We start from the raw sequence: 56,986 nt of genomic DNA, 5'->3' as shown, positions 1-56,986 counted from the left end.
ACTCAGGTGGTCGCCCGCCGCGCGACCCTGCGGCGGTGCGGCGGGCAATCTGGTCATTGCGCTGCGGGCTGACCAAAGTGATCCACCGCTGCCACATCGCCTCACGGGTCGAGGAATGCGAATACACCTTGTCCGCGATCACCGTCTCCCGGTCGCGATCCGGGGCGACCGGAGACCGGGCCGGGCGATGCTGATGCCGTCCAGCAACCGAACCAGCCGCGGATTGTCTCCGGCTTGGCCCGGGTGAGCAGGAACCGCATCGGCCACGGCCGTCCACGGCAAGGTGGATCTTGGTGCTCAGCCCGCCGCGGGACCGGCCAAGCTCTTCCCCATCGGCGACGATGGCTTCGACCTCGTCCAGTGCGCAGCTTCCACAGGATCGCGTTGATCACCTGGCGGTGATCACGCCACCGCCGGAAACCGGCGGCAACAACGGCTCGATCACCGCCCAGGCCCGGTCTGTCAGCTCACCCCGACCAATCACCGGGCACAACTACCAGACACACAGCTCAACCACGTACGGGACGCGCTCTAGCCGCGGCGGTGGTGCGTGGGCTGCTGGTGGCGGCTGCTCCACTGCTGGAGGTAGGAGCTCACCGCCGAGCTGAAGGCGCCCGACACGGGGTCCTGCTCGCGGGTGTGCGGCGCCGGGTGGTCGTCGGCCGGATCCTGCGGCTTCTCCTCGGTGGTGTGCACCGGTGTGTGGTCCACCTGGTCGCTCGCGGGCGGCGGGGTCGGGCTCGCGCTCATCGTGGTGACCGCGGGCGGCGCGGACGACGACCGCGTCGGGGCCGCGGGCACCTCGGCCGGTTTGCCCGCCGAGCCGCTGTCCGGCGCCGGCCACAGCGCCCACGTGCCGAACCCGGCCAGCGCGACGACCACCGCACCGGCGAGCGCCACGTACCGGGTGTTGCGGCCGGGTGCCGGTGGCGGGGCGGTCTCGGTCCTCGGCGCGTGCTCGTCGGTGAACATCGCGTCGAGGCCGGCCGGCAGCTCGCCGACCGCCGGCTGCGGTTTCGTGCCCGGCCCGTCCCGCCGCGACGCGGGCGCGGCCGCCGGGTCGGGGTACAGGCCACCGGGGTCGGGCTGTGGCTTCCGCCGGGTCACGAGCGGCGGGCGTTCGCCGTCGATGCGCGGCATGGGCGCCGTCTCCGACAGGTCCACGAGCTTCGCGACCGTGTCCAGCTCACCGTCGTGTTCGCCGGGCCCCGTGGGCGCCATCCAGACCTCCACCCCGCCGGGGCCGCGGGCCTGCGGCACGACCGGCGGCAAGATCCTACGAAGCTCCGCCCGATCGTGTAAACCCGGCCTCCGCGCACCACTCCGGGTGACGGTTTCTCACCGGCGGCGTACGGCCCGTCGGCAGGCTGCGCGACGCGTCGGCACGGTCCGTGCCCAGGGCCCAGCCGCTCGCTCGCCGCGGGACCCCTCCCGGCGGCGCCTGCGTACTCTCGCGCCACCCGGGAGAGAGGACATCCGATGCGGGTCCGGACGGCTTCAGTGCTGGGAGTGTTCGCGGTGCTCGCCGCCGGCTGCACCACGGGCGGGCACGCGCTGCCCGCGCCGCTGCCGCCGGTGCCCGCCGCCGCGCGGCCGCTCGTGGCGTGGTCCCAGGCGGTGTGCACGAGCGAGCAATCGCTGCAGGGCTTGGCCTCGGGCATCGACGAGGTCAACCGCACCGCCGCCGACCCGGCGCAGGCCGGCTTCCTCGACCCCGAGCTCAGCTCCTACGTCAGCGGGATCTCGAGCCGGCTGGGCCAGGCGCGCGACGGGCTCAAGGCCGTCACCCCGTCCGGGGTGCAAGCCGCGGACACCCACGTGACGCGCTTGGTCCAGGCGCTCGACGAACTCGGCAAGAAGGCGCCGGCCTCGACCACCGCCCAGCCGACGCTGGCTCAGGCCCGCGACCTCGCGAAAGCCGTCGCGGGCCTCGAGCCCGGCAGCGAGGACCTCACGAAAGCCGTGCGCAGCAACGCGAAACTCAACGCCTCGTTCAACGTCGCCCCCGCGTGCCGGCCGGTGCGCCAGTTCGGCCCCGCCGACCCGGCCGCACCCACCCGGGCGCTGGTCGCGTGGTCCGACACCGTGTGCGCGGCGGCCGATTCCGCTGCCTCGCTCAAGGCGACCAAGATCGAAGACCTCCTGATCACCGATCCCCGGTACGCCCGCTTCAGCTCCTACGACCTCGGCTCGTTCCTGCAGTCGGCCGGTTCCGGCGTCGCCGATGTCGTCCAAGCACTCGGCACGGCCGAGCCCACGGGCATCCCGGCGGCCGACCACTACCGCGACAGCCTGCGCTCCGCCCTCCAAGCGGTGCAGCCGAAACTTCCCGCGGCCGACGCGTCGGCCGACCTGGCATTCCGGTCCGTCGACGAGCTGAAACCCCCAGCACAGCAAGCGATCGGCGTGCTCACGACCATCACGCTGCCGTCCCCGGACCTGCCGGCGATCGCCCGCGCCACGCCGGTGCTGGCCCACTCCCACGACGTCGCCCCGCGGTGCCGCCCGCTCGATTCCCCGCCGGCCACCCTCCCCCCGGCCGCCGACGGCAGCGATCCCGGCAAGTGCGCCTCCGGCAAGTGCCAGGTCCTGGTGACCGGCCAGGCCGACTTCACCGTCGCCGGCCAGACCTTCACGATCTCGGTCGCCGGCCCGAAGGTCCGCGTGCTGCAAGACCTCAGCGAAATCCAGGCGGGCCCGGGCGGCACCGCCCAGTTCGGCACCGACCGGCAAATGGTCACCGTCCGGGTGACCGCCGTGCTCGCCGGCAAGGCCGTCGTCGACATCTCCACGCAGTGAGCCGTCACGGCGTGGCGGACGACCACACGCCGAGCCATTGCTCGGCGCCGTACTCCTCGAACCGCTCCACCTCGGCGAATCCCAGCTTCGCCGCGAGCCGCATCGAGCGTTCGTTGGCGGTCTGCGTGCGGAGCACCACCGGCTCGCCGGCAAATCCGCCGGCGAACCAGCCCAGTGCCGCCGTGCACGCCTCGGCCGCGTACCCGCGCCCCCACGCCTGCCGCAGGAACAAGTAGCCGAGCTCGGCATTCCCGGCTTCCGGACGGACGTGCCCCGCCCGCTCCGCGGCTCGCCGGTCGAGCGTGACCATCCCGATCATCGCCCCGTCGAGATCGACCACGAAAAGGCCCGGCCGCCGCCCGGGTACCTCGGGCACCGTGCGCTCGAGTTCGGCGCGCAGCCGGGAGCCACCGATATACGTGCCCACCTCGGGCGAGGAGAACAATTCGATGAACGCCGCGCGATCCCGGGCCGCGGATTCGCGGAGCACGAGCCGCTCGGTCCTGATCGGGGCAGGCGGCCAGTCCACAGGCCCGAACTCGGTCATGCCGAACAACCTAGCGGACGCCCGCCGGGCCGGGCCCGACAAAACCGCGGCGCAAAGTCAGTTCGAAATCGGTGAACCCGTGGCGGCGGTAGAACGCGAGGGCGGTCGCGTTCATGGAATACGCGGTGACTTCGCAGTGGTCCGCACCCTTTTCCCCGGCCCACGATGCGAAGGCGGCGACGAGCGCGGTGCCCACACCAGTCCGCCGCGCTTCCGGGGCCACGCGAAGGCTTTCGAGCACGGCCGTCACCACGCCGGGGCGCAGCGGGTCCCGCCGGCGCACTCGGCCGACGAGGTGGCCGGTGCCGGTGTCCCGTGAGGCGAGCAGGCACAAGGCGTCCTCGTCCGTCAGCAGGTGCGCGTAGTAGGCCGCGCCTTCGCGACGCGGCCACGTGACGTCCATGGTCGCGTCTCGCCGGCCACCGTCCTCTCGGAACAGCGCTTCGACGGAGGAGACGAGATCGGGAATGCGGTCCACGGTCACCGTGGTGATGAGGGGGTCCATGCCGGAAAACGTAACCAGAGCTGATTAAACCTGTAAATATCGAATGTTTCCGCCGTGATTTCCGGCGTCTCTAGCCGAAAAGGAGATGGCACCGCGGGCGGTGATCGCTAGGCTCGGCGGGTTGCCGACCCCGGAGGATCCCGTCATGGCGCCGTTCCCGCTCACCGAACCTTCCGCACGCGGCTTGCTCGACGTCGGCGACGGCGACCGGATCTACTGGGAGACCAGCGGAAACCCGGACGGCAAACCGGTGCTGTGCGTGCACGGCGGGCCCGGCGGGGGTGGGAAACGGAACAGCCGCAAGGGATTCGACCCCGCGAAGTTCCGGATCGTGCAGTTCGACCAGCGCGGCTGCGGCGAGAGCGTGCCGAGCGTCGCCGATCCGGCGGTGGGCCTCGAGCACAACACCACCGAGCACCTCATCGCCGACGTGGAACGGCTGCGTGAGCACCTCGGGATCGAGAAGTGGCTGCTGTACGGCGGTTCCTGGGGCGCGACGCTGATCCTGGCCTACGCCGAGCGCCACCCCGAGCGGGTGTCGGAAATCGTCCTGGTCGCCACCTTCACGTCCACCCCGGCGAGATCGGCTGGCTCTACGGCGGCCTGCGCCGGCTGCTGCCGCGCGAGTGGGAGGCGTTCCGCGCGGGCGTGCCCGAAGACGAGCGCGACGGCGACCTGCTCGCCGCGTACTCCCGGCTGCTCGCCTCACCCGACCGCGCGGTGCAGCTGCGGGCCGCGCGCGACTGGTGCACCTGGGAGGACGCCGTGATCGCGCACGAGACGAACGGCCGGCCCGGCCAGTACAGCGACCGCCCGGACGAGGAGCTCATCACGCTGGCCCGGCTGTGCGCGCACTACTTCGGCCACCACGCCTGGCTCGAAGACGGCGCGATCCTGCGCGAGGTCCACCGCCTGCACGGCATTCCCGCCGTGCTCGGCCAGGGCCGCCTCGACCTGAGCGCGCCCCTGCAGGCGGCGTGGCGCCTCGTGCGGAACTGGCCGTCGGCGGAGCTCGTGGTGATCGACGACGCCGGCCACACCGGCAGCAGCGCGATGGGCGAGGCGATCGGGAAGGCGATCACCGGGTTCGAGCCCGTTTGATCCCGGGAAGGCCGGGTACGCGGAGTACGGGACCGTTCGGCGGTCCCGGAAGGCGGCGGCTCCCGCGGGGTTGAGCAGACAGCCCGGGGGCCGCCGTCGTCCGAGTTCAGCCGTGATCGGAAACAGTCAGACGCGGTCGAACACCACGTCGAGCCGGTGCGGGCTGCCGAGGCTCAGCCCGGCCTGCCGCCGGATCTCCGCACCCGGCGCGAGCCGGAACCGCGTCGTCCGGGCGAGCAATTCCTCGAACGCGATCGCCAGCTGGATGCGCGCGAAGTGCAGCCCGAGGCAGCGGTGGATGCCGAAGCCGAACGACACGTGGGGTACCCCGGCCCGGTCGAACACGAGCTCGTCGGGCCGTTCGAACTGCGCCGGATCCCGGTTCGCGGCGGCGAAGAACACCGCGACGCGCTCCCCCGCCTTCACCGGGGTGTCCCCGATCTGCGTGTCCTGCGTGGCCGTGCGGGCCATGAACGCGACCGTGGTTTCGTAGCGCAGGAACTCTTCGAGCTCCCGCTGCCAGCCGCCGGGCTGCCGCAGGAGCGGCTCGACGTCGGCGCGGGTGGCGAGGTGGTGGACGATGTTGGCGATCACCCCGCGCGTGGTGTCGAGGCCGCCGAGGAACAGCGTGGTCACCATCCCGAGGCGCTCCTCGAGCGTGAGCGCCCGGTCGCCGATCTTCGCGGTCACGAGGGCCCGCAGCACGTTGTCCGCACCGTCGTCCGGCGCGGCCTCGGCTTCGGCCAGCGCCTCCATGGCCAGCCCGGCGAGCAGCTGGAACGCTTCGGGACTGCTCGTGAGCGCGGCCTCCTTCGCCGCGGCCACCCCGCGGTCGACCAGCTCGCGGTTGTCGGTGGCGAACACGATCCGCGCGAGCGACCCGGCGCTGAACGGGATCGCGAAATCGGCCACAACGTCACACGAGCTCTTGTCCACAAAGGACTCGATGGCCGCGCGGGCGATTTCACGCAGCTGCGGTTCGTGGCGCTCGAGTGCGGCGCGGGTGAAGTACGGGTTGAGGATCCGCCGGTATTCACGGTGGTCGGGCGGGTCCGTGTCGATGGGGATCACGCGCACGGGCACGCCGCGGATCGCCGGCTGCGCCGAGCTGAACAGCTCGGGCGCGGTGCAGACCGCGCGCACGTCCTCGTAGCGGGTGAGCAGGTGGTAGCCGCCGTCCGCCTCGGTGTGCGGCACGGGGCAGGTCGTCCGCGCGGCCGCGGCGGCCGCGAGCAGGTTTTCGCTCTGGTCCTCGGCGTACAGATCGACGTCCGCCAGGATCTCCTCGACCGGCTTGGCCATGCGTCCTCCCGATTCGCAGGGACCCACCACCGTAGGGGCGCCCGGGGCGGCCCGGCATCGGCCACGCGGGCGGAACCCGTCGCGCGATCGGGTCACGGCCGCCGGTCGGGCCGATCCGCGAGCAACGGCAACGCGGGATTCCACACGGTGCCGTCGGCGTGGTCGCGCCGGCGCCGGGCGATCCCGGACAACGCTTCCAGCACCACGCGGTTCGCGAGGAACGACGTGATCTCCGCGTGGTCGTACGGCGGCGACACCTCGACCACGTCGATCCCCACCACCGGCAGCTCGTACGCGATGCGCCGCACGGAATCGAGCAGCTGCCGGGCCGTGAGCCCGCCCGGCTCGGGTGTCCCCGTGCCGGGTGCGTGCGCCGGGTCGCACACGTCGATGTCGACGGAGAGGAACACGCCGTCGCATTCGTCGGTGGCGATGCCGAACGCCTCGGTGAGGCATGCGCCGAGGCCGCGCGCGACGATCTCGGTCATCTCGTAGGAGCGCATGCCCTGCGCGGCCATCCAGTCGAGCGTCTCCGGGCCGGGCCAGTAGCCGCGCAGGCCGAGCTGCAGGAACCGGTCGCCGCGCACCGCGCCGGATTCGATCAGCCGGCGCATCGGCTGGCCGTGGCCGACCAGCGAGCCGAACGCGATGTCGCCGGTGTCGGCGTGCGCGTCGAAGTGGAGCATCGACACCCGGCCCTGGCCGAGGTGCTGCGCCACGCCGGCCGCGTCCGGCCACGCGATCGTGTGGTCACCGCCCAGCACCAGCGGAATCGCGCCGGTGGCGGTGACCGCGTGCACGGCTTCCTGCAGCGCGCGCACCGAGCGTTCGGCGTCGCCCGAGTACATCTCGACGTCGCCGGCGTCGAACACCGCGAGGTCCTTCAGCGCGTCGACGCGCAGCGCCAGCGACGGGCGCGAACCGTCGGCGGGCAGGTAACAGCTCTGCCGGATGTACTGCGGACCGAACCGCGTGCCAGGGCGGTGCGAGGTGCCCCCGTCGAACGGGGCGCCGAGGATCACCACGTCGGCGCCGCGGTAGGTGCCGGGATCGGCCCAGTCGCAGGGCGCCACGCCCAGGAAGGTGAGGTCCGGGCCGAACTGGGTGCCGTAACGAGCCATGACGTCCTCCTCGTCCCGAAACCGTACCGGCGCCCGGCCGCGGTTTCAGCCCGCGAAGGCGACGGACCGCCCGGCTTCGGCCCAGCGGGCGAGGGTCGCCGCTCTTGATATCCCGCCGCCGCTCACCGGCCGGCGACGTCAGCGGACGACGCGCAACCACAGGTTCGACATCGTCGGGGCTTCGGTCAGCTTGAGGCGTTCGAGGCGCACGTGGTCACCGCCGGGGCGCTCGAACAGCCGCACGCCGTCGCCGAGGAGCACGGGCACGATCGCCACGAGGATCTCGTCGAGCAGCCCCGCGTCGAGGCAGCCGCGGGCGACTTCCGCGCCGAGGACCGTCACGTACTTGTCCCCCGCCGCCTCCTTCGCCGCCGCGACGGCACTCACCACGTCGCCGACGAACGTGACACCCGGCGCCGGTTGCGCGGGCCGGTGCGTCACCACGAACTGCGGCCCGTGCCACGTGCCACCGAACGCACCTTCGTGCTCCGTGCCCCGGTTGGGGTCGTCACCGCCGTACGTGCGGCGGCCGACCAGCAGCGCGCCGATGCCGGGCACGAGGTCGTCGATCTCCGGGTTGGGGCCGAGGTAGCCCGTCATCCACTGCGCGTCGCCGCCCGGTCCCGCGATGAACCCGTCGAGCGACATCGCGGCCGAATACAGCACCTTGCCCATTCCGCACCTCCCATGGTGGTTTCCCCGTACTGACGGCGGCGGGCACGAAAACTCATCGGTGCAGTTTCCTCTGGGATCAAGCACCTCGAGGCCGTGTGGCACGACCTGTTCGCCTCGACTGGCGCGTCGCCGGTGGGTTCTGCCCGCGGGTGCCCTTGTACGACACCGAAGGCGGCTGGCTGCACCTGTCCACGGACGAACTCGTCGCCGGCGCCCGCCGCTCGGCCGCCGCCGGCTGGGGCGGCGTGAAGAACACGATCGGCGAACCCAGCGCCGGCGAAGGCTTCTCGCGCCTGGCCGCCGTCCGCGCCGTTACATCGAGCACATCCCCCCGCTGCGCGCCATCACCACCACCGAAATGACCGTCGAGGACGGCCACGCGGTCGCCCCGGAAACACCGGGCCTGGTCATCTCGTGGGACCACAACGCGATGGAAGACCGCCGCGTGGCCTAGTCCACCGCCTGGTCCACCGCCTGGTCCACCGCCTGGTCCACCGCCTGGTCCACCGCCTGGTCCACGTCGGTCGCGTACGCCTCGTGCAGCCGCGCCCGCGATCGGTCGAGATGGGCGCGCATCACGGCCGCCGCGGCGGTGCCGTCGTGGGACGTGATGGCGGTGACGAGCGCGTCGTGTTCGGCGACGGTGGCCGGGGCGATGCCGACGCGGAAGTACAGCCGGTAGCCGTGGGTGTGGGCGTGCAGGCGGGCCAGGGCTTCGGCGATCAGCGGGTTTCCGGAGGCCTCCGCGATGACGCGGTGCAGGCGCGCGTCCAGCACGGCGAAGTCGCGGTAGGCGTGGTGGTCGTCGGCGGCGGGGTGGGGCGTCATGGCGGCGCAGGTGGCCCGGAGGGCGGCGAGCTGGGCCTTCGACGCGGCGGTCGCGGCGAGGAGGGCGGCTTCGGGTTCCAGGAGCGCGCGCACGTCGAAGAGGTGGTCCAGCTCCGCCTCGTCCAGCACGGGCGCGACGACGTAACCGGCGTTGGGCCGCGTCGCGACGAGCCCGTCGGCTTCGAGCTTGGTCAGGGCTTCGCGCACCGGGGTCGGCGAGACGGCCAGCCGCCGGGCGATGCCGTCGATCGACAGGCGGCTGCCCGGCGCCACTTCGAGGTCCATGAGCATCGCCTTGAGGGCCTCGTAGACGCTGTCGCGCAGGATCGTGCGCGGCGGCAGGGTCTCCGCGGTCAGCAGGCCGGACAGGTCCGCCGCCGGGTTCTTCCGTCGCGCCACCCCGCAATCGTACTCAGCGGCGCGCGAGCTCCCGGTGCACGGCGGTGTGGCAGCCGAGGCACGCGGGCACCGCCCGGCGCTCGGTCCCGGACAGCAGCGGCACGGTTGCCCCCGGCACGGCGATCTCGTCGCACACCGAGTGGTGGTGTCCCAGCACCGAGCACACGCACCGGCACAGGAGCACCGCGCCGCTCGCTCCGGCACTCGTCGTTCCGACGGCCATCGGACTCCCTCCTCCCGAACCACCCCAGCAGGAAGGTGATAACGCTCTACCCGCCCGATTCAGGTGGTCACCGCCGGGGGAAAGGTCGTCCGGGGCACGGTTCGTGCGCGGAAGTCAGCTTTCGTGCGGCTGCCGCACCGGCGGCGGCACCGAAGGACCCGGCGCCACCGGCGCAACGGTGGGCGCGACCGGCAGCCCCGCCCGGATCTTGCGGTACAGCCGGGGCCCGGGCGCGGCCAGCGCCGGCGCCGGCCGCAGCTCGACCGGTCCGGTCGCCGTCAGGTCGCGCAGCACGAGGTACAGGTGGCTCAACGCGCGCAGCACGGGATCCTTCGCCCGATCCCCCGGCGCCGCCGGGGTGTAGGCGAACAGCGCGACATCGGCACTGGCGAGCGGTCCGCGCATCCCGGTGGCCGGCTGCCCGACCGGAGTGGCGATGAGTTCCTCCACGGCGGCCTCGAGCGCCGTGCACGCCGCGACCGGACCTTCGGGGTGCGCCGAACACGAACCCTGCGGCCACCGCACCGCGACGGCGAGCGCGCGCCCGTGCGTGGCGAGCGCCGCGTAGAGCGACAACCGGTGCCGCAGCCGCGGCGAGTCCGTGCCGCCGAGCACGGGCCGGGTGAGGGGCCGCGCGACGAGCGCCAGCTGGTAGCGGCGGTGGTCCAGAGCGCGCGCGAGCGCGTCGAAATCCGGCTGCGGATCCGGCGATTTGCCGTGCTCCAGCCGGACGGCCGCGGCCGTGAGGATCTCGCCCAGTGCCGTGAGCAGGTTGTTCCGCGCGTTGCGCACGGTGTCCCGGGTGGACAGCGGGATCACGACGACGGCCACGATCAGCCCCGCGACGGCTCCGGCGGCCGTCTCCTCGAGTCTCAGCAGGAGCAGGCCCGCGGAGAACTCGTTGAGCACGCTGTAGAGCTGCCCGACCATGATCGTGACGAAGAAGATCATGTACGCGTAGGAGATCTGGATCAGGTAGAAGCCGAAGAACATCGCGCCGCAGATCGTCATCAGCACCGCCGCGGTGTTGCCCGCAGTCAGCTCGGCGAACCCGACCGACGCGAGCAGCCCGACGAGTGTGCCGAGCACGCGGTTGAACCCCTTGATGAACGTCTCGGTGCGCGTGGCCGTGCCGGTGAACATGAAGAACGCCGCCAGCACCGCCCAGTAGTAACGCGCCGAGGACAGTTCCTTGCCGATGAGGATCGCGAGCCCGCCGGCGAGCGCGCTCTGCACCGCCTGGCGCGTGATGAAGTCCAGCCGCGCCAACGGGTTCCACTTCGACTGCCGCGCGGGCACGTCACCCGCCGCGGCCGGCGAGCCGGGCAGGTTGCCGAACGCGAGCCCGACGGCGGGCTCGAACTCGTCGACCGGCTCACTGCCGATCTCCTCGGGCTGCGGCGCCGCGTCGAACACCGCGACGACCTCCAGCGCGGCGGCCGAGAAGTGCCGCGCCGGCCACCACCCGCCCGCGGCGCCCCCCGCGCGTTCGGCGAGATCCGCCAGGCGGTAGGCGACCTCGCCCGCGCCGCGGTCGTCGCGCCGGGCGAGCCGGTCGGCCACCTCGGCGGCGAGCACCGTGAGGCCCGAACCACTGCGGACGAGGGAATCGGCGGCGGTGGCGAGCTGGTCGAGCAGGTGGTGCGCGTCGACCATCTGACGGCGCAGTGAAGCCGCCGAACGCCCGCGCGGCACCGCGCCCGGCTGCGCCGACCAGCCTTCGACCATCAGGGCCGTGTCCGCAAGGCGCGCCTGCCGCCGCTGCAGCCGGCGGCGCAACCGCGCCTGCTGCTCGGGGTCGCGGTTGGCCAGCAGGTCGGCGCACGCGCGGGCCACGGCCCGGCCCCGCGCGTCGAAGGCCCGGACCACCCGGCGCAGCGTCCTGGTCGTGCTCGTGCGCAGCACCGTGAGGAAGAGCAGGAGCAGCCACGCGCTGGCGACGACCACCGCGAGCAGCAGCCCGGGTAGCGTCGCGAAGGTCGCGTGCAGGAAGGCCGCGAAGAAGTAGCCCATCCAGCCCATGAAGCCGTAGAAGAAGAACGGCGGGCCGAACTTCCGGACGAACACGGCGAAGAACATCACCAGGACGAACACGCCGAGCATCAGGTCGGCGTTGTTGCCCACGAGCACGCCGAGCGTCATGCCGGTGCCGAGCGCGACCGGGAAGAACGCGGCCGTGCGGGTCTTGAACCACGGGCTCCCGTCGCCGAGCGCCATCGCGCCCATCATCCCGACGACGGCGCCGAGCAGCATCGAGGTGAGCGTGCCCATCGCGTCGGCACCCGTGATCTTGGCCACCAGGTACTCCACGCCCAGTGCGCTGGCCATCCCGATTGTGGCGGATCCTGCCGATCTCAACCGGTTGAGCCCCGGATCGGAAGCGACGACCCTGTCCCGGATCTCCCTGGCCCTGGGCAGCACAAAACCCGCCTTCCCGTGCGTTCGGAGTGATCACCGGTATGATACCGATAAATACCGGTGTCATACAGGGGTTTCGGAGGACGAGCCATGGAACCGACACTCGCCGCCTGCGAGCTGGCCGATCGGCTCGCCGAAACCGGCGACACCCTCGACGTGCTCGAACTCGCCACGGCCGTGCTCGTGCGCAACTTCGAGCTGCTGCGCCGGCGCACCGACACCTACGCCGAACTGGACCAGTCGGAGTACCTGGCACTGCGCACCCTGGACGAACTGGGGTCGGCGGACATCGGAACACTCGCCGGTGCGCTCGGCCTAGACCCTTCCACCGTCGGCAGGCAGGCTTCGGTGATGCTCGGCAAGGGACTCGTCGAGCGCAGCCCGTCGGCCGCCGACCGCCGGCGCAGCATCCTCACCCCGACCGAAGAGGGCCGCCACCGCATGCGCCTCACGCAGTCGCGCCGCCGCCGCACCGCGGCCGGTCTCCTGAGCGATTGGTCCGAGGACGAGCTGCGCTCGTTCGGCACGCTGCTGACGCGCTACAACAAGGCCGTCGCGACGAAGTACCTCACGCCGGACGCGTGATCAGCCGGCCGCGAGGCCCGCGTGGCGGTCGCGCAGCGTGCGCTTCACGATCTTGCCGCTGGGGTTCTTCGGGAGCGCGTCGGTGAAGACCACGTACTTCGGGCACTTGTAGCCGGCGAGGTGCTCGCGGGCGTGGGCGATCACGGCGTCGGCCGTGAGCTCCACCCCGTCGCGCGGGACGACGGCCGCGGTCACGGCCTCGATCCAGTGCGGGTGCGCGACCCCGAAGACGGCGACCTCCGCCACCCCGTCGAGGCGGTAGATGGCTTCCTCGACCTCACGGCTGGCCACGTTCTCCCCGCCGGTCTTGATCATGTCCTTCTTGCGGTCGACGACGGACAAGTACCCGTCCTCGTCGAGCACGCCGAGGTCGCCGGAGTGGAACCAGCCGCCCGCGAACGCCGCCGAGGTCTTCTCCTCGTCCCCGTAGTAGCCGAGCGTCGCGTGGGGGCTGCGGTGCACGATCTCGCCGATCTCCCCCGGCGCGACTTCGCGCCCTTCCTCGTCGACGATGCGCGTCTCGACGTTGAGCGAGGCCCGGCCCGCCGAACCCGCCTTCGGCAACTGCTCGTGCGGGCGCAGGATCGTGGCGAGCGGCGCCATTTCCGTTTGGCCGTAGAAGTTCCAGAACTCGACGTCCGGCAGCCGCCGGGCGAGTTCGCGCAGCACCTCGACGGGCATGGCCGACGCGCCATAGTAGCCCTTGCGCAGGCTCGACAGGTCGGTCGAGTCGAACGCCGGGTGCCGCAGCAGCGAGATCCACACCGTCGGCGGCGCGAACAGCTTCGTCGCGCGTTCGCGTTCCACCGCCGCCAGCAGCGCGGCCGGGTCCGGACCGGGCAGGATCACGCTCGTGGCACCGAGGTAGACGTCCACGGAGAAGAAGCAGTCGAGCTGAGCGCAGTGGTAGAGCGGCAGCGAGTGGACCTCGACGTCGTCGGCGCTCATGCCGCCGTCGACGGTGCACGAGACGTACTGCGCGATCAGCGACCGGCTCGACAGCAGCACGCCCTTCGGCCGCGATTCCGTGCCGGAGGTGTACATCAGCCGCAGCGGGTCGTCGTCGGCCACGAGCACCCCGGGCTCCGACTCGTCGCCGGGCTCGTCGATCCACGCGTCCACGGACTCCCAGTCCGGATCCGTCCCGCCCAGGCGGCCGCGCACGACATCGCCCAGTCCGGCTCGCGACAGGGCGTCGGCCGCGGTGTCCAGCAACGCGTCTTCCGCCACCAGCCCCGCCGCCCCGGCGTGCCCGAGGATGAACCCGATCTCGCCGGCACCGAGCATGAAGTTCACCGGGACCAGCACGACACCCAGCTTCGCCGTCGCGAACGCCAGCACGACGTACTGCAGGCAGTTGCGGCTCAGCAGCGCCAGCCGGTCGCCCTTCTCGAGCCCGCGCCCGGCGAGCCGGTGCGCACAGCGGTTCACCGCCGCGTCGAACTCCGCGAACGACAGCCGCCGCTCCCCGGAGACCACGGCGAGCTTGTCCGGGTACCGCGCAGCCGTGCGCCGCAGCAGATCACCGACGGAGTGCTGACGCGCGCGCTGGATCGCTTCGCCGGTTTCGGCGCTGAACGGGCTCGGCATAGCCGGGAGTCTCATCCACCGCCGCGCACCGCGCAACCCTGTGCGGCGGCAGGGACCGGCCAGGCCGGGCGGTACCCCGCGACACCGGTTAAGCTCCGTCGGCGCACCTCGGGGGACGGACGACGTGGACGAGACGGAAGCACCGACGCTCGATCGACCGGACATCACCGGCCGCCTGCCGCGCTACCGCCTGCTGCGCCAGCTCGCGAAGACGAACATGAGCGAGGTCTTCGAGGCCTGGGACGTGGTGGCCGACCGGCCCGTCGCGCTCAAGGTCGTCGGGCCGGAGTTCATGGCCGAACCCGGGTTCCGGCAGCGCTTCGAACGCGAGACCGCGATCGCGCTCGCCCTCGACCACCCGCACGTCGTCGCGGCCTACGACGCCGGGTTCTCCCCCGACGGGCACCTCGGTTACCTCGCGATGCAGTACGTGGTCGGGACCACCCTGACGCGGCTGTTGCACCGGCGGGGCGCGCTGACGTTCGAGGAGACCGCGGCGATCGGCCGGGGGATCGCGGCCGCGCTCGACGCCGCCCACGCGCACGGCCTGGTGCACCGCGACGTCAAGCCCGGCAACGTCCTGCTCGAAGAGGCCACCGGCGGCGTGTTCCTGTGCGACTTCGGCATCGCGCGCAACCTCACCCTGACGCAGCTCACCGCCACGGGCAGCTTCCTGGGCACGGTGAACTACGCGGCGCCCGAACAGCGCGAGGGCAAGCCCGTCGGCCCCGCGGCGGACGTGTACGCACTGGCCTGCGTGCTCTACGAATGCCTCTCCGGCGAGCCGCCGCACCACCACGCCGACTTCGCGCACCCGGGCGTCGCCGCGCTGCACCGCGCGCTCGAACGCGATCCCACCGCGCGCCACCGGAGCTGCACCGCGCTCGTCGACGACCTGGTGGTCACGACCGCGGCCGCCGAACGGGCCCGCCGCCGCAAGCGCCGGTGGCAGTTCACCGGCATCCCCGCGGCGGCAGTCCTCGTGGTCGCGCTGCTCGTGCTGTGGTTCGCCACGACCGGGTCGCCGGCCGCCCCCGACGCGACGCTCGAGCGCGTACCGGCCGCGCTGCGCAACGACTGCGGCGCGGCCGCGCAACCCGCGGCCGGCGCGACGGCCACGGTCACCTGTCACGACGCGGCGGGACAACCCGTGACGGCGGCGCTGTACGCCGATCCGCAGCAGGTGTCCGCCGCGTTCGCGGACGCCGTCGCGAAGTCCGGCGTCGCCGCCGATCAGGGTGATTGCGCCTCAGCGGCCGGCGGTGACCACCGCTACCCCGCGACCGGGCCCGCGCGCGGCCGGGTGCTGTGCCAGGTGCGCGCGGGCACGGCGACCGTCACGTGGACCGACGACCAGGCCCGCACTGTCACGCGGGCCGAGGTCGCGGCGGGTGACGACGCCGCGCTGCGCAAGGCGTGGACCGGCTGGGTGGGATGGGCACCCGCGGCCTTTCCCACGCCGGAGGAGAACGCGCTGCTCGGCGTCGCCGCCGGCACGGCTTGCGGCCGCGCGGCCCCCGCGGACCTCGACGTGTACCCGGGTGCCATCGCCGGCATCACCTGCACGCCGCAAGGCACCGGCGCGCGCCGGGTTTCCTACGTCCGGTTCGCGAACGTGCCCGCGCTGCGCACGGCGTTCACCGGGCTCGTGAGCGCGGCCAAGGCGCCGAGCGGCAGCGGCTGCCCCGGTGCGCCGTTCCTCGGCACGACCCGGTTCGACTGGCTCAGCGTGGACCTCGGCCAGGTGCTGTGCCACCCGGGTCCCGACGGGACGGTCGCGATGGACTGGAGCCTCGAAGCGTTCGCGATGATCGGCCACGTCACGGGTTCCTCCGGCGACGCGGTCGGCGGCTGGTGGTCGCAGTGGCACGTGGCGCCGCTGAGCCGGATCGTCGACGAGGTGAACGCGCACGCCGCCCCGCCGTTCCCGGACGCGGCGGAACGCGCGCTGCTGCAGCGCATCCCGCCGCAGTCGCGGCAGAACTGCGTGCGCCCGTCAGCGGACCAGAAGTGGCAGGACCTCGGTGCGGTCGCGGCCACCGCGGCCGTCGCGTGTGGACGGACGAGCGGCGCCGGGCTCGTCGTGTACTACCAGCTGCCCGACGCCGCCACGATGAACCAGGTGTTCAACAGCACCGGCGACACCGACGCCGCGTGCACGAGCCTGCCCAAGGACTTCGAGGCGGACCGGCCCTACGCCCGCGGCGGCCGCACCGGCCGGCTCGCGTGCGTGACTTCCGACCCCGGCGGCGAGCTCGTTCTCAAGTGGACGGACGACCAGGCGCACATCGAGGCCGTCGCCCACCGCGGCACCACCCCGTTCGCGCTGATCGACTGGTGGACCCACGAAGCGGGCCCGGTGTGAGCTCAGCCCGGCACGGTCCCGCCGACCGAGGTGCTGCCGCTGATGTGCGATCCGGGCGAGCCCGCGGCGGCCGCGGCCGTGTGGACACCTTCCTTGCCGTCGACGATCGCGAACATGTCCACGTTGCCCTTGGTGCCACCGGCGTAGGAGATCTCCAGCGTCCACTGGTGCGGTTTGCCGTCGGCCGCGACGGTGAGCGACTGGCGCCACGGCAGGGTGACCGCGCCCGTCTGCTGGGTCTTGCCGTCGAGGGTGTAGGTGATCTGCGTGAGCTTGCCTTCGCCGGTCGCGTTGAGCACGAGCGTGTGCGGCTCGCGGTCGGGCACCGAGGGCGAGGCGGGTGCTGAGGTGGCGGACACCGCGGAAGCCGGGGCCGGCGAAGACGCCGGAGCGGGCGCGGGGTCCGGGCTGCTCCCGCACCCGGCGAGAACGGCCAGCAGCGCGGCGGCGGCCGGGGGCACCGCGAGGGTCCGGGCAGTGGTGCGAAGATCCATGCGCGAACCGTACCGGCCGGACACGGGACCGGTCCCCGATTCGAGAGGACCCGCAGTGAACGCTTTCCCCGCCGGCGACCCGGCCGCGAACCCGGGCGCCCTCCTCGCGCGCGGGCTGGCCGGCACGACCGTCCTCCAGCCCGCCGAATACGCCCGGCTGCCGTTCGGGCGCCTGCCGGGTGCGGACGGGATCCCGGTCGGCGAGGACGACCAGCGGGTGAGCCGCGAGCACGGCGCGCTGACGCACCGGGGTGGCTGGTGGTGGCTGAGCAACAGCGGCCGCACGCCGATCGAGTTCTCCCCCACGCGCCAGCTCCACGCCGACGACGAGCCGGAGCCGCTGCTGCCCGGGTACACCACGCTGCTGGTCGTCGGCTCCGGCGGGCGCAAGCACCCGCTGGAGGTCCACGTGACCGCGCCGGACCACGGCCGGCCGCTGCCCGTCACGGGCCCGACGCTGCCCGGGCGCCGCTGGGAGCTGACCGACACGCAACGGCTCGTGCTGACCCTGCTGGGCCAGCAGTACCTGCGCCGCGAACCGGCACCGCGGCCGATGAGCCGCGCGCACGTCACCGCGCTCATGACCGAGCTCGACCCGGCGGGCGAGTGGCACGTGCGGAGGGTCGACCGCGTCGTCGAGGGCGTGCGCGACGAACTGTCGGCCAAGGGCGTGCGCGGGCTCAAGCGCAAAGAGGTGCCGGAGCCGATCGGGAACTCGCTCAACCACAACCTGCTGACCGAGCTCACGATCACCACGAGCACGCTCACGCGCGCCGACCTCGAGGCGCTCGACCGCCTCGATTAACCGTCCTTGGCGAACACCCGCACCGCGATCGCCGTCAGCACACCGACGACGGCCAGCACGATCCCGGCCACGAGCAGCCCGGACGCGGCCAGTGCCACCGCGGCCGCGCCGAACAACGCGAACTCCAGGATGAACCGCGTCGGCTCGGGCGAGCGCCGCGGCGCCTTCGGGGCGATCACGAGCGCCCAGATCGCCGCGGCCAGCAGCGGCCACAGCACTCCGCCGACCACGTCGAGCAGCACGCCCCCGCCCAGCCGCGCCCCGGCCACCGCGAGGCCCGCCAGCAGGGCCAGCTCCGTGAGGAACCGCACCACGAGCACGAACCCCGGGAAACCGCGCAGAGCGGGACGAGTGGTGGTCATGCCCGCAGCGTAGCGAGCCGCCGCCACCCGCCCGGGCCGCCTACCCGGCGTGCTTCGCGAGCTGCTCCCCGGCCCACGCCACGACCCGCGCCCACGACGGGTGCGCCGGGTCGATCACGTCGAAGTGGCCCGCACCCGGCAGCTCCACCGTCTCGGCCGGGAAGGCGGCGCGGGCTCGCTCGGCCGGGACGAGCTCGTCGGCGTCGCCGTGGACGACCAGCAGCGGGACACCGGCGTCGGCGGGGGTGGCCCAGGTGTAGCGGTCCGGGTGTTCGGCCGGGGTGCCGCCGAGGAAGGCGCGCACGAGCCCGTCGCCGGCCAGCGCCGCGACGGCCCCGGTGTAGCGGGGGTCGGCGTCGACCGGCGCCCCGGTGGGGCCGGGGAGATCGGGGTCGGACAGCTCGTGGCCGAGCCGGGCGTCCGCCCCACCGCGCAGGTCGAGCAGCCCCGCCAGGGACACGGCCGCGACCGGTGTGACCTTCGGGCCCGCACCGGGGGCGGCGTCGGGCAGGGTCGCGCGACCGGCGGCCCACGCGGCGAGGTGACCGCCGGCCGAGTGGCCGATGAGCACCACGCGGGCCAGGTCGAGCTCGGGGCCGAGGCCGGCCAGCGCGTCGACGGCCGCGGCGAAGTCGGTCAGCGTGCCGGGCCAGCCACCGCCCGGTTCGCCGAGGCGCCGGTACTCGACGTTCCACACGGCGTACCCGCGGGCGAGCAGGTCGTCGGCCAGCGGGGTCAGCTGGCGCCGGTCGTACAGCGCGGTCCAGAAGCCGCCGTGGGCGAGCACGACGACCGGGAACGGGCCGGGCCCCTCGGGCCGGTACAGCTCGCCCACCTGCGCCGGTTCGGGCCCGTAGGCCACGGTCCGCACGCGGCGCGGGCCGTCTTCGGCGTCGTCGTAGCGCACGCCTCGCTCGGAGCTCACCAGCTCGTCGATCGTCGCGAAGAAGGCGGCGATCTCCGGCTGGTTGCCGCCCTTCGCGCGCGAGGCGTCCCACGCCGAGTCGTCGGTCCACTCGACGAAGTCCAGCCAGGTGTCGTCGGCGACCCGCACGAGCCGGGCGGAGACGAAGCCGCGCCGGTCGCGGCGGAACGCCTCGACCATGCCGGGGCGGGCGTCGAGCATCGCCCGCGTCCGCTCGGGACGGACCTTGAAGGTCGTCAGCTCGATCACCGACATCGGGCGCTCCTCGCTCCATCCGGTCAGGTCACCGGAACACGGATTTAGTCACGGTTTTTGACCATTTTCGACCTTAGCCACCACCCGGCTCCCCGGCAACCACACCCGTCCGTTGTGTCCGGGATCGCACCCGCCGCCACACCGTCCACAGTGGTCCCGCAGACGCGGGTGGCCCCGGGCCACTACGATGCAGAAGAGCCGACAGGAGAGTGATCCGATGCCCGACGACGCCACCCCCGCCGACGGCGGCGACTCGCTCACCGAGCGGATCACCGGCCGGCTCGCCGGGATGTCGCGGGCCGAGCGCACCGTCGCCGAGTACCTGCGCCACCACGCGCGCGAGGCCATCTTCGCCACCGCCGAGCAGATCGGCTCGGCCACCGGCACGAGCGACGCGACGGTGGTCCGCACCGCGAAGACGCTCGGCTACACCGGGCTGGCGGACATGCGCCAGCACCTCGCCCGGCAGGTGGTGACCGAGACCAGCCCGTCGCTGAAGCTGCACGCGCGCGAGACCGGCGAGGTCGAGAGCCCGCCGGCCACCGTGCTCGAGCGGGTCTTCACCGAAGCCACCGAACGCCTCGCCGAGACCTGGCGGCTCATCACCGAAGAGGATTTCGAGCGGGCCGTGACCCTGCTCGACGGAGCGCGCGAGGTGCTGGCCTTCGGCATCGGGCCGTCGAGTTTCCTCGCGGGCTACGTCGCGCTGCGGCTGGGCCGGATGGGCCGGCGCGCCCGCGCGAGCGGTGCCACCGGGTTCCGCCTCGCCGACGACCTGCTCGGTCTCGGCGAGGGCGACGTCGTCGTGCTGTTCCTGCCGAGCCGCCTGCTCGGCGACATCGAGGTGCTGCTCGACCGGACCCGCGAGGTCGGCGCCCGCACCCTGCTGGTCACCGATTCGCTCGCGCCGGTGTTCGGCGACCGCGTCGCCGTGAGCCTGCAGGCCACCCACTCCCCCAGCAACTTCACCGGCGAGATGCTCAGCGCCGAGGTCCTCGCCGACGCCCTGCTGCTCGGGCTCGCCTCGCGCGACGAAGCCCGCGCGAACGGCGCGTCGGAGCTGCTCACCACCCTGCGCTCGCGCCTGATCCAGGGCGACAGCCGCGACTACGTCCCCCGGCGCAAGTCCGGCGGTCCGCGCAAGGGCTGAGCCGCGCCCGGATTGTCCGGGGTTCATCGCCCGCACGCCGGCCCGAAACCGGATTTGTACGGACCGTGTACCGGCTGTGGCGAACCTGGTTCCCACACCCACTGGGGATCAGGAAGGACCGAGGATGAACATCGCGAAGCGCTCGCTCGGGCTGGTCGCGTTCGCCGCCGCCATCACGCTGTCCGGCATCGCGCCGGCGCTGGCCGCCGACGCCACCGGCACCGTGCACACCGACTCCGGTGCCCCGCTCACCGTGCGGTCGGCACCGGGCACCGGCGCGAGCTCCGTCGGCACGATCGCCGACGGCACCGCCGTGGTCATCGACTGCCAGACCACCGGCGACACCGTGACCGGCAAGTACGGCACGAGCAACGTGTGGGACCACATCGCCTCGAAGGGCGGCTACGTCACCGACACCTACGTCTACACCGGCAGCGACGGCCGGGTCGCCCCCGACTGCACGAACGTGCCGACCCCGCCGGCGAGCACCTGCTCCACCACCGGCCTCGGCGACGCCCGCACCTGCGCGCAGGCCGTGGCGTACGCGAAGACCCGCGTGCACACCGGCTACGACTCCTCCTACGACGGCTGGTGCGACCGCATCAACGCGCAGAACTACGGCTTCTCGGCGTCGGGTTCCGAGACGGCGTACGTGCACTGGACGCAGATTCCCAGCCAGTACAAGCACGCGGGTGACCAGAACGTGCCCGCGGGCGGCCTCGCGTTCTTCTCCAACGGCGGCGCGGGCCACACCATGATCTCGATCGGCGGCGGCGAGTTCCTGTCGAACGACATCCACGGCGCTGGGTCCTACACCCAGACCACGATCTCGGAGATCAAGAGCAAGTGGGGCCAGACCTACCTCGGCTGGTCGCAGCCGTGGTTCAAGGTCAACCACTGACCCCTCTCCTGGGGGCGAGGGGAAGGCCCCGCCCGGTTCGCCGGGCGGGGCTTCCGCGTGTCAACCCCTTGGCAGCGCCCGGTTTTCCCGGTGTCCGGGCGGCGGCGCGCGTGCCATCGTCGCCGGGGTGACCTCCACCGGCGAAGGGACCCCGACATGACCCTCGACTCCGCGTCCGCGGCGCTGTTCGACGCCGTCGTGCGCCGCAACCCCGCCGAGGCCGAGTTCCACCAGGCCGTGTTCGAGGTCCTCGAAGCGATCCAGCCCGCGGTGCGCCGCGACCCGTCCCTGCGCGACGCGGCACTCCTGGAGCGGGTGTGCGAACCCGAACGCCAGGCGCTGTTCCGCGTGGTCTGGACCGACGACGCCGGCCGCGCCCACGTGAACCGCGGCTTCCGCGTGGGCTTCAGTTCGGCGCTCGGGCCGTACAAGGGCGGGCTGCGGTTCCACCGCGACGTCACCCTAGGCACGGTCAAGTTCCTCGCGTTCGAGCAGATCTTCAAGAACGCGCTGACCGGGCTCGGCCTCGGTGCCGGCAAGGGCGGCTCCGACTTCGACCCGGCCGGGCGCTCCGACGCGGAGGTCATGCGGTTCTGCCAGTCGTTCATGACCGAGCTGCACCGCCACCTCGGCCCGTACACGGACGTGCCGGCCGGCGACATCGGTGTCGGCGCGCGCGAGATCGGCTACCTGTTCGGCCAGTACAAGCGCCTGACCAACCGGTTCGACGCGGGCACGCTCACCGGGAAGCCGACGCTGCTGGGCGGCAGTCCGGCGCGTCCGGAAGCCACGGGCTACGGCACCGTGTACTTCCTCGACGCGGTCCTCGGCGCCGCCGGTACCGGGCTCGACGGCCTGACGGCCGCCGTTTCGGGGTCCGGCAACGTTGCGTTCCACGCGATCGCGAAGCTGCGTGAACTCGGCGCCCGGCCCGTCACGTGCTCCGACTCCACCGGCTCCGTGCACGATCCGGCCGGCATCGACCTCGACGTGCTGCACGAGGTGAAGAACGTCCGCCGCGCCCGGCTCACCGCCTACGCCGAGCGCGTCCCGTCGGCGCAGTACGTCGCCGGCGAAACTCCGTGGGAGGTGCCGTGCGACGTCGCGCTGCCGTGCGCCACGCAGAACGAGCTCGACGAGCAGGCCGCCCTCGCACTGACCAAGAACGGCGTGCTCGCGGTCGCGGAGGGCGCGAACATGCCGTGCACACCGGCCGCCGTGCGCGTGTTCCGCGAGGCGGGAATCGCGCTCGCCCCGGGCAAAGCAGCGAACGCGGGCGGGGTCGCGACGTCGGCGTTCGAAATGCAGCAGAACGCCGCGCGCGAGCGCTGGAGCTTCGCCGAGACCGACCGGCGGCTCAAGGAGACGATGACCGCCATCCACACCGCGTGCCTCACCACCGCCGACGACCACGACGTCCCGGGTGACTACGTGGCCGGCGCGGCCATCGCGGGCTTCCGCACCGTCGCCGAGGCGATGTCCGGTCTCGGGCTCGTCTGACGAACCGGGTCCGTGCCCAGCCGGACCACCCCGTACCACCGGACCGGGTCCTGTCCGCCACCGCGGACAGGACCCGTCCGCGTTCGCGCGGCCGGCGAGCCGTTCACGAACAACACCGCCGGCGCGGGAACCCCTGGCCGCGCACGGGTTTCCGCCTCGCCACCTGCACTTTCCCGTCGAACACCGGTAACCGGGCGGACACGCAGCGTCAACCTGGCCGTCGTGTTTACAACGTCTTGGTTACCCGCTTGACACCGGCTGTGGTCCGGACCACTCTTCACGCATTGGTCTACACCATTTGTCACAGGCCGGCCGGGTGGCCGGGCACCGAAAGGACGAGACAAGTGAAGCGCTGGCTCAAGCTGGCGGCGGGTGCCGCCGCCATCACCCTCGCCACCGCCGGGTGCGCCGGCTCGGGCGGCGGTGACGACGCGTCCGGCTCGGGGGGTTCCCAGGGTGGCACGCTCACGGTCTGGCTCATGGACGGCTCCGCGCCGGACAGCCTCACGGGAGCGCTCAACAAGGAGTTCGAGGCGGCCCACCCCGGCGTCAAGGTCAACTACCAGATCCAGCCGTGGAACGGCATCCAGCAGAAGCTGACCACCGCGCTCGCGGGCGGCACGCCGCCCGACGTGATCGAGGTCGGCAACACCCAGACCCCGGCGTTCGCCTCCGACGGCGTGCTCACGGACCTCTCGGGCGACGTCGCCGGCTTCAACGGCCCGCAGTGGCTGACCGGGCTCAAGGCCTCCGGCGAGTTCGAGGGCAAGACCTACGGCGTGCCCTTCTACGCCGCCAACCGCGAAGTCCTCTACCGCAAGGACATGTTCGAGCAGGCCGGCATCACCGCGCCCCCGACCTCCGACCAGGAGTGGCTCGACGACATCGCGAAGCTGAAGGCGAAGTTCGGCAGCGACAAGGACTTCCAGCCGCTGTACCTGCCCGGGCAGTACTGGTACGCGCTGCTGTCGTTCATCTGGGACAACGGCGGTGACATCGCCAAGGCCGAGGGCAAGGGCTTCAAGTCCACGCTCGACTCGGCCGGCGCCAAGGCGGGCCTGGAGTTCTACAAGCAGCTCGTGGACACCTCCGGCACCACCGCGCCGAAGGACAACGACGAGGCCACCCCGCAGCAGGCCGGCATCTACGGCGGCGGCAAGGTCGCGATGTTCATCGGCACGCCGGGCGAGGTCGCCACGGCCGCGAAGACCGACCCGAGCATCGCCGACAAGACCGGCGCGTTCCCGATCCCGAGCAAGACCGCGGGCCAGACGGCGCCGGTGTTCCTCGGCGGCTCGAACCTGGTGATCCCGCTCAACAGCAAGAACGCCGACCTCGCGAAGGCGTACCTGAAGCTGCTCACCAGCACCAAGTACATGACCCAGATGGCCGCCGCCGGCTACGTGCCGGGCACCTCCACCGACACCAGCGCGCTGGACAAGGACCCGCTCGGCGGGGTCATGGCCAAGGCCTCGAAGAACGGCCGCGCGGTGCCCACCAGCCCGAAGTGGGGTGAGGTCGAATCCGGCCAGAACCCGCTGAAGGACATGCTGACGGCCTACCTGACGGGCAAGAAGTCGCTCGACCAGGCCACGGCGGACGCCAACGCCGCACTCGACAAGATCATCGGCGGATGACGGCCACCCACGACGTGCCGGTGCCGGCGGGGACCACCCCGCCGGCACCGGCGCGCGTCAGTCCCGCGAAACGGCGGCGGCGCGGCGGGTTCGGCGAGCGGGCGACGCCGTACCTGTTGCTCCTGCCCGCGCTCGTCGCCGTGCTGGTCCTGCTCGGCTGGCCCACGATCCAGATGCTCGGCATCAGCCTGCGCCGGCTCGACCTGCGCGAGCTCGTGACCGGCAAGACCGTGTGGGTCGGGTTCGACAACTACACCGCCGAGCTGACGGACCCGGAGTTCTGGTCGGTGGCGCTGCGGACCGTCGTGTTCACCGCCCTGCTCGTGGCCGCCACGCTGCTGGTCGCGCTCGTCATCGCCGTGCTGATGCGCCACCTCAACCCCGTGGTCCGGATCATCCTGCAGATCTCGCTCGTGCTCGCCTGGGCCGTGCCCGTGATCGCGACGACCACGGTGTTCCAGTGGATCTTCGACCAGCAGTACGGGATCCTCAACAAGACCCTCGACCGGCTGGGGTTCCACTCGTTCATCGGCTACTCGTGGTTCTCGACCGGAGCGAGCACGCTGACGGTGGTCGGGTTGCTGGTGCTGTGGCAGGCCGTGCCGTTCGTCGCCTTCACGCTGTACGCGGGTCTGATCGGGGTGCCCCGGGAGCAGTACGAGGCGGCGGGCATCGACGGGGCCGGGCCGTGGCAGACGTTCCGCGCGGTCAGCTGGCCCGCGATCCGGCCGATCCTGACGATGGTCACGTTCCTGTCCGTGCTGTGGGACTTCAACATGTTCGGCCAGATCTGGGCCATCCGCCAGGGCGGGCCCGACGGCGCGAGCACCACGCTCGCGATCCTGCAGTACCTCAAGGGCATCGCCGGCAGCCACTTCGGCTCGGCCGCTGCGATCGCCACGATCATGCTGGTCATCCTGCTGCTCGTGACCGGGCGGTACGTGCAGCTGCTGGTGCGGACGAAGGACGGTGAGCTCGCGTGAGGAAGTCCCTGACCCAGCGGGTCACGCTCTCGGTGCTCGGCATCCTCGTCGCCCTCGTGTTCTTCTTCCCGACGTACTGGATGTTCACCACGTCGCTGAAGACACCCGGCGAGGTGCTCTCGCCGGCCTACGACCTGATCCCGACGTCGGCGACGTTCGCGAACTTCGTCTCGGCGCTCACGAAACCGGGCTTCGTGACCTACCTGAGCAACAGCCTCATCGTCACGCTCGGAGCCGTGCTCGCGGCGCTGGTCGTCGGCGTGCTGGCCGCGATCCCGCTCGCGCGGTTCCGCTTCCACGGCCGCAAGGGGTTCCTGCTGCTGATCCTGGTCGCGCAGCTGGCGCCGCTGTCGGCGCTGTTCATCCCGATGTACCTGCTGATGCGCGACCTCGGGCTGCTCAACACCCTGCCGTCGCTGCTGCTGGTGTACTTCGCGACGTCGCTGCCCTTCACCGTCTGGATGCTCTACGGCTTCATCAACGGCATCCCGTACGACCTCGAAGAGGCCGCGATGATCGACGGCTGCAGCCGGGCGGGCGCGTTCCGCCGCGTGACGCTGCCCCTGCTCGGGCCGGGCCTGGTCACCACGTCGGTGTTCAGCTTCATCACCGCGTGGAACGAATTCCTGTTCGCGCTGGTGTTCATGCAGGACAAGCCCAAGCAGACGCTGCCGGTGTGGCTCTCGTCGTTCAAGACCGCGTTCTCGGTCGACTGGGGTGCGATCATGGCGGCGTCGGTGGTCTACGCCGTGCCCGCGCTGATCTTCTTCCTGATCGTGCAGCGCAAACTGGTGTCCGGCCTGACCGCCGGCGCCGTGAAGGGATGAGCCGTGACTGACCTGCGGCGCCTCGCCGAAGCCGTGCTGCTGCCCGGGTTCGCGGGCACGACCGCGCCCGGCTGGCTGCGCCGCCGGCTCGGCGACGGCCTCGGCGGGGTGATCCTGTTCGGCCGCAACGTCGTGGACGACGAGCAGGTGGCGGCGCTGACCGCCGCGCTGCGCGCCGAACGCGACGACGTCGTCGTCGGGATCGACGAGGAAGGCGGCGACGTCACGCGGCTGGACGTGGCCACCGGGTCGTTCGTGCCCGGCCCGCTCGCGCTGGGCGCGGCCGACGACCCGGAGCTCACCACCGCGGTCGCGGCGGCGCTCGGCGAACGGCTGGCCGCGTGCGGCGTGACGGTGAACCTGGCGCCGTGCGCGGACCTGACGCTGGCGCCGGAGGACCCGATCATCGGGGTGCGGGCGTTCGGTTCGGACCCGGTGCGGGCCTCACCGCACGTGGCGGCGTACGTGACGGGGTTGCAGAAGTACGGCGTCGCCGCGTGCGCCAAGCACTTCCCCGGACACGGCGCGGCGACGGAGGATTCGCACGTGGCGCTGCCCGTGCTGCCGCGGACGCCGCAGGAGCTGCGGGAAATCGAACTGGTGCCCTTCGCGGCGGCGATCTCCGCGGGCGTGCGCTCGATCATGTCGGGCCACCTCGTGGTGCCGGCCTGGGGCGACGAACCGGCGACGCTCAACCGCACGGCGCTGACCGACGTGCTGCGCGGTGAGCTCGGGTTCACCGGCGCGGTGATCACCGACGCGCTCGAGATGGGCGCGGTGTCGGGCGTCTACGGCCGGCACGACGGCCTCGGCGCGGCGGCGGTACGCGCCTTGGCGGCCGGCGCGGACGCGCTCTGCATCGGCGGCGCCGCCTTCGAAGCGGACACGCTGGACCGCATCACGGCGACCGTCGTGGCGGCGGTGTCCGACGGGACGCTGCCGGCGGACCGGCTCGCCGAGGCGGCCGCGCGGACGGCGGCCCTGGGCACTTCGCCGACACCTGCGGAACTGCGGCCCGTCGACCACCGCCTCGGGCTGGAGGCGGCGCGCGCCGCGCTGCGGATCCAGGGCGAGCCGCGGCTGGCCGGGCCGCCGCTGGTGGTCGACGTGCGCACCGACCCGACGATCGCGGCGGGGCCGATGCCGTGGGGTCTCGGCCCCCACCTGACGGAACTGGTGCCGGGCACGCGGGCGCTGGTGGTGTCCCCCGCCGACGCCGCGGCGGTGCGGGCCGAAGCCCGCGGCTTCGCGAGCGTGGTCGTGGTGACGCGCGAGGCGCACCGGCACCCGGAGGTGCTCGCGTTCCTCGCCGAACTGTCCGATGTGGACTTCATCCGCGTCGAAACTGGCGCTCCCGGCCCGGATTCGGGCCCGGGGCCGCGCATCGACACGTTCAGCGGTTCGTACGTGAGCCTGCGGGCGGCCGCGGAGTACCTCACCTGACCCCGGTCCGTGGGCGCGGTCCCCCGACCCGCTCCCACGGACCGGCCTTCACCGGTTGGGGTCGACCAGGATCTTCGGGCCGGCACCGGGCGGGCGGCGCCCGGCGAACACGTCGGCCACACCGCCGAGGCCGACGGTCGCCGCGACGATCGGCCGCGGGTCGACGTCGCCGGCCGAATAGCTGTCGATGACCGCTTCGAGCCCGGGCGAGGCGCTCAGGATTCCCACCGCTGTCACGTCCTTCAACGCCAGCTGCCGGGTGTCGACGGCGCTGGATTCACCCGCGAGTCCGATGTAGACGATGCGCCCGGACGGTTCGACGAGGTCGAGCGCGGCCGCCGGGACGGCCGGATCGCTCGTCGCGTCGACGACCGCGTCGACCGGTGACGCCGGCGGCTGGAGCGCGGCGGCGAAACCGAGGTCCCGCGCGAAGGCGATCGAAGCGTCCGTCGCGCCGACCAGGTGGACCTCCGCGCCCGCCGCCCGCAGGAACATCGCGGTGAGCAGCCCGATCGTGCCGGGCCCGTAGACCACGACGCACGTGCCGGCGTTCTTCCCGGACTGCTCGCCCAGCGCGGCCCACGCCGCCCGCAGCGCGTTGCCGCCCGGTTCCACCAGCGCCCCGGCCACCGCGTCGACGTGCGGCGGCAGCTCGTGCAGCGAGGTCACCGGCACGGCGATCCGCTCCGCGAGCGCCCCGGCCCGCCCGCCGCGGATCCCGACCTCCTGCCGGTCGGCGCACACGTGCTGGTGCCCGCCGCGGCAGCGGCGGCAGTGGCCGCACCCGAGCATCGTGTCACCGGCGACCCGCCGCCCGGCCCACGCGGGGTGCACACCCTCGCCCGTCCCGACGACCGTGCCGCACCACTCGTGGCCGATCCGCATCGGGTACCGGGCCTGGCCGTCGGCGAGGTAGTGCATCTCGCCGGTGAAGAACTCGAAGTCGGTGCCGCACACCCCGGCGCGCTCCACGGCCACCACGACCTCACCGATCCCGGCCACGGGCTCCGGCACGTCAGCCACCGCGGCCTCTCCGGGCCCGGTGATCACGAAGGCCCTCACCGGGGCAGCCCGGCACGTTCGCACATGCACCCGATGCTAGTGCCCCGCCTCGCTGCGCCGGGTCCGGCGAACCGGCGTCACTCCCCCGGCGGGAAGTCGGCCGAGCGGCTCACGTCGGCCCACTTCTCGGCTTCCGCGGCGCGTTCGGCCGACGAGCGGGCGGCCAGGTCGACGGCCGCGGCACCGAGGATGAGGCGGCGGGGCGGGTCGGCGTGGTCGACGACGTCGAGGATGATCTTCGCCGCGCGGGCGGGATCGCCGGGCCACGTGGCGGAGTCTTCGCGGCGGCGGTTCATCGCGCCGACGGACTCCTCGTAGTCGGCGCCGACCGCGTCGACGCGCATGGACGAGCCGGCCCAGTCGGTGCGGAACGCGCCGGGCTCGATGATGAGCACCTTCACCCCGAAGGCGGCCACCTCGTTGGCGAGCACCTCCGAGAAGCCCTCGACCGCGAACTTCGCGGCCTGGTACGCGCCCATCCCGGGCGAGCCGCCGACGCGGCCGCCAATGGAGGAGAACTGCACGAGGTGGCCCGAACTCTGGGCGCGCAGGACCGGCAGCGCGGCCTTGGTGACGTTGACGACGCCGTAGAAGTTCGCGTCGATCTGGGCGCGGAAGTCGTCGTCGGGCATCTCTTCGATGGGGGCGGAGTTCGCGTAACCCGCGTTGTTGACGACGACGTCGAGCCTGCCGAACGCGTCGACCGCCGCCTGCACGGCCGCGCGGGCCGCCGCCGGGTCGGTGACGTCGAGGGCGATGGCGCGCACGCGTTCGCCGAACTCGGCCACGAGGTCGCCGAGCTGTTCCGGGTCGCGAGCGGTGGCGACGAGCCGGTCCCCGTGCTGGAGGACCGCCCGGGCCAGCTCCCGGCCGAAGCCGCGGGAGCTGCCGGTGATGAGCCAGGTCTTGGTCATGGGTGCCTTCCGGAGTTCGTTCCTGTGCTCTCCATCAGACACCGATCCGGCCCAGTCGTCAACCAACCAGTTAGTTAGCTAAGCCACTGCCGCTTCGCTCCGCACCGCCTCCGTGATCAGCGAGGCCCGTTCGGCGAGCCCGTCCACCGAGGCGACGGCCGGCAGCACTGCCGGCAGCTCGTCGCCCGGCACGCCGGTCAGCCGCGCCTCGATCGCCACGCGCGCCGTCACCACCGCCGACCGCACCGCCTCCGCCGCGGCTGCCACGTCCAGCAACGATCTGCCTTCGACCAGCCGCCGCTCGGCCAGCTTCAGCAGCCCGTCGGCCGCGGTGATCACCTCCGCCGAAGGCAGGCACGCCGCCGGCGCCGCACCGCCGCGGGCCTCCAGCCGCACCGCCAGCGCGTCCTGCTCGGCGAGCCGCAGCCCGTGCAGCCAGCCGCCCGGCGCGCCGTCACCCGTGCGGGCCGGCAGCTCCGCCGCCTGGGCCAGTGCCAGCGCGGTGATCTGGTCGCGCACGACCGCACTCCCTTCAGCGCCGGATCCGCTCCATGCCCGGGTCGACGAGCGGTTCGGCGGCCACCGTCGCCGCCACCCGCCGGCCGAAGTACTCGATCTCCACCGCGTCGCCGATCCCGACCGCACCGCGCAGCCACGCGTACGCGATCGGCCGGTGCACGGTGTAGCCGTACGCCGCGCTCGTCACGTACCCCGCCGGTGCGCCGTCGACGAACACCGGTTCCTTGCCCAGCACCACGGTGCGGCCGTCGTCGACCGTGAGGCACCGCAGCCGCCGCGGCGCTGTCTCCTCGCTGCGTCCCTCGATCGCGTCCCGGCCCGCGAACGGACCCTTCGCCAGGCGCACGGCGAACCCGACGCCGGCTTCGTACGGGTCGTGCTCGGTCGTCATGTCCGTGCCCCACAGCCGGTAGCCCTTCTCGAGCCGCAGGCTGTTGAACGCCGCGCGGCCGGCCGCGATCACGCCGAGCTCCTGCCCGGCGGCCCACAACTCGTCCCACAGCCGCAGCCCGTTGTCCGCCGAAGTGTAGATCTCCCAGCCGAGCTCGCCCACGTAGGACAGCCGCATCGCCGTGACCGGCACGCCGGCGATCCGCGCCGGGCGCGCGCGGAAGTACTTCAGCCCGGTGTGCGAGAAGTCCTCCGCCGACAGCGGCTGCACGAGGTCGCGGGCGAGCGGTCCCCACACGCCGACGCAGCACGTCCCGCCGGTGATGTCGCGGACGCGCACGTCCGCCGGGCGCAAGGCGGTGAAGTACGCGACGTCGATCGGGCCGTTGATCCCGACCTGGAACACGTCCGGCTCCAGCCGTGCCACCGTGATGTCACTGCGCACGCCGCCCGCGTCGTCGAGCAGCAGCGTGTAGGTCACCGAGCCGACGGACTTGTCGAGCTGGTTGGTCGTCAGTCCCTGCAGGAACTCCAGCGCCCCGGGCCCGCAGATCTCGACGCGTTTGAGCGGCGTCATGTCGTAGAGCGCCACGCCGTTGCGCGTGTGCCACGCCTCGGCCGCCACGATCGGCGAGTGGAACTGGCCGGCCCACGCGTCGCGCGCCGGCGGCAGGTACTCGTGCGGCAGCTGCTTCACCAGTGGCGCGTTGGCCTCGAACCAGTGCGGGCGTTCCCAGCCGCCCGCCTCCAGGAACACCGCGCCCAGCTCGCGCTGGCGGACGTGGAACGGGCTCACGCGCAGGTCGCGCGGCGAGAGCTTGGGCTGCAGCGGGTGCAGCACGTCGTAGATCTCCACGAAGCTCTGCTGCGCGGTCTCGCTGACGTACTCGGGCGCGAGCTGCACGTGCTCGAACCGGTGGACGTCGACCTCGTGCAGGTCGGTGTCGCTGCGGCCGTGCACGAGCAGTTCGGCGACGGCCTTCGCGATGCCCGCCGAGTGCGTCACCCACACCGCCTCGGCGATCCAGAACCCGCGCACGTGCTCCGACTCCCCCACCAGCGAGCCGCCGTCGGGGGTGAAGGAGAAGATGCCGTTGAAGCCCTCCTCGACCTTGGTCCGGCCGAGCGCGGGCAGCAGCAGCTTGCTCTCCTCCCACGACGGCGCGAAGTCCTCCTCGGTGAACGGGAGCATCGAGGGCATCGCCGATTCGGTGACGTCACCGTCCACTGTGGCCGGTTCCGCGGGCATGGGCCGGTGCGCGTACGAACCGATGCCGAGCCGGTCGGCGTGCTCGCGGAAGTAGAGGTCCTGGTCCTGGTGGCGCAGGATCGGCAGGCTCGCTTCCGTCGCCTCGGTGGCGCGGCCCGCGAGCTCGGCGACCCGGCCGGTCTTGGCGTACTGGTGCGCCAGCGGCAGCAGCGGCACGCTCATCCCCGCCAGCGCGCCCAGCTCACGACCCCAGAACCCGGCACAGGACACCACGACGTCCGCCGCGAACTCGCCCTGGTCGGTCTCGACGCCGGTCACGCGACCGCCGGCCTGCTTGAGACCGGTCACCTTCGTCGAGCCGACGAACCGCGCACCGCGCGACTCGGCGCGGCGGGCCAGCGCGACGACGGCGCGGGAGGCCTTGGCGAGCCCGTCGGTCGGCACGTACAGCGCGCCGAAGATCTTCGACCCGTCGAGCAGCGGCCAGCGGCGCACGCACTCGTCGACGTCGATCAGGTGCGCTTCGACGCCCCACGAGGTGGCCCAGCCCTGTTTGCGGTGCAGGTCCTGCCAGCGCGCCGGCGTGCCGGCGACCTCCATGCCGCCCACCTGGTTGAAGCACGGCAGCCCGTCGACCTCCAGGCCGCTGAACTTCTCGACGGTGTAGGTGGCGAACTCCGTCATCGTCTTCGACGGGTTGGTCTGGAAGACGAGGCCGGGAGCGTGCGAAGTGGACCCGCCGGTGAGCGGCAGCGGGCCCTGGTCGAGCACGGTGACGTCGGTCCAGCCGCGGGCGGTGAGCTCGTCGGCGAGGTTGGCGCCCACGATGCCGGCGCCGATGATCACGACTCGGGTCATGACAGAACTCCAGGGGCAGACGGATTACCGGAAGACGACGGTGCTGTTGCCGTTGAGCAGGACGCGGCGTTCGCAGTGCCAGCGGACCGCGCGGGACAGGGCGAGCGCTTCGGCGTCGCGGCCGACGGTCACGAGCTCGCGGGGCGAGTACGTGTGGTCCACGCGCTGCACCTCCTGCTCGATGATCGGGCCCTCGTCGAGGGCGGGGGTGACGTAGTGCGCGGTCGCGCCGACGTACTTCACGCCCCGGTCGTAGGCCTGGTGGTACGGCTTGGCGCCCTTGAAACCGGGCAGGAACGAGTGGTGGATGTTGATCGCGCGGCCGTCGAGCTTGCCGCACAGCTCGTCCGAGAGCACCTGCATGTAGCGGGCGAGCACGACGAGGTCGATCTCGTGTTCCCACATCAGGTCCAGCAGCCGCTGCTCGGCGCCCGCCTTCGTCGCGGGAGTCACCGGCACGTGCTCGAACGGCACTGCGGCGGCCTCGGCCATGGGGCGCAGGTCCTCGTGGTTGGAGACCACGAGCGCGAGCTCGGCGCCGAGGCCGCCGGCGCGCCACCGGAAGAGCAGGTCGTTGAGGCAGTGCCCGAACTTCGACACCATCACCAGCACCCGCGGCGGGGTGCCGTCGGCGAACTCGAACTCCATGCCGAAGTCGCCGGCCACCGGAACGAACGCCCGGCGCAGATCGTCCACGGTGGCCGGTACGGAACAGGCGAAGGACGTGCGCAGGAACAGCGAGCCGCGCACGTCGTCGTCGAACTGCTGGTGCTCGACGATGTCGCACCCGCGCTCCAGCAGGAACGTGGTGACGGCGTGGACGATGCCCGCGCGTTCAGGGCACTTGAGGGTCAGCGTGAAGGTCACGGTCGCTCCTCGGTGTACTCGGCCGCCGCGTCGGCGAGCCACGCGGCGAAGTACGGGGCGAAGGACTGGCGCACCAGCACGGTGAACTCGTCGTGCTCGCGCACGAGCAGGACGATGCCGGTGCGGGCCAGCAACGTCTGCACGCACGTGCCCGGCGGTGACACGGCCGGGTCCAGGTCGATCGCGCAGCCGTGGGCGAGCACGTCGCGCACCGCCGGGCCGGCGAGGTGCACCGTGGTGCGCTGCGCCGACGTGTCGGTCACCGCGCCGAGACCGATCGCCTCGCGCAGCGCCGTCTCCGCCGGCTCCGCGACGCCGGGACCGCCCAGCACGAGCCATTCGTCCGGACCGAGCCACAGCACGTCGACCGCGCCGAAGGGGCCGGTGCCGGACGTGAACGTGCAGGGTCGCACGGGCAGCGGCACCCCCAGCGCGGCACCCACGGCGTCGTGCCCTTCCCGCACGCGCACGGTGAGCTGGGTCAGGAACGGCCGCTCCGCCACGACGAGCCCGGGCGCGAGCGAGGCGAACAGCGCCGCCTGGTCCGCCAGCGGTGCCCGGCGAGTCACGTCAACCGTCACGACGGGCTCCCTCCTTGTCGAACAGCACGGATTCGGTCACGGTCACCGGCACTACCGCGTCGCCGACCGGGACGTACAGTGTCTGGCCCACGCGTTCGCGCCCCGAGCGCACGAGGGCCAGCGCGAAGGTGCGGCCCAGCGCCGCGCTGCGGTAGCTCGACGTGACGTGACCGAGCATCCGCACGGGCGGCTCGGGCACGTGGCCGGTTTCGATGAGCTGGGAGCCTTCGGGCAGCAGCACGGCCGGATCCTCGGGGAGCAGGCCGACGAGCTGCTTGCGGTCGGGCCGCAGGTTCTCGGCGCGGGTGAACGAGCGCTTGCCGAGGAAGTCGGGCTTCTTCTTCGACACCGCCCAGCTCATGCCGAGGTCCTGCGGGGTCACCGTCGCGTCCGTCTCCTGCCCGATGATCGGGTAGCCCTTTTCGGCGCGCAGGACGTGCATGGTTTCCGTGCCGTACGGGGTGATCCCGTACTCCGCGCCCGCCTCGAGCAGCGCTTCCCACAGCGGGATCCCGGACCACGAAGGCACGTTGATCTCGTAGGCCAGCTCACCGGAGAAGCTGATCCGGCACACGCGGGCCGTGATGCCGGCGACCTCGGTGTCGCGCCAGGTCATGAACCCGAACGCCTCGGTGGTCACGTCGAGGCCGGGCGCCACCTTGGCGAGCACCGCCCGCGAACGCGGGCCGACGAGCGGGATCGTGGCCCAGTGCTCGGTCACGGACGTGGCGAACACGCGCAGGTGCGGCCACTCGGTCTGCAGCCACTCCTCCATCCACTCGAGGACCATGGCCGCGTTGCCGGTGGTCGTCGTGACGAGGAAGCGGTCCTCGGCCACGCGGATCACGGTGCCGTCGTCGATCACCATGCCGTCGACGCCGCACAGGACGCCGTAGCGGATGCGGCCGACCTTGAGGCTGCTCATGAGGTTCGTGTAGAGCAGGTCCAGGAACGCCGGCGCGTCCGGGCCCTGCACGTCGATCTTGCCGAGCGTCGACCCGTCCATGAGCGCGACGCCGGTGCGCGCGGCCCGGCATTCGCGCAGCACGGCGGTTTCCCGGTCCTCACCGGCCCGCGGGTAGTACCACGGGCGCTTCCACTGGCCGACGTTCTCGAACTCCGCGCCGTGCGCGACGTGCCACGGGTGCAGCGCCGTCACGCGCGCCGGGTCGAGCAGCTCGCCGCGGTTGCGGCCGGCGAGCGCCGCGAACGGCACGGACGTGTACGGCGGCCGGTACGTCGTGGGTCGCTGCGTGGCGAGGTCGGTGCCGAGCGCCTCCGCCGTGATCCCGGCGGCGAGCAGGCCCGAGGTCTTGCCCTGTTCGTGGGCGGTGCCGATGGTCGTGTAGCGCTTCACGTGCTCCGGTGACCGCAGGCCGGCGCCGGTCGCGCGCAGGACGTCGGACACCGTGGCGTCGCGCTGCAGGTCGACGAACCGGGTGTCCACTGCGGACTCCGGAGCCGGGACCTGCCAGAGGATCTCGGCGGCCGGCAGTCCATCGCCCGCGGCCGCGCCGACGATCCGGACGTCCGGGAGGTCACCGTCCGGGACGTACGCGCCGAGTTCCGGGGCGAACCGCAGCGCACCGCGCGCCTGGCTGAACAGGTGCACCGCCGGGTTCCAGCCGCCGGACACGAGCAGCAGGTCGCACGCGAAGCGATCCCCTTGCGCGGCCGCGAGTTCCGCGATGACGGCCGAGGTGATGCGGTCGCCGCCCGCGGTGCCGAGGACGCCGTGGCCGGGACGGACCTCGATGCCCCGCGCGGCCGCGGCGTCCGCCAGGTGTGCCGGCACCGTCCGCCGTGCGTCGGCGATCACCGCGATCTCCGCGCCGGCGTCGGCGAGGTCGAAGGCGGCGGCGTAGGCGCTGTCGTTGGTGGTGAACACGACCGCGCGCTGCCCGGCGAGCACGCCGTAGCGGTGCAGGTACGTGCGAGCAGCACCGGCGAGCAGGATGCCGGGCCGGTCGTTGCCGGGGAACACCACCGGCCGTTCGTGCGCGCCGGTGGCGAGCACGATCTTCTTCGCGCGGATCCGCCACACCCGCTGGCGCGAAATGCGTTCGGGGGCGGCGCCGAGGTGGTCGGTGCGGCGCTCCAGCGCGAGTACGAACCCGTCGTCGTACACGCCGAACGCCGTGGTGCGCGACAGGTGGCGCACGCCTTCGGGCACCGCGTCGATCGGTTCGCCGGTGCCGAGGCGCGAGCCGCCGGGCTCGGGCTGGTCGTCGACGAGGAGCACGCGGCCTTCGGCTTCGCGCGCGGCCGCGAGCCCCGCGGGCCCGGCGCCGACGACGAGGACGTCGCAGTGCACGTGCTTGGCATCGTAGCGGGCCGGGTCGGGCTCGGCCGCGAGCCGGCCCTGTCCGGGCAGGCCGCGGGCGACGAGGCCGTCGAGCAGCTCGACGGTGGTCGCCGACAGCATCGGCTCGGGAAACGGCTCCTCCACCTGCACCAGCGCGGTGGCGTCCTCGACGCCGGCCGCGAAGATGCCCCGCGGGCGGCCGTACTTGATGCTCGTCGCGACCTGGTGGATGCCGTTCGCCAGCAGCGCCGACGCCAGCGTGTCGCCGCGGAAGCCGGTGAGCTCCCGGCCCTCGAAGGTGAACTTCAGCGGGGCGCCGCGGTCGACGCGCCCGCGGTCGGGCAGCCGGGTCACGGGATCACCGGCCTCGGCTCGTCGAGGCGGTAGACCGCGCGCAGGGTGTGGGTGCTCGTGTCGCGCACGGCGTTGAACCAGCGCCGGCAGCCGGCGCTGTGCGTCCAGCGCTCGGCGAGCTCGCCCTTCGGGTTGGCGCGGAAGAACACGAACTTCGCCCACTCCTCGTCGGTCAGCGCCGACGGGTCCGGCGGGTAGGCGACGTGCGCCTGGTCGCCGTAGTGGAACTCGGTCTCCTCGCGGGGACCGCACCACGGGCACGGGATGAGTTGCACTGGCTCGACCTCCTCGGGTCTGGTCCGGGCTAGTGGGCGACGGCGGCGGCGCCGTGCTCGTCGACGAGGGCGCCGGTGGTGAACCGGTCGAGGGTGAACGGTTCGGCGTACGGGTGCGGCTCGCCCTTCGCGACGGTGTGGGCGAAGCAGTCCCCCACACCGGGCGTGGCCTTGAAGCCCCCGGTGCCCCAGCCGCAGTTGACGTAGAGGTTCTCCACGGGCGTGAGGCCGACGATGGGCGACGCGTCCGGGGTGACGTCGACGATCCCGGCCCACGTGCGCAGCAGGTGCGCCCGCGCGAACACCGGGAACAGCTCGAGCGCCGCGGCCATCTGGTCCTCGATGATGTGGAACGACCCGCGCTGCCCGTAACCGGCGTAGGCGTCGATGCCGGCGCCCATCACGAGCTCGCCCTTGTGCGCTTGGGAGACGTACACGTGCACCGCGTTGGACATGACCACAGTCGGGTGCACGGGTTCGAGCAGCTCCGACACGAGCGCCTGCAGCGGGTGGGACACCAGCGGCACGTCGAAGCCGGCCAGCCGGGCGACCACGGACGAGTGCCCGGCGGCGCACAGCGCGACCTTGCCCGCCGCGATCCGCCCGCGCGTGGTCCCGACCGCGGTGACGCGGCCGCCGGTCGTCTCGATCCCGGTGACTTCGCAGTCCTGGATGAGGTCCACGCCCAGCGCGGCGGCCGCGCGGGCGAAGCCCCACGCCACGTAGTCGTGCTTGGCGATCCCCGCGCGCGGCTGGTAGGTCGCGCCGAGGACCGGGTAGCGGACGTCGGGTGAGGTGTCGACGATCGGGCAGAGCTCCTTCACCCCGGCCGGATCCACCCACTCGGCGTCGATCCCGTTGAGCTTGTTGGCCTCCACGCGGCGGACGCTGTCGCGCACGTCCTGCAGGCTGTGCGCGAGGTTCAGCACCCCGCGCTGACTGAACAGGATCGGGTAGCCGAGGTCTTCCTCCAGGCCCTCCCACAGTTTGAGCGAGTGCTCGTAGATGCCGGAGCTCTCGTCCCACAGGTAGTTGGACCGGATGATGGTCGTGTTGCGGGCCATGTTCCCGCCCGCGAGCCAGCCCTTCTCCAGCACGGCGACGTCGGTGATGCCGTGGACCTTCGCGAGGTAGTACGCGGTGGCGAGACCGTGGCCGCCGCCCCCGACCACGACGACGTCGTAGGAACGCTTCGGTTCCGGGTTGTCCCAGAGGAAATCCGGGTGCTCGGGCAAGTCTGCGCCGGGGGTCATCGCGGGGCCTCCAATCCGGGGTAGAGCGGGAACCGTTCGGTGAGGGTGGCGACGCGGCTGCGGAGCTTTTCGGCGACGGTGTCGTCGAAGCTCGGCAGCAACGTCCTTGCGATGATGTCGGCGACCTCGCGGAACTCGTCGTCGCCGAAGCCGCGGGTGGCCAGCGCTGGGGTGCCGATGCGGATGCCGGAGGTGACCATCGGCGGGCGCGGGTCGAACGGGACGGCGTTGCGGTTGACCGTGATGCCCACGGAGTGCAGCCGGTCCTCGGCCTGCCTGCCGTCCAAAGCGGACTCGCGCAAGTCGGCCAGGACGAGGTGCACGTCGGTGCCGCCGGTGAGCACGGAGATCCCGGCCGCCGTGGTGTCTTCGGCCAGCAAACGCTCGGCCAGCAGCTTCGCGCCGCGCAGCGTCCGCTGCTGGCGTTCGGCGAACGCCGGTTCGGCGGCCATCTTGAACGCCACCGCTTTGGCCGCGATCACGTGCTCCAGCGGCCCGCCCTGCTGGCCCGGGAACACCGCGGAGTTGACCTTCTTGGCCAGCTCCGCGTCGTTGGTCAGCACGACGCCGCCGCGCGGGCCGCCGAGCGTCTTGTGCGTGGTGGTCGTGGTGACGTGCGCGTGCGGCACCGGCGACGGGTGCAGCCCGGCGGCCACGAGGCCGGCGAAGTGGGCCATGTCGACGAGCAGGTGGGCGCCGACCTCGTCGGCGATCTCGCGGAACCGCGCGAAGTCCAGCTGCCGCGGGTAGGCCGACCAGCCGGCGATGATGAGCTGCGGGCGGTGCTCGCGGGCGAGCCGCGCGACCTCGTCCAGGTCCACCCGGAAGTCCTGTTCGGACACTTCGTAGGCGGAAACCTCGTACAGCAGGCCGGAGAAGTTGATCCGCATGCCGTGTGTGAGGTGCCCGCCGTGGGCCAGCGACAGGCCGAGGATGCGGTCGCCGGGCTTGATGAGGGCGGCCATGGCGGCGGCGTTGGCCTGCGCGCCCGAGTGGGGCTGCACGTTGGCGAAGCGGGCGCCGAAGAGTTCCTTGACCCGTTCGCGGGCCAGCGTCTCGATGACGTCGACGTGCTCGCAGCCGCCGTAGTAGCGCCGGCCGGGGTACCCCTCGGCGTACTTGTTGGTGAGCACCGAACCCTGGGCCTGCAGCACCGCCTCCGGGGCGAAGTTCTCGCTGGCGATCATCTCGAGCGTCGAGGTCTGCCGGTGCAGCTCGGCCCCGATCGCGGCGGCCACGTCCGGGTCGAAGTCCTGCAGGGAGCGGCCGAGCACGGCGTCCGCTCCCCCGATCGTCGCGGTCATTCCTGCCTGCTCCCGTCCGTTCGCTGGCTGGTCGACTTCTGATATATCAATCGTCGATGTAGAGTAGGCCGGGTGAGCACCCCGGTCAACAGCCCGATGCCCGTCAGCGGCCCGTCACTCGCCGAGCAGGCGTACCTGTTCATCCGCGACCGCGTCGTGATGCTGGACATCAAACCCGGCGACCCGATCAACGAGGACTGGCTGGGCGGCACGCTCGGCATGGGGCGCACCCCCGTGCGCGAGGCGCTCAAACGCCTCGAAACCGAGCGGCTCGTCGTCGCCTACCCGCGCCGCGGCACGTTCGCCACGGACGTGAACATCTCCGATCTCGCGCACATCTCCGAAGTGCGCCGCACGCTGGAGCCGATGGCCACGGCGGCCGCCGCAGAGCGCTTGTCGGAGGCCGACCGGGCCGGCCTCACGGTGCTGCGCGAGCAGCTCGCCGAGAGCGATCCGGCCCCGGGCGACAACACCGAACTGCTGCGCACCGACCTCGAGCTGCACCGCGCCATCTACCGGTGTGTGCACAACCCGTTCCTCGAAGACACCCTCATCCACTACGACAACCTCGCCACCCGCATCTGGTGCGTGTTCCTGCCCCGCCTGAGCGGCCTGGCCGGCCACGTGAACGAGCACCTGCCCCTGCTCACGGCGATAATCGAGGGCGACGCCGAGAAGGCCGCCGACCTCACCCTGGACCACGTGACCGGCTTCGAAACCGCGATCCGCGCACTGATCTAACGGCTACTCGCCGATCCGCGCGCGGACCCAGTCGTGGAACGCGCCGATGTGGTGCTCGCTGGGCACGAGCACCCCGCCGCGGGCGTAGGAGCGCGAGTCCATCGCGAGCTGGCAGCGTTCGCACGCCTCGAAGTCCTGCTGGTTCACGCGGTGGAACAGCTCCACCGAGCGCGTGAGGTCCACTCCGGACTCCACGACCTCCGGCAGGTACAGCCAGTCGCACACCACCAGCGTGCGATCGGGCGCGAGCGGGAACATCCGGTGCAGGATCACGTGGTCCGGGACGAGGTTCACGAACACCTGCGGGCGGACGGTGATCGCGTAGTAGCGGCGGTCCTGGTGCTCGCCGACGCCCGGCAGCCGCGTGAGCCCCGCCGTGCCGTCGACGGTGAACCCGGCGACGTCCGCGCCGAACTCGGCGCCGTGGCCCACGTAGTACTGCGCGGCGTAGCCGCCGGCGAACTCCGGCAGCACCTCCGTGAGTTCCGGGTGGATCGTCGCGCAGTGGTAGCACTCCATGAAGTTCTCGATGATCTGTTTCCAGTTCGCCTTCACGTCGTACTCGATGCGCCGCCCGAGGGAGAGCCCGTCGAGCCCGTACGCCTCGATCTCCCCCGGGCCCCCGAGGCGATCGGCGACGTCGGCCATCACCGTCTGTTCGAACGAAGGCGGTTCCGCGGCCAGGCTGACCCACGCGTATCCGAGCCACTCGCGCACGGCCAGGCGCGTGAGGCCGTACTCGGTGCGGTCGACGTCGGGCATCCCGGTGAGGTTGGGCGCGGCGATCAGCTTGCCGTCGAGTCCGTAGGTCCAAGCGTGGTACCTGCACTGGAACGCGCGCTTGACCTGACCTTCGGCGTCGGTGCACAGGCGGGCGCCGCGGTGGCGGCAGACGTTGAGGAACGCGTTCACCGCGCCGTCGCGCCCCCGCGCGACGAGCACGCTCTCCCGCCCGATCCGCACGGTCCGGAACGCGCCGGGCGCCGCCAGATCCGCGCTGCGCACGGCGCAGAACCAGTCGTGCTCGAAGATCCGCTCCTGCTCGCGGGCGAAGATCTCCGGGTCGGTGTAGTAGCGGCCGGACAGCGTCGGCAGCAGGCTCTGCGGCAGGTTGGTGGTCGTCACCGGCGGTGCTCCTCTCGGGGCGGGACGATCGGTGCGGGAAGTTGTGGGGCACGACTGTGCGGAGGTGGCCGCCGGGCGCGGTCTTCACCACGATGATCAGCACGGTGATCAAGTTGCGTAATGCGCGCCGGGTTGCTCTCTCCGGAACACAATGCGGGCCACTGCCGACGCTGTCAAGGACGGGGTTTTCGCGTCACCCGATTACCCCACCGCACGTGAAGCTGGTGCGCGGGCACGGTTTCCGCCCAGCGGGCAGCCTCGCCGGACCTGGGTGGTGCCACCCGGTCCGGGGCGGGAATTTTTTCAGCGGTGCCGGTCAGGCCGGCGGGCCGTCGATCGCGCGGCGGAACAGGGCCTCGATCTCCGGGCGGGCGGGAGGCGGATCGGCGAGGGCCGCCTGCATGAGGAGGCCGCAGAACAACCCGGCGAGCAGCCGGCCGGTCAGCGGGTCGGTGCGGGAACCGAAGAGCCCGATGAGGGCGTCGTCCCACGCGGCGCTGGCCGGGCGCAGCCGCGGGCGGTGCAGGGCGGCCACGTAGAGGTCGTACTCGACGACGGTGTGGGGGTAGAGCTCGTTGAGGTAGCCCATGACCAGGTCGGCGAGGGCCGCGACGAAGTCGGCGCCCGGGTCGAGCTGCTGCTCCCACTCGCGCAGCTCGCGCACGTTGTTCGCCGCGGCCTCGTGCAGCGCTACTTCGAGCAGGTCGTCGAGCGTCGCGAAGTGGTAGGTCGTCGAACCGAGCGGCACGCCGGCCGCCGCGGCGACCGCGCGGTGGGTCAGGCCGTCGATGCCGCGCTCGGCCACGACCTGGATGGCGGCCTTCGCGATCCGCGTGCGCCGCTCGGGGTCGTTCGGGCCCCGCAGCTTCCTGCGCCCGGAGGTGTCCCTCGTCGCCATCACCACCAGCCCCTTCGCCGACCGTCCGTTCGCCCGGCACCGGCGATCGTCGCACGTCCCCGGGCGGGGACGGCGCCGACGACGCCTGCCGGGCGTCGAGAACTCGTTGTGGACAGATGTACACGTTGAGCGTACAAATGTACGCACTTGAAGTGCCGCGCGTCACACCCAGCGTGGCAACCGGCTCCGCGAGCTGCTGGGAAAGGCCTGATGAAGGACCTCCACATCGACGGAATCTGGACCGAAGCCGCCGGCGAGGCGCACTCGGAAGTGCTCAACCCCGCCGACGGCGAAGTGCTCACCACCGTGTCGGTCGCGGGACCCGGCGAGATCGCCACCGCCGTCACCGCCGCCCGCCGCGCCTTCGACGGCGGGCCCTGGCGAAGAACGACCGCGCAGGACCGCGCGGACCTGCTCACCCGCATCGCCGCGTTGCTGCAGCGCGACCGCGAGGACCTGGCCCGCACCGAAACCCTCGACACCGGCAAGACCCTGGCCGAGGGCCGCATCGACGTGGACGACGTCACCGCCGTCTTCCGCTACTACGCGGCGCTGGCGGCCCACGACGCCGGCCGCGTGGTCGACACCGGTGACCCGCGCGCGATCAGCCGGATCGACCACGAACCGGTGGGCGTGTGCGCCCTGATCGCACCGTGGAACTACCCGCTGCTGCAGATGTCGTGGAAACTCGCCCCGGCGCTGGCCGCGGGCAACACGACGGTGCTCAAACCGAGTGAGGTCACCCCGCTCACCACCATCCGGCTGGTCGCGCTGGCCGAGGAAGCCGGGGTGCCGCCCGGGGTGGTGAACCTGCTGCTCGGGCCCGGTGCCGTCGGCGCGGCCCTGGTGGCCGACCCCGGCGTGGACCTGATCTCCTTCACCGGCGGGCTGGCCACCGGCGAGAAGATCATGGCCGCGGCCGCGCGCGGGGTCCGCCGCGTGGCGCTGGAACTCGGCGGCAAGAACCCCAACGTGGTGTTCGACGACGCCGACTTCGACGCCGCGCTGGACTACGCGCTCGCCGCCGCGTTCGTCCACTCCGGACAGGTCTGCTCGGCCGGCGCGCGGCTGATCGTGCAGGACGGCGTGCACGACCGGTTCGTGGCCGAGATCGCCGCCCGGGCGGACCGGATCCGGCTCGGCTCCGGGCTCGACCCCGCCAGCGAGGCCGGCCCGCTCGTGTCGGAACAGCACCGGGCCAAGGTCGAGCGGGCCATCGCCGGGGCGCTCGCGGCGGGCGCCACCCTGCGCGCCGGCGGCGCGCGGCCTCTCGAACCCGCTCTGCAGCGCGGGTTCTTCTTGCGCCCCACCGTGTTCTCCGGCTGCACGCGCGACATGGCGGTGGTGCGCGAGGAGGTGTTCGGGCCCGTCGTCACCGTCGAGCGGTTCACCGGTGAGGAAGAGGCGATCACCCTCGCCAACGACACGGACTACGGGCTCGCGGGCGCCGTGTGGACTTCGGACGCCGGGCGAGCCCAACGCGTCGCCGGGGCGCTGCGCCACGGCACGGTGTGGATCAACGACTACCACCCCTACCTGCCGCAGGCGGAGTGGGGCGGGTTCGGCCGGTCCGGGATCGGGCGTGAGCTCGGGCCGACCGGGCTGGCCGAGTACCGCGAGACGAAACACGTCTACCACAACATCGACCCCGTTCCGCAGCGCTGGTTCAAGGGCTGAGCCGCTCCCCCGACCCCCACCACGAGGACGAATCCATGACGACACGATCCAAACCGGCCGGCGGGGACCACTCCGACAGCTCCGAGCTGGCGAAGTTCGGCTACCGCCAGGAGCTCGAGCGCTCGCTCGGCTCGTTCTCCAGTTTCGCCGCGGGCTTCAGCTACATCTCGATCATGACCGGGGTGTTCCAGCTGTTCTTCTTCGGCTTCGGCTCGGGCGGCCCGGCCTTCATCTGGACCTGGCCGCTGGTCTTCCTGGGCCAGCTGGCCGTGGCGCTGTGCTTCGCCGAGCTGGCCGGGCAGTTCCCGCTCGCGGGCTCGGTCTACCAGTGGGCCAAGCAGATCGCGAAACCCGCGACCTCGTGGCTCGCGGGCTGGATCATGATCATCGGCGCCATCGTGACGGCCGCGGCCGTCGCGGTGGCGTACCAGATCATCCTGCCGCAGGTGTCGACGGCGTTCCAGCTCGTCGGCAGCGACTCCGACGCCGGGCTCACGTCCACCCCCGGCGGCGCGCAGAACGCGATCATCCTCGCGCTGGTGCTCGTGGTGTTCGCGACGATCGTGAACATCATCGGCGTCAAGCTGATGGCGAAGATCAACAACTTCGGCGTGGCCGTGGAACTCGGCGCGAGCATCCTGCTGATCGTCGCGCTCGCGGTGCACATCAAGCGCGGCCCTGGCGTCGTGTTCGACACGCACGGCACCGGCGACGGGCAGTCGCTCGGCTACCTCGGGGCGTTCCTGGTCGCGTCGCTGATGAGCGCATACGTGTTCTACGGCTTCGACACCGCGGGCTCGCTCGCGGAGGAGACCACGCAGCCGCGCCGGCACGCGCCGCGGGCGATCATCCGCGCACTCACGGCGGCGTTCGTCGTCGGCGGGCTGATGATGCTGATCGGCATGATGGCCGTGGGCGACCTCAACGCCGACGAGCTGTCCACCTCGGGCATGCCGTACCTGCTCAAGAGCACGCTGGGCACCGGGCTCGGCGACGCGTTCCTGATCTGCTCGGCCATTGCCATCACGGTGTGCTGCCTCGCGGTGCAAACGGCCGCGATCCGCATGACGTTCGCGATGGCGCGCGACGGGCGGCTGCCGTTCAGCCGGCGGCTGGCGAAGGTGTCGCCGCGGTCGAAGACGCCGGTCGTGCCCGCCCTGCTCACCGGCGGGCTGACCGTGGTGGTGCTGCTGATCAACCTCGGCAACCAGCGCGCGTTCTTCGTGCTCACCTCGACGGCGATCATCCTGTTCTACATCCCCTACCTGATGGTCACGGGGCCGATGCTGGTGCGCCGCCTGCGCGGGCGCTGGCCGCGCCCGGACCACGGGCCGTACTTCAAGCTCGGCCGCTGGGGCACCCTCGTGAACCTCGTGGCCGTGCTCTACGGCCTGGGCATGACGATCAACCTCATCTGGCCGCGGGCCGAGGTGTACGGCGACGACCACTGGTACTTCCAGTGGGGCGCGGTCCTCATCACCGCGCTGATCGTGGTGGCCGGCGGGATCCTGCTGTGGGTCCGCCGCCGCCACTGGGCCACCGCGCACACGAGCGCCGAGCACCGCCCGGAGGAACCGGCCGCCGGTTCCGTGGCCGGCTGAGGAAAGGAGAGACATGAGTACCGAGACCTACGACTTCGTCATCGTCGGCGGCGGGTCCGCGGGCTGCGCGCTCGCGAACCGCCTCTCGGCCGACCCCTCGAACTCCGTGCTGGTGCTGGAGGCCGGGCGCTCGGACGCGAAGTGGGACGTGTTCATCCACATGCCCGCGGCGCTGACGTTCCCGATCGGCAGCAAGTTCTACGACTGGGGGTACCGCAGCGAACCCGAGCCGCACATGCACCGGCGCCGGATCTACCACGCGCGCGGCAAGGTGCTCGGCGGGTCCAGCAGCATCAACGGGATGATCTTCCAGCGCGGCAACCCGATGGACTACGAGCGCTGGGCCGCGGATCCGGGTATGTCCGAATGGGACTACGCGCACTGCCTGCCCTACTTCCGGCGCATGGAGAACTGCCTCGCCGACGCGCCCGACGGCACCTGGCGCGGGCACGACGGGCCGCTGGAGCTGGAACGCGGACCGGCGACGAACCCGTTGTTCGAAGCGTTCTTCGCAGCCGCCGAACAGGCGGGGTACGCGCGCACCGACGACGTGAACGGCTACCGGCAGGAGGGCTTCGCCGCCTTCGACCGCAACGTCCGCAAAGGACGGCGGCTCTCGGCCGCCCGCGCGTACCTGCACCCGGTGCTGCACCGGCCGAACCTCACGGTGAAGACCCACGCCTTCGTGTCGCAGGTGCTCTTCGACGGCACGCGCGCGATCGGCGTCGAGTACGCGCAGGGCCGCGGCGCGCCGGGTGAGGTGTACGGCAAGGAGATCATCCTGTGCGGTGGCGCGATCAACACGCCGCAGCTGCTGCAGCTGTCCGGCATCGGCAACGCGAGCGAACTGGCCCGCCTCGGCATTGACGTCGTGCGCGACCTGCCCGGCGTCGGGGAGAACCTGCAGGACCACCTCGAGGTCTACATCCAGTACGGGTGCAAACAGCCGGTGTCGATGCAGCCTTCGCTGGCGAAGTGGAAACGGCCGTGGATCGGCGCGCAGTGGCTGTTCCTGCGGTCGGGGCCGGCCGCCACCAACCACTTCGAGGGCGGTGGGTTCGTCCGAAGCAACGACGACGTGGCCTACCCCAACCTGATGTTCCACTTCCTGCCCGTCGCGATCCGCTACGACGGGTCGGTGCCGGCGGGCGGGCACGGCTACCAAGTCCACGTGGGCCCGATGTACGCCGACACGCGGGGTTCGGTGAAGATCACCTCCACGGATCCGCGCACGCACCCGGCCATCCGGTTCAACTACCTGTCCACGGAGAACGACCGGCGCGAGTGGGTCGAGGCGGTGCGCGTGGCGCGGACCATCCTCAACCAGCCCGCGCTCGACGCGTTCAACGACGGCGAGCTCTCACCCGGACCCGGCGTGCAGACCGACGAGGAGATCCTCGACTGGGTCGCGAAGGACGCCGAGACCGCGCTCCACCCGTCGTGCACGGCGAAGATGGGCGTGGACGAGCAGTCGGTCGTGGACCCGGGCAGCATGCGCGTGCACGGCACCGAAGGCCTGCGGGTCGTCGACGCTTCCGTGCTGCCCTACATCCCCAACGGCAACATCTACGCGCCGGTGATGATGACTGCCGAGAAGTCCGCGGACCTGATCCTCGGCAACACCCCGCTGGCGCCGGTCAAGCAGCCCTTCTACCGCCACCAGCAGGCGTAACCCGGCCTCCCGGAGACCCGTGCCCCGCCCGGCGCGCGGGTCTTCGGCGTGCCCGGGCAACGGCGTGAAAATCCGCGGTGGCCGATCGGCGCGAACCCCTTGACGGCGTCCTGACGCGGCCCGCAGACTTGTTGCGTATCGCGTACTGCGTTCCCCCATCCGCAACACTGCGAACTCACAAGCCCACACCCCGAGCTCCTCCCGGAGGCCCTGATGCTGCGCGCGTGCACGGTGGACGAACTGCCCCCCGGCGAATCCGTCCGGATCGCGGGGCCCGAGCCGATCGCGGTGTTCAACGCCGACGGTGAGCTGTACGCGATCGGCGACACGTGCAGCCACCAGGACGCCTCGCTCGCCGACGGCTGGCTCGAAGGCTGCTTCGTGGAGTGCCCGCTGCACGCGGCGCTGTTCGACCTGCGGACCGGGTTGCCCTCGTGCCTGCCCGCGAAGGAAGCCGTGCGCACGTACGACGTCCTCGTCGAAGCCGGCGTGATCTACGTGCTGGCGGAAGCGGCCGGCAGCGAAGAGGACGCGGCGTGAAGTCGGTCGCGATCGTCGGGGCCTCGCTCGCCGGGGCCCGCGCCGCGCAGGAGCTGCGCGCGCAGGGGTTCGACGGGCGGATCGTCCTCGTCGGCGAGGAACCCCACCTGCCCTACGACCGGCCGCCGCTGTCGAAGGCTTTCCTCGCCGGCACCTCGGACCGCGCCTCGCTCGACCTGCTCGACGCCGACGACCTCGCCTCGCTCGACCTGCGGCTCGGCACCCGCGCGGAACGCCTGGACCCGGCGACCGGACGGCTCGTGCTGTCCGACGGCGAGCTGGCGGTCGACGGCGTCGTGCTCGCCACCGGCGGGCGCGCGCGACGGCTGCCCGGGACCGAGGGCGTGGCCGGGGTCCACGTGCTGCGCACGCTCGACGACGCGCTGGCCCTGCGCGAAGAGCTGGTGCCGGGCGCCCGGGTGGTGATCGTCGGCGCCGGGTTCATCGGCGCCGAGGTCGCGTCCACCTGCCGCGCGCTCGGGCTCGACGTGACCGTGCTCGAAGCGCTGGCCGCGCCGCTCGAACGCGTGCTGGGCCCGCAGCTGGCCGAAGCGTGCGCGCGGCTGCACGAGCGCCACGGCACCGTGCTGCGCTGCGGCGCGGCCGTCGACGAGCTGGTCACCGGCGGCGGCCGCGTCACCGGAGTCCGGCTCGCCGGCGGCGAAGAGCTGCCCGCCGATGTCGTGGTCGCCGGCATCGGCATGGTGCCCGCGGCCGAGTGGCTCGCGGACTCGGGCCTCGAGGCCGGCAACGGCGTGCACGTGTCCGCCGGGCTCGTCACCGCGCTGCCGAACGTGGTCGCGGTCGGCGACGTCGCCGCGTACACCTCGGCGCAAACCGGGCGGCGGCACCGCCACGAGCACTGGACCAACGCGAGCGAACAGGCGGGCGTCGCCGTCGCGAACCTGCTCGCGGGCACGACCACCCGCCACTACACGCCCAGCGGCTACGTCTGGTCGGACCAGTACGCGGGCACCCTGCAGCTCGCCGGGCACCCGCGCCCGGACGACGAGGTCGTGTTCGAACTGGGCGGCCCGGACGACGCCGCGTTCGTCGCGACGTACCGGCGCGACGGCACCACGGTGGGGGTCTTCGCGCTCAACAGCGCCAAGCAGTTCACGCGGTTGCGCCGGCAGGCGCTGCGGCGGCCCGCGCCCGTAGCCTGACGGGAATGGAGCGCCGGCAACTGCAGTACTTCCTCGCGGTCGTCGACCACGGCGGCTTCACCAACGCGGCGCGGCGGCTGCACGTGGCGCAGCCGTCGCTCTCGCACGCCGTGCGCGGCCTGGAGAAGGAGCTGGGCGGGCTGCTGTTCCACCGGCTGCCCCACGGTGCCGCCCTCACGCCCGCGGGTGAAGCGCTCGTCGGACCGGCGCGGCGGATCCTGCGCGACCTCAGCACTGCCGACGCGTCCGTGCGCGAGGTGCTCGGCCTCGGTGGCGGGACGCTCGACCTCGCGTCGCAGACCACGCTCGCCGTGGACCCGCTGGCCCGCCTGCTCGGGCGGTTCCGCGCGGCGCACCCGAAGGTGCTCGTGCGCGTGCGGGCTCCCGAGACGGGTTCGGACGTGGTCGGCCGAGTGCGCGACGGGCAGACCGAAGTCGGGCTCGTCGAGTCCGGCGCCGAAACGGCGGGCCTGGCCGGGCGCGACCTCGCCGCCCAGGAGGTGTTCGCGGTGCTGCCCGCGGACTCCCCCGTGAGCGAGGCGCTGCCCGTCACCGAGCTCGCCGGGCTGGACCTCGTCACGACCCCGCCCGGCACCGCGACCCGCTGGCTCGTCGAGGAAGCGCTGCGCGGCACGGCCGAACCGCGCGTGGTCGTGGAGACCGAGCACCGGGCGATGATGGTGCCGCTCGTGCTCGCCGGCGCGGGTGCCGCGTTGCTGCCGCGCGCGATGGCCGAGGACGCGCGCCGCCAGGGCGCGGTGACCGTGCCGCTCGACCCGCCCTTGGTGCGCCGCGGCCGGATGGTGTGGCGGCCCGGGCCGCTTTCCCCCGCCGCCGACCGGTTCCTCGCGCTCGCCGACGAGGGTTCGTCGCGCGCGCCGGCCTGACGAGGGCCCATAACGTTCGTCTACCGGCGTGATCGAAAACCGGTCTCGGCCACCCCCGTCCGGCTCCTGGCCGGGCGATCCGCGCGGCGCCAAGCTCGTTCCAGGACGGCCGGGCCCTCGTCCGTCCACAGTGGAAGGAGCCGCCCATGTCCGCGTTCCCCGCCGACCGGCACGTGCTGCCGCGCCCGGACGTCCGCGTGCCCGCGGCGACCGCGCTCGACGTGCGCGACCAGCGTGGCGCGGGGACGCCCATCGGGCCCGTTCCCCCACCGCGGCGTGCGCCGAACGTGGTCCTTGTGCTGGCCGACGACCTCGGGTACGGCACGTCGAGCGCGTTCGGCGGGCCGTGCGCCACGCCCGCCGCCGACCGCCTCGCCGCCGGTGGCCTGCGGTACACGCGCTTCCACGTCACCGCCCTGTGTTCCCCGACCCGCCAGGCCCTCATGACCGGCCGCAACCACCACTCCGTCGGCATGGGCGGCACCACCGAGATGGCCACGTCGGCGCCCGGGTACCACGGGTTCCGCCCGCGCAGCGCCGCGACGCTCGCGCAGATCCTGCAGGGCAACGGGTACAGCACCGCGGCGTTCGGCAAGTGGCACCAGACGCCGCCGCGCGAGATCAGCGCCGTCGGCCCGTTCGACCGGTGGCCGACGGGCGAGGGCTTCGACACCTTCTACGGTTTCCTCGGCGCGGAGATGAACCACTGGTACCCGCTGCTCTACCAGGGCACCACGCCCGTGGAGCCCGAGCGGCGCCCCGAGGACGGCTACCACCTCACCGAAGACCTCGTGGACCACGCGATCGACTGGGTTCGCACGCAGCGCACGCTCACCCCGGACCGCCCGTTCTTCACCTACCTCGCGCTCGGCGCCGCACACGCCCCGCTGCACGTCGGGCGCGAGTGGCGCGAGCGCTACCGCGGCCGCTTCGACCACGGCTGGGACCGGCAGCGGGAGCTGACCCTGGCACGGCAGAAGGACCTCGGTGTCGTCCCGGAGAGCGCGGACCTCGCGCCGTGGGCCGAGGGGGTACCGCACTGGGCCGAGCTCGACGACACCCGCCGGCGGCTGGCCGCGCGGTTCATGGAGACCTTCGCCGGGTTCGTCGAGCACGCCGACACGCAGGTGAACCGGTTCGTGACCGCGCTGGACGAACTCGACGTCCTCGACGACACGCTCTTCCTCTACCTGCTGGGCGACAACGGCGCCTCGGGCGAAGGCGGGATCGAGGGCACGCTCGTCGAGCACCGGCTCGGCCACGGGCTCGTCGACGACCCCGCCGAGATGATCCGGCACCTCGACGAGATCGGCGATCCCGGCACCTACCCCATCGCACCCGCCGGCTGGGCGCTCGCGATGAACACGCCGCACCCGTGGACGAAACAGGTCGCCTCCCACCTCGGGGGTGTCCGCGACGGGCTGATCCTGCACTGGCCGGGCGGCGGCGCCGAGCCCGGCGGGCTGCGCCACCAGTTCGGGCACGTGATCGACGTGCTGCCCACGATCCTCGACTGCGCCGGCATCCCCGCGCCCCACAGCGTCGACGGAGTGCAGCAGCAGCCGATCGAAGGCGTGAGCCTGCGCGAGACGATCACCGACGCGGCCGCGCCCGAACGCCACCACACGCAGTACTTCGAGATGTGCGGCAACCGCGGCATCTACCACGACGGCTGGCTCGCGGCCACGCGCCACGGCGTGCCGTGGGAGATGGTGCCGGCGGGCCGGCGGCGGTTCGCCGACGACGTCTGGGAGCTCTACGACCTCACCCGCGACTGGAGCCAGGCCCACGACCTCTCCGCCGCGCGGCCGGCGAAACTGCGGGAGCTGCAGGACCTCTTCCTCGTCGAAGCCGCGAAGCACCAGGTGTTCCCGCTCGACGACCGCGTGACCGAACGCGAGAACCCCGTGCTCGCGGGCCGGCTCGACCTGCTCGGCCGGCGCAGCGCGGTGACCTACCGGGGCGGGATGCGCCGGTTCACCGAGGAGACGACGCCGAACGTCAAGAACCGCTCGCACACCATCACCGCCGACCTCGATGTGCCCGCCGACGCGGCCGGAGTGGTGATCGCGCAGGGCGGCCGGTTCGGCGGCTGGGCGCTGTACTTCGCCGACGGCTGTCCGGCCTACGTCTACAACTTCTTCGGACTGGAACTCCTCACCGCCGCCGCACCGGATCCGCTCGCGCCGGGCCGGCACGAGGTGCGCGTGGAGTTCACCTACGACGGCGGCGGCCTCGGCCTCGGCGGCGACGCCGTGCTCACCGCCGACGGCGAGAAGCTCGCGGCCGCGCGGATCGGGCGGACCATCCCGTACTACTTCTCCTTCGACGAAACGCTCGACGTCGGCGTCGACCTCGGCACGCCCGTGTCCGACGCCTACCCCGCCGGCGACAACGCCTTCACCGGGGTCGTCCACACCGTCCGCCTCGACCTCGGCCCGGGCGAGGAGCCGGACGGCGGACTGCGCCGGCGGATCATGAGCGCCCACTAGGTCCCGGTTCACCAGGCTCCTGACCGGCCGTTACCCTATGTCCCTAGTTATTTAGGACAATGGAGACCAGGGTGTTCGAGTTCCGGTTCGAGAGCGGTTCCGGCGTACCGCCGTACCTGCAGCTGGTGCGGCAGGTCGAGGACGCCGTCCGGCTCGGTGAGCTGAGGCGGGGCGAGCAGCTGCCGACGGTCAAGGAGGTCGCGCGGCGGCTCGTCGTCAACCCCAACACCGTGCAGAAGGCCTACCGCGAGCTGGACCGCCGGGGCGTGGTGCGAGCCAAGCCCGGGCAGGGCACCTTCGTGACGCGCGAAGCCGGCGGCGTCTCGCCGGAACGGCGCACGCAACTGCGCGCTTCGCTCGCGCGGTGGCTCACCGAGGCGCGGGCGGCCGGGCTCGCGGCCGAGGACGTCGAAGCCCTGGTCTCGGCCGTCCTGCGCGAGCACCGCGGGGACGGGAATCCACGATCGGGGAAGGAGAACGAGTGAGCACACCGGCGATCGCGACCCACGGCCTCGGCCGGCGCTACGGTCGCACCTGGGGGCTTCGGGACTGCACACTCGAGATCGGCGCCGGCCGCGTGGTCGGCCTCGTCGGGCCCAACGGCGCGGGGAAGTCGACCCTGCTGTCGCTGCTGGCGGGGCTGCGGCGGCCGTCGGCCGGACACCTCGAACTGCTCGGGCGGCCCGTCCGCGCCGGCCGGCCGGACGACGGCGTCGCGTACCTCGACCAGCGGCATTCGCTGTACGAGTCGTTCCGCGTGCGCGAGGTGTTCGAGGCGGCGCGCCGGCTCAACCACCGCTGGGACCAGGACACGGCGGTGGCGCGGATGCGCGAGCTGGACATCCCGCTCGGCCGGCGGGTCGCCGGGCTCTCCGGCGGGCAGCGCGCCCAGGTGGCGCTGAGCGTCGCACTGGCCCGGCGGCCGGAGCTGCTGGTCCTCGACGAGCCGGTGGCGAGCCTCGACCCGCTCGCGCGGCGCGAGCTGATGGGCACGCTCATGGCGGCGAAGGCCGACCACGAGTGCACCGTCGTGCTGTCCTCGCACGTCGTGGCCGAGCTGGAGCGGCTGTGCGACTACGTCGTGGTCCTCGAGCACGGGCGGGTGGTGCTCGCCGGTGACGTCGACGAGCTGATGACCGCGCACACGCTGCTCACGGGCCCTTCGTCCACTGTGGACGAGGTCGGCGGCCGCGTCGTCTCCGTCGAACACCGCGGATCCGCTGCGTCTCTGCTGGTGCGCGGGCCGAACCCGGCACCGCCCCCACGCTGGCGGGCCGAGCCGGTGTCGCTCGAAACCCTGGTGCTGCACCACCTCGCGACCGCTCGGGCGAAGGGGGCCGCCGCGTGATCTGGGTTTCCTGGCGCCAGGACCGCACCCGGCTGCTCGGTCTCGCCGCGCTCTTCGTCGTGCTGGCGGCCGGATACGTCGCGATGGGGGCCGGCATGCGCGGTTCGTTGCCCGCGACTGAGCTGCCCCAGTGCTTCGCCGGCGCACCCGACCCGCGCTGCGGTGCGTGGCCCGGGCTGATCTCCTTCGTGCACAACTACGCGCAGGTGCTGCTCACGCTGCTGCCGGCCGCGCTCGGCATCTTCCTCGGCGCCCCGCTGGTGGCCGCCGAACTGGAACACCACACGTACAGCTTCGCCTGGACCCAGTCGGTCACGCGGACCCGCTGGCTCGGCTCCCGGCTCCTGCTCGGCGGGGCGTTCTCCGTGGTCTACGGGCTGGTGTTCGCGGCCGCGCACGCGTGGTGGTTCGCGCCGGCGACGCCGCTCGAGGGCTGGTTCCCGACGTTCGACTTCGGGCTCGTGTCGTTCCCGCTGACGTGTCTGTTCGGGTTCACCCTCGGCGTGGCGGGCGGGGCGGTGTTCCGGCGGACGCTCGCCGGCGCCGCGGTCGCGCTCGCCGGATTCCTCCCGGTGGTCGTGGTGGTGAAGAACTTCGTGCGGCCGCGGTTGCTCGCCCCCGTGCTGACCGAGCAGACGCACGCGGGCGATCTGCACGCCGGCACGGAGGTGTTCCGCGACCTCGCGGGCGCGATCCACGGCTACGACGAAACCCTCGCGCTGGCCGGCGTTCCGCGGCCGCCGGTGCCCGGCATGGAACCGGTGGACACGCTCGCGCGGGCCGGGTTCACCCGCCTGTACCCCGTGCAGCCGGCCGGCCGGTTCTGGTCGCTGCAGCTGTGCGAGGCCGGTCTGTTCGCGCTGCTGGCCGCGGGCTGCGTGGCCCTGACCTTCTGGTGGGTGCGCCGGCGCCTGACCTGAGGGCGAGCACGGCGTGCCGTGCGGCCGAGCGGGTGATGACCTGGGCGCTGTCGAACCCCGGGGGCACCCGCCCGGCGCGCAGGTCTTCGCGCACGGCGCGCGCCCTCGCCACGTGGCGCGCGAACGAGCGGCTCCGCACCACCCGCGCCCGGCTGTGCTGCCCCGCCAGGGCCTGCTCGGCCGTGGCGTCGAGCCACAGCAGCCGGGCCGGGCGCCGGGTGCCGGCGGCCACGGCGGTGAGCCACCGCCTTGTCGAGGACCGCGTGGCGGGTTCGTGCACCACGAGCGGGCCGCGGCGCAGGGCCGCGGACAGCACGATCCGCGCGCGGTGGCACAGGTGCACCACCGGCCGGTACAGCCGGTACGGGACCGCGGCGGGCACGATCGCGTCGAGCCGCTGCCGCACCTGGTCGGAGTCGAGCACGCGCACCGGGCCGGCGGCGCGGCGGAGCATCGTCGTCTTGCCCGCACCGGGCAGCCCGGCGACGACGAGCAGGTCCCGGCGCCCGAGCTCGATCACTGTGCGAACCATGCCGCGACAACGAACAGCCGAAAGTAAAGGTTCCTTTACCCTCGGCCGGGCCAAGATGGACCCGTGGACCACGTCGAGATCCGCCCCGCCCGTCCCGCCGAACTCGAAGCCGTCGCCGCGTTGCGGTGGCGCTGGGTGGCCGAGCGGGACGGCCTGCCGGACGATCGGCGCGGCGCGTTCGTCGACGCCTTCGCCTCGTGGGCCCGCGACAACGCCGCCACGCACCGGTGCGTGGTCGCGGTCGGCGACGGCACCGTGCTCGGCATGGGTTTCCTCGCGATCACCGCGCGGGTGCCGGCTCCCGCGGCCGTCGAGCGGTTCTCCGGGGACCTCCAGTGCGTCTACGTCGTGCCGGAAGGCCGCAGCTTCGGGCTCGGCGGCCGGCTCATCGACGCGCTCCTGCGTCTGGCCGCCGAGCTGGGGCTGGAGCGCGTGACCGTGCACTCGTCGGCGCGGGCGATCTCCGCGTACGAGCGGCACGGGTTCGCGGTGTCCCCGAAGCTGCTGCAGATCAGCCCGGCCCGCTGAGCCCGAGGTCGCGCAGGATCTGGTCCGCGACGTGGTCGGTGCGCGCGTCCGGCCCGGCGTGCTCGCGCAACGCGGACCACAGCGACCGGCGGCCGCGGACGTAGACCAGCACCCCGGACCCGGCTCGCGCGATCTCCGCGAGCGAATCGCGGACCGCCTGCGCGCAGCCGCAGTGCCGGGCGCCGAACGCGTCGCCGGCCGGGCACTCGACGTGCACGCGCACCACGGCGTCGCGGTCCGGCTCACCGCGGACGAGGGCGACGTGCTCGCCGCCGTCGACCCGATCCCGGTAGCCGAGTGCGCGGAAACCGCCGTGCGCCAACGGAAGCCGGGCGACGGCGGCCCGTTCGACGAGCCGCTCGTGCGTCCGCCGGTAGGCCACCACGTCGTCGACGGAGACCACCGGGAGGCCGGTGCCCTCGGCGGCCGCGCTGAGTTCCACGAAAGCCGCGGCGGGTGCGCAGCCCGCGATGCGCACCAGATCCGCGGCGGCTTCCGGCAAGCCGGGCCGCGTCAGCACGCCGAGTGGCTGCGTCCGGGTCGGGAACACCGGGCCCGGTATCCGGAAGTCGTGGCGCTGCGACGCCGGGTCGGCCAGCGCGCGGAGCGTGCGGGCCGGTGAGCCGCCGTGCGAGACGCCGACGTGCACGGCGGAACCCGGGACCATCGCCGGGATCCGGAGCCGGTCCAGCGCCACGCCTGGCAGCGCGCAGCCGACCGGCATCCCGCGCGTGGCCAGGAACCGCACCGTCTCCCCGGTGACGAGCTCCGCGGCGGCCACCAGCGTGGCCCCCGCGTCACCCGCGATCAGCACGACCTCGCCCCGGGAGAGGGCCGCGGCCGCGCCGGTCACCCCGGCGGCCTCGACCACCTCCCGGGCCGGCGACAGCGTCACGCCGCGCTCCACAGCCGCGCGAACCCGCACACCTGACGGCCCACCGTGGCCAGCTGGTCGCCGACCTTCGCGTCGGCGATCACGCCGTCGGCGCCGAAGGGCCGGGTCGCCGAGTTCACGACGACCCCCAGCGGCGTCGGCCACCCGCGCAGGGCGTGCACGGTCGAGCGCAGCGACGTCAGCGTGGTGACTCCGGCCTGCCAGCCGCCGGTGGCGACGACGCAGCCGACGGCTTTGCCGTCGAGGTAGGGGACTTCGTCCTCGGCCAGCTCCTGCAGGTGGTCGAGCGCGTTCTTCAGCAGCCCGGAGATCCCGCCGTGGTAGCCGGGCAC

At 72.6% G+C, this 56,986-nt stretch carries 54 protein-coding genes (2 of these 54 running past the window's edge); 25 read left to right on the top strand and 29 right to left on the bottom strand.

From position 1 onward, the window contains the following. Together ACIA77_RS04810 and ACIA77_RS04805 are read right to left on the bottom strand one after the other, a co-directional pair. Positions 1-277: the 5' portion of a hypothetical protein gene (locus tag ACIA77_RS04810; protein ID WP_395884445.1), read on the bottom strand. The gene continues 209 nt to the left of window position 1, outside the view; 277 of the gene's 486 nt are visible here — the first part of the coding sequence; its start codon is at positions 275-277; its stop codon lies beyond the left edge, outside the window. Between the two features lie 254 nt (positions 278-531). After that, positions 532-1,221, bottom strand: coding sequence for a hypothetical protein (locus tag ACIA77_RS04805; RefSeq protein WP_395884444.1), 690 nt, complete (start codon positions 1,219-1,221; stop codon positions 532-534). A gap of 258 nt (positions 1,222-1,479) precedes the next feature. Between ACIA77_RS04805 and ACIA77_RS04800 the strand changes: the two genes are divergently transcribed. Next, positions 1,480-2,799, top strand: a complete 1,320-nt coding sequence (locus ACIA77_RS04800; RefSeq protein ID WP_395884443.1) for a hypothetical protein — start codon at positions 1,480-1,482, stop codon at positions 2,797-2,799. Positions 2,800-2,803: 4 nt separating this feature from the next. Here the strand turns inward: ACIA77_RS04800 and ACIA77_RS04795 are convergent, their stop codons facing one another. Together ACIA77_RS04795 and ACIA77_RS04790 are read right to left on the bottom strand one after the other, a co-directional pair. Further along, positions 2,804-3,346 (bottom strand): GNAT family N-acetyltransferase, encoded by a 543-nt coding sequence (locus ACIA77_RS04795; RefSeq protein ID WP_395884442.1) that lies wholly within the window; start codon positions 3,344-3,346, stop codon positions 2,804-2,806. Between the two features lie 10 nt (positions 3,347-3,356). After that, entirely contained in the window at positions 3,357-3,851 is a 495-nt protein-coding gene (locus tag ACIA77_RS04790) for a GNAT family N-acetyltransferase (protein ID WP_395884441.1), read from the bottom strand. 145 nt (positions 3,852-3,996) lie between these two features. Here ACIA77_RS04790 and ACIA77_RS04785 point away from each other — a divergent pair, with 145 nt between their 5' ends. After that, positions 3,997-4,620, top strand: coding sequence for an alpha/beta fold hydrolase (locus ACIA77_RS04785; protein ID WP_395884440.1), 624 nt, complete (start codon positions 3,997-3,999; stop codon positions 4,618-4,620). Next, a complete protein-coding gene (locus ACIA77_RS04780; protein WP_395884439.1) occupies positions 4,617-4,952 on the top strand; it encodes an alpha/beta fold hydrolase in 336 nt (111 codons plus the stop codon). Before ACIA77_RS04785 ends, ACIA77_RS04780 begins: the two co-directional genes overlap by 4 nt. A gap of 126 nt (positions 4,953-5,078) precedes the next feature. On the opposite strand, the gene ACIA77_RS04775 is transcribed toward ACIA77_RS04780, so the two are convergent. From ACIA77_RS04775 to ACIA77_RS04765, 3 genes are all read right to left on the bottom strand, one after another. Next, positions 5,079-6,254: a cytochrome P450 gene (locus ACIA77_RS04775; protein WP_395884438.1), complete on the bottom strand. Its 1,176-nt coding sequence runs from the start codon at positions 6,252-6,254 to the stop codon at positions 5,079-5,081. A gap of 92 nt (positions 6,255-6,346) precedes the next feature. Then, positions 6,347-7,375: an agmatinase gene (gene speB, locus ACIA77_RS04770; RefSeq protein WP_395884437.1), complete on the bottom strand. Its 1,029-nt coding sequence runs from the start codon at positions 7,373-7,375 to the stop codon at positions 6,347-6,349. A gap of 138 nt (positions 7,376-7,513) precedes the next feature. Beyond that, positions 7,514-8,050 (bottom strand): dihydrofolate reductase family protein, encoded by a 537-nt coding sequence (locus ACIA77_RS04765; protein ID WP_395884436.1) that lies wholly within the window; start codon positions 8,048-8,050, stop codon positions 7,514-7,516. A gap of 95 nt (positions 8,051-8,145) precedes the next feature. On the opposite strand from ACIA77_RS04765, the gene ACIA77_RS04760 reads away from it, so the two are divergent. Then, the gene (locus ACIA77_RS04760; RefSeq protein WP_395884435.1) at positions 8,146-8,412 is read left to right on the top strand and encodes a hypothetical protein; all 267 of its coding nucleotides are present in this window, start codon (positions 8,146-8,148) and stop codon (positions 8,410-8,412) included. 88 nt (positions 8,413-8,500) lie between these two features. Here ACIA77_RS04760 and ACIA77_RS04755 read toward each other — a convergent pair whose 3' ends face one another. The 3 genes from ACIA77_RS04755 to ACIA77_RS04745 all read right to left on the bottom strand — a co-directional run bounded on the left by ACIA77_RS04755 (position 8,501) and on the right by ACIA77_RS04745 (position 11,828). Then, positions 8,501-9,277, bottom strand: a complete 777-nt coding sequence (locus ACIA77_RS04755) for a GntR family transcriptional regulator (RefSeq protein WP_395884434.1) — start codon at positions 9,275-9,277, stop codon at positions 8,501-8,503. A 13-nt stretch (positions 9,278-9,290) separates the two neighbouring features. Continuing rightward, positions 9,291-9,500, bottom strand: a complete 210-nt coding sequence (locus ACIA77_RS04750) for a hypothetical protein (protein ID WP_395884433.1) — start codon at positions 9,498-9,500, stop codon at positions 9,291-9,293. A 114-nt stretch (positions 9,501-9,614) separates the two neighbouring features. Continuing rightward, entirely contained in the window at positions 9,615-11,828 is a 2,214-nt protein-coding gene (locus ACIA77_RS04745; protein ID WP_395884432.1) for an FUSC family protein, read from the bottom strand. Positions 11,829-12,008: 180 nt separating this feature from the next. On the opposite strand from ACIA77_RS04745, the gene ACIA77_RS04740 reads away from it, so the two are divergent. Then, positions 12,009-12,503 (top strand): MarR family winged helix-turn-helix transcriptional regulator, encoded by a 495-nt coding sequence (locus tag ACIA77_RS04740; protein WP_395884431.1) that lies wholly within the window; start codon positions 12,009-12,011, stop codon positions 12,501-12,503. Here ACIA77_RS04740 and ACIA77_RS04735 read toward each other — a convergent pair whose 3' ends face one another. Continuing rightward, entirely contained in the window at positions 12,504-14,093 is a 1,590-nt protein-coding gene (locus ACIA77_RS04735; RefSeq protein ID WP_395884430.1) for an acyl-CoA synthetase, read from the bottom strand. Between the two features lie 124 nt (positions 14,094-14,217). On the opposite strand from ACIA77_RS04735, the gene ACIA77_RS04730 reads away from it, so the two are divergent. Then, positions 14,218-16,458, top strand: coding sequence for a protein kinase (locus ACIA77_RS04730; RefSeq protein WP_395884429.1), 2,241 nt, complete (start codon positions 14,218-14,220; stop codon positions 16,456-16,458). Positions 16,459-16,460: 2 nt separating this feature from the next. Here ACIA77_RS04730 and ACIA77_RS04725 read toward each other — a convergent pair whose 3' ends face one another. Further along, positions 16,461-16,952: a hypothetical protein gene (locus ACIA77_RS04725; protein WP_395884428.1), complete on the bottom strand. Its 492-nt coding sequence runs from the start codon at positions 16,950-16,952 to the stop codon at positions 16,461-16,463. 55 nt (positions 16,953-17,007) lie between these two features. Between ACIA77_RS04725 and ACIA77_RS04720 the strand changes: the two genes are divergently transcribed. Then, entirely contained in the window at positions 17,008-17,757 is a 750-nt protein-coding gene (locus tag ACIA77_RS04720) for an FHA domain-containing protein (protein WP_395884427.1), read from the top strand. Here ACIA77_RS04720 and ACIA77_RS04715 read toward each other — a convergent pair. Both ACIA77_RS04715 and ACIA77_RS04710 read right to left on the bottom strand, forming a co-directional pair. Further along, positions 17,754-18,119 carry a YrdB family protein gene (locus ACIA77_RS04715; protein WP_395884426.1) on the bottom strand — a complete coding sequence of 122 codons (366 nt, stop codon included), beginning with the start codon at positions 18,117-18,119 and terminating at the stop codon, positions 17,754-17,756. The genes ACIA77_RS04720 and ACIA77_RS04715 overlap by 4 nt on opposite strands. A gap of 40 nt (positions 18,120-18,159) precedes the next feature. Beyond that, on the bottom strand, positions 18,160-19,299 hold the full coding sequence (locus ACIA77_RS04710) for a prolyl oligopeptidase family serine peptidase (RefSeq protein ID WP_395884425.1): 1,140 nt from the start codon (positions 19,297-19,299) through the stop codon (positions 18,160-18,162). A 217-nt stretch (positions 19,300-19,516) separates the two neighbouring features. On the opposite strand from ACIA77_RS04710, the gene ACIA77_RS04705 reads away from it, so the two are divergent. From ACIA77_RS04705 to ACIA77_RS04675, 7 genes are all read left to right on the top strand, one after another. Beyond that, positions 19,517-20,449: a MurR/RpiR family transcriptional regulator gene (locus ACIA77_RS04705; protein ID WP_395884424.1), complete on the top strand. Its 933-nt coding sequence runs from the start codon at positions 19,517-19,519 to the stop codon at positions 20,447-20,449. 124 nt (positions 20,450-20,573) lie between these two features. Next, on the top strand, positions 20,574-21,350 hold the full coding sequence (locus tag ACIA77_RS04700; RefSeq protein WP_395884423.1) for an SH3 domain-containing protein: 777 nt from the start codon (positions 20,574-20,576) through the stop codon (positions 21,348-21,350). A 156-nt stretch (positions 21,351-21,506) separates the two neighbouring features. Then, positions 21,507-22,850: an NADP-specific glutamate dehydrogenase gene (gene gdhA / locus ACIA77_RS04695; RefSeq protein WP_395884422.1), complete on the top strand. Its 1,344-nt coding sequence runs from the start codon at positions 21,507-21,509 to the stop codon at positions 22,848-22,850. Positions 22,851-23,194: 344 nt separating this feature from the next. Continuing rightward, the gene (locus ACIA77_RS04690) at positions 23,195-24,487 is read left to right on the top strand and encodes a sugar ABC transporter substrate-binding protein (protein WP_395884421.1); all 1,293 of its coding nucleotides are present in this window, start codon (positions 23,195-23,197) and stop codon (positions 24,485-24,487) included. After that, positions 24,484-25,470 (top strand): carbohydrate ABC transporter permease, encoded by a 987-nt coding sequence (locus tag ACIA77_RS04685; RefSeq protein ID WP_395884420.1) that lies wholly within the window; start codon positions 24,484-24,486, stop codon positions 25,468-25,470. Before ACIA77_RS04690 ends, ACIA77_RS04685 begins: the two co-directional genes overlap by 4 nt. After that, positions 25,467-26,297, top strand: coding sequence for a carbohydrate ABC transporter permease (locus ACIA77_RS04680; RefSeq protein ID WP_395884419.1), 831 nt, complete (start codon positions 25,467-25,469; stop codon positions 26,295-26,297). Before ACIA77_RS04685 ends, ACIA77_RS04680 begins: the two co-directional genes overlap by 4 nt. Before the next feature lie 3 nt (positions 26,298-26,300). After that, positions 26,301-27,740, top strand: a complete 1,440-nt coding sequence (locus ACIA77_RS04675; RefSeq protein WP_395884418.1) for a glycoside hydrolase family 3 protein — start codon at positions 26,301-26,303, stop codon at positions 27,738-27,740. Between the two features lie 48 nt (positions 27,741-27,788). Here the strand turns inward: ACIA77_RS04675 and ACIA77_RS04670 are convergent, their stop codons facing one another. The 10 genes from ACIA77_RS04670 to glyA all read right to left on the bottom strand — a co-directional run bounded on the left by ACIA77_RS04670 (position 27,789) and on the right by glyA (position 39,632). Next, on the bottom strand, positions 27,789-28,763 hold the full coding sequence (locus ACIA77_RS04670; protein WP_395884417.1) for a zinc-binding dehydrogenase: 975 nt from the start codon (positions 28,761-28,763) through the stop codon (positions 27,789-27,791). Positions 28,764-28,879: 116 nt separating this feature from the next. Next, on the bottom strand, positions 28,880-29,716 hold the full coding sequence (locus ACIA77_RS04665; protein ID WP_395884416.1) for an oxidoreductase: 837 nt from the start codon (positions 29,714-29,716) through the stop codon (positions 28,880-28,882). Positions 29,717-29,794: 78 nt separating this feature from the next. Next, entirely contained in the window at positions 29,795-30,235 is a 441-nt protein-coding gene (locus ACIA77_RS04660) for a hypothetical protein (RefSeq protein ID WP_395884415.1), read from the bottom strand. 13 nt (positions 30,236-30,248) lie between these two features. Then, the gene (locus ACIA77_RS04655) at positions 30,249-32,693 is read right to left on the bottom strand and encodes an FAD-dependent oxidoreductase (RefSeq protein ID WP_395884414.1); all 2,445 of its coding nucleotides are present in this window, start codon (positions 32,691-32,693) and stop codon (positions 30,249-30,251) included. A 24-nt stretch (positions 32,694-32,717) separates the two neighbouring features. Further along, on the bottom strand, positions 32,718-33,560 hold the full coding sequence (purU, locus tag ACIA77_RS04650) for a formyltetrahydrofolate deformylase (RefSeq protein ID WP_395884413.1): 843 nt from the start codon (positions 33,558-33,560) through the stop codon (positions 32,718-32,720). After that, entirely contained in the window at positions 33,557-34,141 is a 585-nt protein-coding gene (locus ACIA77_RS04645) for a sarcosine oxidase subunit gamma (protein WP_395884412.1), read from the bottom strand. The genes purU and ACIA77_RS04645 overlap by 4 nt, the downstream gene beginning before the upstream one ends. Continuing rightward, positions 34,131-36,800: a 2Fe-2S iron-sulfur cluster-binding protein gene (locus ACIA77_RS04640; RefSeq protein WP_395884411.1), complete on the bottom strand. Its 2,670-nt coding sequence runs from the start codon at positions 36,798-36,800 to the stop codon at positions 34,131-34,133. Before ACIA77_RS04640 ends, ACIA77_RS04645 begins: the two co-directional genes overlap by 11 nt. Continuing rightward, positions 36,797-37,075 (bottom strand): sarcosine oxidase subunit delta, encoded by a 279-nt coding sequence (locus ACIA77_RS04635; RefSeq protein WP_395884410.1) that lies wholly within the window; start codon positions 37,073-37,075, stop codon positions 36,797-36,799. The genes ACIA77_RS04640 and ACIA77_RS04635 overlap by 4 nt, the downstream gene beginning before the upstream one ends. 29 nt (positions 37,076-37,104) lie before the next feature. Beyond that, positions 37,105-38,328, bottom strand: a complete 1,224-nt coding sequence (locus ACIA77_RS04630) for a sarcosine oxidase subunit beta family protein (RefSeq protein ID WP_395884409.1) — start codon at positions 38,326-38,328, stop codon at positions 37,105-37,107. Continuing rightward, positions 38,325-39,632: a serine hydroxymethyltransferase gene (glyA, locus tag ACIA77_RS04625; RefSeq protein ID WP_395884408.1), complete on the bottom strand. Its 1,308-nt coding sequence runs from the start codon at positions 39,630-39,632 to the stop codon at positions 38,325-38,327. Before glyA ends, ACIA77_RS04630 begins: the two co-directional genes overlap by 4 nt. A gap of 96 nt (positions 39,633-39,728) precedes the next feature. Here glyA and ACIA77_RS04620 point away from each other — a divergent pair, with 96 nt between their 5' ends. Then, the gene (locus tag ACIA77_RS04620) at positions 39,729-40,373 is read left to right on the top strand and encodes a GntR family transcriptional regulator (protein ID WP_395884980.1); all 645 of its coding nucleotides are present in this window, start codon (positions 39,729-39,731) and stop codon (positions 40,371-40,373) included. A gap of 3 nt (positions 40,374-40,376) precedes the next feature. On the opposite strand, the gene ACIA77_RS04615 is transcribed toward ACIA77_RS04620, so the two are convergent. Together ACIA77_RS04615 and ACIA77_RS04610 are read right to left on the bottom strand one after the other, a co-directional pair. Continuing rightward, entirely contained in the window at positions 40,377-41,498 is a 1,122-nt protein-coding gene (locus tag ACIA77_RS04615) for an aromatic ring-hydroxylating dioxygenase subunit alpha (protein WP_395884407.1), read from the bottom strand. A 316-nt stretch (positions 41,499-41,814) separates the two neighbouring features. Beyond that, a complete protein-coding gene (locus ACIA77_RS04610) occupies positions 41,815-42,396 on the bottom strand; it encodes a TetR/AcrR family transcriptional regulator (RefSeq protein WP_395884406.1) in 582 nt (193 codons plus the stop codon). 210 nt (positions 42,397-42,606) lie between these two features. On the opposite strand from ACIA77_RS04610, the gene ACIA77_RS04605 reads away from it, so the two are divergent. From ACIA77_RS04605 to ACIA77_RS04565, 9 genes are all read left to right on the top strand, one after another. Then, a complete protein-coding gene (locus tag ACIA77_RS04605; RefSeq protein WP_395884405.1) occupies positions 42,607-44,073 on the top strand; it encodes an aldehyde dehydrogenase family protein in 1,467 nt (488 codons plus the stop codon). 35 nt (positions 44,074-44,108) lie between these two features. Next, positions 44,109-45,674: an amino acid permease gene (locus ACIA77_RS04600; protein ID WP_395884404.1), complete on the top strand. Its 1,566-nt coding sequence runs from the start codon at positions 44,109-44,111 to the stop codon at positions 45,672-45,674. Between the two features lie 13 nt (positions 45,675-45,687). Next, entirely contained in the window at positions 45,688-47,346 is a 1,659-nt protein-coding gene (gene betA, locus ACIA77_RS04595; RefSeq protein ID WP_395884403.1) for a choline dehydrogenase, read from the top strand. Between the two features lie 213 nt (positions 47,347-47,559). Continuing rightward, positions 47,560-47,886: a bifunctional 3-phenylpropionate/cinnamic acid dioxygenase ferredoxin subunit gene (locus ACIA77_RS04590; protein ID WP_395884402.1), complete on the top strand. Its 327-nt coding sequence runs from the start codon at positions 47,560-47,562 to the stop codon at positions 47,884-47,886. Then, a complete protein-coding gene (locus tag ACIA77_RS04585; protein ID WP_395884401.1) occupies positions 47,883-49,052 on the top strand; it encodes an NAD(P)/FAD-dependent oxidoreductase in 1,170 nt (389 codons plus the stop codon). Before ACIA77_RS04590 ends, ACIA77_RS04585 begins: the two co-directional genes overlap by 4 nt. A gap of 5 nt (positions 49,053-49,057) precedes the next feature. Further along, positions 49,058-49,939 carry a LysR family transcriptional regulator gene (locus ACIA77_RS04580; protein WP_395884400.1) on the top strand — a complete coding sequence of 294 codons (882 nt, stop codon included), beginning with the start codon at positions 49,058-49,060 and terminating at the stop codon, positions 49,937-49,939. A gap of 146 nt (positions 49,940-50,085) precedes the next feature. Further along, the gene (locus ACIA77_RS04575) at positions 50,086-52,431 is read left to right on the top strand and encodes an arylsulfatase (protein WP_395884399.1); all 2,346 of its coding nucleotides are present in this window, start codon (positions 50,086-50,088) and stop codon (positions 52,429-52,431) included. A gap of 71 nt (positions 52,432-52,502) precedes the next feature. Then, the gene (locus ACIA77_RS04570; RefSeq protein WP_395884398.1) at positions 52,503-52,916 is read left to right on the top strand and encodes a GntR family transcriptional regulator; all 414 of its coding nucleotides are present in this window, start codon (positions 52,503-52,505) and stop codon (positions 52,914-52,916) included. Next, entirely contained in the window at positions 52,913-53,779 is an 867-nt protein-coding gene (locus tag ACIA77_RS04565; protein ID WP_395884397.1) for an ABC transporter ATP-binding protein, read from the top strand. The genes ACIA77_RS04570 and ACIA77_RS04565 overlap by 4 nt, the downstream gene beginning before the upstream one ends. 786 nt (positions 53,780-54,565) lie before the next feature. Here the strand turns inward: ACIA77_RS04565 and ACIA77_RS04560 are convergent. Continuing rightward, positions 54,566-55,231 carry an AAA family ATPase gene (locus tag ACIA77_RS04560; protein WP_395884396.1) on the bottom strand — a complete coding sequence of 222 codons (666 nt, stop codon included), beginning with the start codon at positions 55,229-55,231 and terminating at the stop codon, positions 54,566-54,568. A 63-nt stretch (positions 55,232-55,294) separates the two neighbouring features. Here ACIA77_RS04560 and ACIA77_RS04555 point away from each other — a divergent pair, with 63 nt between their 5' ends. Further along, positions 55,295-55,759 (top strand): GNAT family N-acetyltransferase, encoded by a 465-nt coding sequence (locus ACIA77_RS04555; RefSeq protein ID WP_395884395.1) that lies wholly within the window; start codon positions 55,295-55,297, stop codon positions 55,757-55,759. Here ACIA77_RS04555 and ACIA77_RS04550 read toward each other — a convergent pair. Together ACIA77_RS04550 and ACIA77_RS04545 are read right to left on the bottom strand one after the other, a co-directional pair. Continuing rightward, entirely contained in the window at positions 55,743-56,654 is a 912-nt protein-coding gene (locus ACIA77_RS04550; RefSeq protein ID WP_395884394.1) for a 3,4-dihydroxy-2-butanone-4-phosphate synthase, read from the bottom strand. The genes ACIA77_RS04555 and ACIA77_RS04550 overlap by 17 nt on opposite strands. Continuing rightward, on the bottom strand, positions 56,651-56,986 hold the 3' portion of the coding sequence (locus ACIA77_RS04545; protein WP_395884393.1) for an NADPH-dependent FMN reductase. The gene runs 255 nt beyond the window's last position; 336 of the gene's 591 nt are visible here — the last part of the coding sequence; its start codon lies off the right edge, out of view — the gene reads right to left on this strand; it ends in the stop codon at positions 56,651-56,653. The genes ACIA77_RS04550 and ACIA77_RS04545 overlap by 4 nt, the downstream gene beginning before the upstream one ends.

The sequence above is a fragment of the Amycolatopsis sp. NPDC051903 genome (assembly GCF_044452505.1).
Lineage (GTDB): Bacteria > Actinomycetota > Actinomycetes > Mycobacteriales > Pseudonocardiaceae > Amycolatopsis.
This window is presented reverse-complemented; position numbering and strand designations above follow the sequence as displayed.

Coding starts and splice junctions, on each gene's coding strand:
- ACIA77_RS04805 (WP_395884444.1), bottom strand. CDS start 1,221: ATGGCGCCCACGGGGCCCGGCGAACACGACGGTGAGCTGGACACGGTC.
- ACIA77_RS04800 (WP_395884443.1), top strand. CDS start 1,480: ATGCGGGTCCGGACGGCTTCAGTGCTGGGAGTGTTCGCGGTGCTCGCC.
- ACIA77_RS04795 (WP_395884442.1), bottom strand. CDS start 3,346: ATGACCGAGTTCGGGCCTGTGGACTGGCCGCCTGCCCCGATCAGGACC.
- ACIA77_RS04790 (WP_395884441.1), bottom strand. CDS start 3,851: ATGGACCCCCTCATCACCACGGTGACCGTGGACCGCATTCCCGATCTC.
- ACIA77_RS04785 (WP_395884440.1), top strand. CDS start 3,997: ATGGCGCCGTTCCCGCTCACCGAACCTTCCGCACGCGGCTTGCTCGAC.
- ACIA77_RS04775 (WP_395884438.1), bottom strand. CDS start 6,254: ATGGCCAAGCCGGTCGAGGAGATCCTGGCGGACGTCGATCTGTACGCC.
- speB (WP_395884437.1), bottom strand. CDS start 7,375: ATGGCTCGTTACGGCACCCAGTTCGGCCCGGACCTCACCTTCCTGGGC.
- ACIA77_RS04765 (WP_395884436.1), bottom strand. CDS start 8,050: ATGGGCAAGGTGCTGTATTCGGCCGCGATGTCGCTCGACGGGTTCATC.
- ACIA77_RS04750 (WP_395884433.1), bottom strand. CDS start 9,500: ATGGCCGTCGGAACGACGAGTGCCGGAGCGAGCGGCGCGGTGCTCCTG.
- ACIA77_RS04745 (WP_395884432.1), bottom strand. CDS start 11,828: ATGGCCAGCGCACTGGGCGTGGAGTACCTGGTGGCCAAGATCACGGGT.
- ACIA77_RS04740 (WP_395884431.1), top strand. CDS start 12,009: ATGGAACCGACACTCGCCGCCTGCGAGCTGGCCGATCGGCTCGCCGAA.
- ACIA77_RS04735 (WP_395884430.1), bottom strand. CDS start 14,093: ATGCCGAGCCCGTTCAGCGCCGAAACCGGCGAAGCGATCCAGCGCGCG.
- ACIA77_RS04725 (WP_395884428.1), bottom strand. CDS start 16,952: ATGGATCTTCGCACCACTGCCCGGACCCTCGCGGTGCCCCCGGCCGCC.
- ACIA77_RS04715 (WP_395884426.1), bottom strand. CDS start 18,119: ATGACCACCACTCGTCCCGCTCTGCGCGGTTTCCCGGGGTTCGTGCTC.
- ACIA77_RS04710 (WP_395884425.1), bottom strand. CDS start 19,299: ATGTCGGTGATCGAGCTGACGACCTTCAAGGTCCGTCCCGAGCGGACG.
- ACIA77_RS04705 (WP_395884424.1), top strand. CDS start 19,517: ATGCCCGACGACGCCACCCCCGCCGACGGCGGCGACTCGCTCACCGAG.
- ACIA77_RS04700 (WP_395884423.1), top strand. CDS start 20,574: ATGAACATCGCGAAGCGCTCGCTCGGGCTGGTCGCGTTCGCCGCCGCC.
- gdhA (WP_395884422.1), top strand. CDS start 21,507: ATGACCCTCGACTCCGCGTCCGCGGCGCTGTTCGACGCCGTCGTGCGC.
- ACIA77_RS04685 (WP_395884420.1), top strand. CDS start 24,484: ATGACGGCCACCCACGACGTGCCGGTGCCGGCGGGGACCACCCCGCCG.
- ACIA77_RS04665 (WP_395884416.1), bottom strand. CDS start 29,716: ATGACCAAGACCTGGCTCATCACCGGCAGCTCCCGCGGCTTCGGCCGG.
- ACIA77_RS04655 (WP_395884414.1), bottom strand. CDS start 32,693: ATGACCCGAGTCGTGATCATCGGCGCCGGCATCGTGGGCGCCAACCTC.
- ACIA77_RS04630 (WP_395884409.1), bottom strand. CDS start 38,328: ATGACCCCCGGCGCAGACTTGCCCGAGCACCCGGATTTCCTCTGGGAC.
- glyA (WP_395884408.1), bottom strand. CDS start 39,632: ATGACCGCGACGATCGGGGGAGCGGACGCCGTGCTCGGCCGCTCCCTG.
- ACIA77_RS04620 (WP_395884980.1), top strand. CDS start 39,729: ATGCCCGTCAGCGGCCCGTCACTCGCCGAGCAGGCGTACCTGTTCATC.
- ACIA77_RS04610 (WP_395884406.1), bottom strand. CDS start 42,396: ATGGCGACGAGGGACACCTCCGGGCGCAGGAAGCTGCGGGGCCCGAAC.
- ACIA77_RS04605 (WP_395884405.1), top strand. CDS start 42,607: ATGAAGGACCTCCACATCGACGGAATCTGGACCGAAGCCGCCGGCGAG.
- ACIA77_RS04600 (WP_395884404.1), top strand. CDS start 44,109: ATGACGACACGATCCAAACCGGCCGGCGGGGACCACTCCGACAGCTCC.
- betA (WP_395884403.1), top strand. CDS start 45,688: ATGAGTACCGAGACCTACGACTTCGTCATCGTCGGCGGCGGGTCCGCG.
- ACIA77_RS04590 (WP_395884402.1), top strand. CDS start 47,560: ATGCTGCGCGCGTGCACGGTGGACGAACTGCCCCCCGGCGAATCCGTC.
- ACIA77_RS04580 (WP_395884400.1), top strand. CDS start 49,058: ATGGAGCGCCGGCAACTGCAGTACTTCCTCGCGGTCGTCGACCACGGC.
- ACIA77_RS04575 (WP_395884399.1), top strand. CDS start 50,086: ATGTCCGCGTTCCCCGCCGACCGGCACGTGCTGCCGCGCCCGGACGTC.
- ACIA77_RS04560 (WP_395884396.1), bottom strand. CDS start 55,231: ATGGTTCGCACAGTGATCGAGCTCGGGCGCCGGGACCTGCTCGTCGTC.